Origin of the sequence: Pseudoalteromonas sp. T1lg122, from assembly GCF_002964825.1 — a bacterium.
Taxonomy (GTDB): domain Bacteria; phylum Pseudomonadota; class Gammaproteobacteria; order Enterobacterales; family Alteromonadaceae; genus Pseudoalteromonas; species Pseudoalteromonas gelatinilytica.
Window position 1 is genome coordinate 288,357 of record NZ_PQCG01000007.1, and the last position, 57,671, is coordinate 346,027.

41 protein-coding genes and 2 pseudogenes (2 of these 43 cut by a window edge) are annotated in these 57,671 nt (G+C 40.9%); 32 read left to right on the forward strand and 11 right to left on the reverse strand.

Features of this window, described 5'->3' with window-relative positions; translation table 11 throughout:
- The 13 genes and pseudogenes from pepN to C2M33_RS06800 all read left to right on the forward strand — a co-directional run.
- A protein-coding gene (gene pepN, locus C2M33_RS06740) for an aminopeptidase N (RefSeq protein WP_105174065.1) crosses the window boundary here: on the forward strand, positions 1–1,809 show its 3' portion. Its footprint begins 786 nt before the window's first position; only the last 1,809 of its 2,595 coding nucleotides appear in the window; its start codon lies off the left edge, out of view; it ends in the stop codon at positions 1,807–1,809.
- Positions 1,809–2,030, forward strand: coding sequence for a DUF2835 domain-containing protein (locus C2M33_RS06745; RefSeq protein WP_105174066.1), 222 nt, complete (start codon positions 1,809–1,811; stop codon positions 2,028–2,030). Before pepN ends, C2M33_RS06745 begins: the two co-directional genes overlap by 1 nt.
- Before the next feature lie 288 nt (positions 2,031–2,318).
- Positions 2,319–4,403: a DUF1302 domain-containing protein gene (locus C2M33_RS06750; RefSeq protein WP_063705564.1), complete on the forward strand. Its 2,085-nt coding sequence runs from the start codon at positions 2,319–2,321 to the stop codon at positions 4,401–4,403.
- A gap of 12 nt (positions 4,404–4,415) precedes the next feature.
- On the forward strand, positions 4,416–5,780 hold the full coding sequence (locus tag C2M33_RS06755; RefSeq protein WP_063706176.1) for a DUF1329 domain-containing protein: 1,365 nt from the start codon (positions 4,416–4,418) through the stop codon (positions 5,778–5,780).
- Positions 5,781–5,904: 124 nt separating this feature from the next.
- A pseudogene (locus C2M33_RS21480) lies at positions 5,905–6,908 on the forward strand (WD40/YVTN/BNR-like repeat-containing protein).
- On the forward strand, positions 6,908–9,232 hold the full coding sequence (locus tag C2M33_RS06765; protein WP_063705559.1) for an efflux RND transporter permease subunit: 2,325 nt from the start codon (positions 6,908–6,910) through the stop codon (positions 9,230–9,232). Before C2M33_RS21480 ends, C2M33_RS06765 begins: the two are co-directional and overlap by 1 nt.
- Positions 9,233–9,444: 212 nt before the next feature.
- Positions 9,445–14,283, forward strand: coding sequence for an NAD-glutamate dehydrogenase (locus tag C2M33_RS06770; protein ID WP_105174067.1), 4,839 nt, complete (start codon positions 9,445–9,447; stop codon positions 14,281–14,283).
- A 114-nt stretch (positions 14,284–14,397) separates the two neighbouring features.
- Entirely contained in the window at positions 14,398–15,408 is a 1,011-nt protein-coding gene (gene pyrD / locus C2M33_RS06775) for a quinone-dependent dihydroorotate dehydrogenase (RefSeq protein WP_063705555.1), read from the forward strand.
- A 120-nt stretch (positions 15,409–15,528) separates the two neighbouring features.
- A complete protein-coding gene (locus C2M33_RS06780; RefSeq protein WP_063705553.1) occupies positions 15,529–16,059 on the forward strand; it encodes a cell division protein ZapC domain-containing protein in 531 nt (176 codons plus the stop codon).
- Positions 16,060–16,403: 344 nt separating this feature from the next.
- Complete coding sequence (gene rlmKL / locus C2M33_RS06785) at positions 16,404–18,521, forward strand: bifunctional 23S rRNA (guanine(2069)-N(7))-methyltransferase RlmK/23S rRNA (guanine(2445)-N(2))-methyltransferase RlmL (RefSeq protein WP_105174068.1); 2,118 nt, start codon at positions 16,404–16,406, stop codon at positions 18,519–18,521.
- Positions 18,514–18,747, forward strand: coding sequence for a glutaredoxin family protein (locus C2M33_RS06790; RefSeq protein WP_063705548.1), 234 nt, complete (start codon positions 18,514–18,516; stop codon positions 18,745–18,747). The genes rlmKL and C2M33_RS06790 overlap by 8 nt, the downstream gene beginning before the upstream one ends.
- 14 nt (positions 18,748–18,761) lie before the next feature.
- Positions 18,762–20,672: an ATP-binding cassette ATPase Uup gene (gene uup / locus C2M33_RS06795; RefSeq protein WP_063705546.1), complete on the forward strand. Its 1,911-nt coding sequence runs from the start codon at positions 18,762–18,764 to the stop codon at positions 20,670–20,672.
- 11 nt (positions 20,673–20,683) lie between these two features.
- Entirely contained in the window at positions 20,684–22,420 is a 1,737-nt protein-coding gene (locus tag C2M33_RS06800; protein WP_105174069.1) for a DUF3466 family protein, read from the forward strand.
- A gap of 91 nt (positions 22,421–22,511) precedes the next feature.
- On the opposite strand, the gene C2M33_RS06805 is transcribed toward C2M33_RS06800, so the two are convergent.
- A complete protein-coding gene (locus C2M33_RS06805) occupies positions 22,512–23,021 on the reverse strand; it encodes a DUF2062 domain-containing protein (protein WP_063706174.1) in 510 nt (169 codons plus the stop codon).
- Here C2M33_RS06805 and C2M33_RS06810 point away from each other — a divergent pair.
- From C2M33_RS06810 to tcdA, 7 genes are read left to right on the forward strand one after another with little or no spacing between them, the layout of a single operon-like run.
- Entirely contained in the window at positions 23,001–25,271 is a 2,271-nt protein-coding gene (locus C2M33_RS06810) for a DNA internalization-related competence protein ComEC/Rec2 (protein ID WP_063705542.1), read from the forward strand. The two genes, C2M33_RS06805 and C2M33_RS06810, sit on opposite strands and share 21 nt — an antisense overlap.
- A 59-nt stretch (positions 25,272–25,330) precedes the next feature.
- Positions 25,331–27,073, forward strand: coding sequence for a lipid A export permease/ATP-binding protein MsbA (gene msbA, locus C2M33_RS06815; RefSeq protein ID WP_105174070.1), 1,743 nt, complete (start codon positions 25,331–25,333; stop codon positions 27,071–27,073).
- Positions 27,073–28,050 (forward strand): tetraacyldisaccharide 4'-kinase, encoded by a 978-nt coding sequence (gene lpxK, locus C2M33_RS06820; protein ID WP_105174071.1) that lies wholly within the window; start codon positions 27,073–27,075, stop codon positions 28,048–28,050. The genes msbA and lpxK overlap by 1 nt, the downstream gene beginning before the upstream one ends.
- Complete coding sequence (locus tag C2M33_RS06825; RefSeq protein WP_036968654.1) at positions 28,040–28,237, forward strand: Trm112 family protein; 198 nt, start codon at positions 28,040–28,042, stop codon at positions 28,235–28,237. The genes lpxK and C2M33_RS06825 overlap by 11 nt, the downstream gene beginning before the upstream one ends.
- The gene (gene kdsB / locus C2M33_RS06830) at positions 28,225–28,980 is read left to right on the forward strand and encodes a 3-deoxy-manno-octulosonate cytidylyltransferase (protein ID WP_105174072.1); all 756 of its coding nucleotides are present in this window, start codon (positions 28,225–28,227) and stop codon (positions 28,978–28,980) included. Before C2M33_RS06825 ends, kdsB begins: the two co-directional genes overlap by 13 nt.
- Before the next feature lie 3 nt (positions 28,981–28,983).
- Positions 28,984–29,658 carry a TIGR01621 family pseudouridine synthase gene (locus C2M33_RS06835; RefSeq protein ID WP_063705536.1) on the forward strand — a complete coding sequence of 225 codons (675 nt, stop codon included), beginning with the start codon at positions 28,984–28,986 and terminating at the stop codon, positions 29,656–29,658.
- Positions 29,659–30,453, forward strand: a complete 795-nt coding sequence (tcdA, locus tag C2M33_RS06840) for a tRNA cyclic N6-threonylcarbamoyladenosine(37) synthase TcdA (protein WP_105174073.1) — start codon at positions 29,659–29,661, stop codon at positions 30,451–30,453.
- A 1-nt stretch (position 30,454) separates the two neighbouring features.
- Here tcdA and C2M33_RS06845 read toward each other — a convergent pair whose 3' ends face one another.
- The 3 genes from C2M33_RS06845 to C2M33_RS06855 form a co-directional block, all read right to left on the reverse strand.
- Positions 30,455–30,868, reverse strand: a complete 414-nt coding sequence (locus C2M33_RS06845) for a SufE family protein (protein ID WP_063705534.1) — start codon at positions 30,866–30,868, stop codon at positions 30,455–30,457.
- Between the two features lie 13 nt (positions 30,869–30,881).
- Complete coding sequence (locus C2M33_RS06850) at positions 30,882–32,096, reverse strand: aminotransferase class V-fold PLP-dependent enzyme (RefSeq protein ID WP_105174074.1); 1,215 nt, start codon at positions 32,094–32,096, stop codon at positions 30,882–30,884.
- Positions 32,097–32,207: 111 nt separating this feature from the next.
- Entirely contained in the window at positions 32,208–33,494 is a 1,287-nt protein-coding gene (locus C2M33_RS06855; RefSeq protein WP_063705530.1) for a citrate synthase, read from the reverse strand.
- Positions 33,495–33,903: 409 nt separating this feature from the next.
- Here C2M33_RS06855 and sdhC point away from each other — a divergent pair, with 409 nt between their 5' ends.
- The 9 genes and pseudogenes from sdhC (at position 33,904) to argA (ending at position 45,272) form a co-directional block, all read left to right on the forward strand.
- Positions 33,904–34,281 carry a succinate dehydrogenase, cytochrome b556 subunit gene (sdhC, locus tag C2M33_RS06860; RefSeq protein ID WP_082401567.1) on the forward strand — a complete coding sequence of 126 codons (378 nt, stop codon included), beginning with the start codon at positions 33,904–33,906 and terminating at the stop codon, positions 34,279–34,281.
- Entirely contained in the window at positions 34,272–34,619 is a 348-nt protein-coding gene (gene sdhD, locus C2M33_RS06865) for a succinate dehydrogenase, hydrophobic membrane anchor protein (RefSeq protein ID WP_063705528.1), read from the forward strand. Before sdhC ends, sdhD begins: the two co-directional genes overlap by 10 nt.
- The gene (gene sdhA, locus C2M33_RS06870; protein WP_063705526.1) at positions 34,620–36,392 is read left to right on the forward strand and encodes a succinate dehydrogenase flavoprotein subunit; all 1,773 of its coding nucleotides are present in this window, start codon (positions 34,620–34,622) and stop codon (positions 36,390–36,392) included.
- Between the two features lie 10 nt (positions 36,393–36,402).
- Positions 36,403–37,119 (forward strand): succinate dehydrogenase iron-sulfur subunit, encoded by a 717-nt coding sequence (locus C2M33_RS06875; protein ID WP_054551369.1) that lies wholly within the window; start codon positions 36,403–36,405, stop codon positions 37,117–37,119.
- Between the two features lie 84 nt (positions 37,120–37,203).
- Positions 37,204–40,022, forward strand: a pseudogene (locus C2M33_RS06880) (2-oxoglutarate dehydrogenase E1 component).
- Positions 40,023–40,025: 3 nt separating this feature from the next.
- Positions 40,026–41,522, forward strand: a complete 1,497-nt coding sequence (odhB, locus tag C2M33_RS06885) for a 2-oxoglutarate dehydrogenase complex dihydrolipoyllysine-residue succinyltransferase (protein ID WP_063705521.1) — start codon at positions 40,026–40,028, stop codon at positions 41,520–41,522.
- Between the two features lie 176 nt (positions 41,523–41,698).
- Positions 41,699–42,865 (forward strand): ADP-forming succinate--CoA ligase subunit beta, encoded by a 1,167-nt coding sequence (gene sucC / locus C2M33_RS06890; protein WP_063705517.1) that lies wholly within the window; start codon positions 41,699–41,701, stop codon positions 42,863–42,865.
- The gene (gene sucD, locus C2M33_RS06895) at positions 42,865–43,737 is read left to right on the forward strand and encodes a succinate--CoA ligase subunit alpha (protein WP_063705515.1); all 873 of its coding nucleotides are present in this window, start codon (positions 42,865–42,867) and stop codon (positions 43,735–43,737) included. Before sucC ends, sucD begins: the two co-directional genes overlap by 1 nt.
- Positions 43,738–43,931: 194 nt before the next feature.
- Complete coding sequence (gene argA, locus C2M33_RS06900; protein ID WP_105174075.1) at positions 43,932–45,272, forward strand: amino-acid N-acetyltransferase; 1,341 nt, start codon at positions 43,932–43,934, stop codon at positions 45,270–45,272.
- Between the two features lie 41 nt (positions 45,273–45,313).
- On the opposite strand, the gene C2M33_RS06905 is transcribed toward argA, so the two are convergent.
- Positions 45,314–46,384 carry a DUF3083 family protein gene (locus C2M33_RS06905; protein ID WP_105174076.1) on the reverse strand — a complete coding sequence of 357 codons (1,071 nt, stop codon included), beginning with the start codon at positions 46,382–46,384 and terminating at the stop codon, positions 45,314–45,316.
- Positions 46,385–46,612: 228 nt separating this feature from the next.
- Here C2M33_RS06905 and glnS point away from each other — a divergent pair, with 228 nt between their 5' ends.
- Positions 46,613–48,280 (forward strand): glutamine--tRNA ligase, encoded by a 1,668-nt coding sequence (gene glnS / locus C2M33_RS06910; RefSeq protein WP_063705509.1) that lies wholly within the window; start codon positions 46,613–46,615, stop codon positions 48,278–48,280.
- A 247-nt stretch (positions 48,281–48,527) separates the two neighbouring features.
- Here the strand turns inward: glnS and C2M33_RS06915 are convergent, their stop codons facing one another.
- Positions 48,528–50,918 carry a TonB-dependent receptor gene (locus C2M33_RS06915; protein WP_105174349.1) on the reverse strand — a complete coding sequence of 797 codons (2,391 nt, stop codon included), beginning with the start codon at positions 50,916–50,918 and terminating at the stop codon, positions 48,528–48,530.
- Between the two features lie 154 nt (positions 50,919–51,072).
- Between C2M33_RS06915 and C2M33_RS06920 the strand changes: the two genes are divergently transcribed.
- Positions 51,073–51,600, forward strand: a complete 528-nt coding sequence (locus C2M33_RS06920) for a YaeQ family protein (RefSeq protein ID WP_105174077.1) — start codon at positions 51,073–51,075, stop codon at positions 51,598–51,600.
- Here C2M33_RS06920 and yfaE read toward each other — a convergent pair.
- From yfaE to ubiG, 5 genes are all read right to left on the reverse strand, one after another.
- Positions 51,597–51,869, reverse strand: a complete 273-nt coding sequence (yfaE, locus tag C2M33_RS06925; RefSeq protein ID WP_063705504.1) for a class I ribonucleotide reductase maintenance protein YfaE — start codon at positions 51,867–51,869, stop codon at positions 51,597–51,599. The genes C2M33_RS06920 and yfaE overlap by 4 nt on opposite strands.
- The gene (gene nrdB / locus C2M33_RS06930; RefSeq protein WP_063705502.1) at positions 51,869–52,999 is read right to left on the reverse strand and encodes a class Ia ribonucleoside-diphosphate reductase subunit beta; all 1,131 of its coding nucleotides are present in this window, start codon (positions 52,997–52,999) and stop codon (positions 51,869–51,871) included. The genes yfaE and nrdB overlap by 1 nt, the downstream gene beginning before the upstream one ends.
- Positions 53,000–53,069: 70 nt before the next feature.
- Positions 53,070–55,355, reverse strand: coding sequence for a class 1a ribonucleoside-diphosphate reductase subunit alpha (nrdA, locus tag C2M33_RS06935; RefSeq protein ID WP_063705499.1), 2,286 nt, complete (start codon positions 55,353–55,355; stop codon positions 53,070–53,072).
- Between the two features lie 390 nt (positions 55,356–55,745).
- A complete protein-coding gene (locus tag C2M33_RS06940) occupies positions 55,746–56,420 on the reverse strand; it encodes an HAD family hydrolase (RefSeq protein ID WP_063705496.1) in 675 nt (224 codons plus the stop codon).
- Positions 56,420–57,130: a bifunctional 2-polyprenyl-6-hydroxyphenol methylase/3-demethylubiquinol 3-O-methyltransferase UbiG gene (gene ubiG / locus C2M33_RS06945; protein ID WP_105174078.1), complete on the reverse strand. Its 711-nt coding sequence runs from the start codon at positions 57,128–57,130 to the stop codon at positions 56,420–56,422. The genes C2M33_RS06940 and ubiG overlap by 1 nt, the downstream gene beginning before the upstream one ends.
- Positions 57,131–57,306: 176 nt before the next feature.
- Here ubiG and gyrA point away from each other — a divergent pair, with 176 nt between their 5' ends.
- On the forward strand, positions 57,307–57,671 hold the 5' end (the start) of the coding sequence (gyrA, locus tag C2M33_RS06950; protein ID WP_105174079.1) for a DNA topoisomerase (ATP-hydrolyzing) subunit A. Its footprint extends 2,332 nt past the window's final position; only the first 365 of its 2,697 coding nucleotides appear in the window; its start codon is at positions 57,307–57,309; the stop codon falls past the right edge of the window.

Genomic DNA, 57,671 nt, shown 5'->3' on the forward strand with positions numbered 1-57,671 from the left:
GCAATGGAAAATAAAGGTTTGAATATCTTTAACTCTAAATGTGTTCTGGCGAATCAAGAAACAGCCACTGACAAAGATTATCATACGATTGAATCAATTGTAGGGCACGAATATTTCCATAACTGGACCGGCAACCGTGTTACTTGCCGTGACTGGTTCCAGCTGTCGTTAAAAGAGGGCTTAACGGTTTTCCGCGACCAAGAGTTTAGTAGCGATTTAGGTTCTCGTGCGCTTAACCGTATCGATGCAGTTAAAGTCATGCGTACTCACCAATTTAGTGAAGATGCAGGGCCGATGGCACACCCAATTCGCCCTGAAAAAGTCATTGAAATGAATAACTTTTATACAGTGACTGTGTATGACAAAGGGGCTGAAGTTATTCGCATGATGCACACCTTACTTGGAGAAGAAAAGTTCCAACAAGGTATGGCATTGTATTTCGAGCGCCATGACGGACAGGCTGTTACCTGTGATGATTTTGTGGCTGCCATGAGTGATGCGTCTGGCATTGATTTAACGCAATTTAAGCGCTGGTATAGTCAAGCGGGTACACCTAAGCTCAATGTAGAGCAAGCGTATGATGAACAAAACCAAACTTTCACATTAAGCATTGAGCAGTTTGCACCTGATAATCAGCCTAACAATGCCTTATTACATATTCCATTTGCTATTGAGCTATTAGATAGTGAAGGGCAGTCGCTACCTCTTATAATTGATAATCAGGTCCAAGATTCGGTATTAAATGTCACTGAAAAAACGCAGCAGTTTGTTTTCGAGGGCATTAAACAGCGCCCTGTAGCAGTGCTACTCGAAGATTTCTCTGCGCCTTGTATTGTTAATCAAGATACCTCTGCTGCTGATCTATTACATATCATGCGTTTTGCTCGCAGTGATTTTTCACGTTGGGATGCGCAGCAGCGTTTATTTACCAATGAAATGAAAGCGGCGATTGCCAGTGGTGAAGCCTGTTTATCGGATGACATTTTATTCGCATTAAAAGCATTAATTGATCAGCGAGAAGGTGATCTTGCTCTAATTGCTGAGCTTTTAAAACTGCCTAGCTACGATACCCTCGCAGCAGAATATGCAGTTATCCCTGTTGATGACATTATTGCTGTACAAAATGCATTTGAATCACAAATAGCAACTCACCTAACAGAATCATTGGTAAATTGTTATAACGCGCTAGAAGATGATGGTTCAACATCTGCGACAGCTGTTGCCGTACGTGCTCTTAAGCAACTGTGTTTACATTATTTAGCGAAAACGAATCATAGCGACGTTAATAGCCTCATCATAGAATCTGCACACAGTATTAATATGACCAATGCCCTTGCTGCATTGAGTGCGGTGGTAAAAGCAAACCATTCACTATGTGATACGCTGCTAACAGAGTTTGATGCAAAGTGGCGCCATGATGTGCTCGTTATGGATAAATGGTTTGCGTTGCAAGCAATGAAAGATTCTGCAACGAGTATCAACGATATTAAAGCGCTCTATGAACACCCAAGTTTTGACTTTGGTAACCCTAACCGCGTGCGTGCTTTAGTTGGCAGCTTTAGTCACTTTAATATCACTCAGTTCCATCGTGCAGATGGTAAAGGATACCAGCTGTTGGGTGACTTATTAGTGAAGCTTAATGATATTAATCCACAAAATGCATCACGTATGCTGACGCCATTTATGTCATGGAAACGCTATGATGAAAATCGTTCTGCGGCAATGAAAGCACAACTACAACGTTTAGCTGATTTAGATGGACTCAGTGATGATCTGTTTGAAAAAGTAGAGAAAGCACTCGAAAGTTAATGACAGAATATTATTTTGCATTGTATCTGAGTTACTCAGAATGTCTTGATTACTACCACGGTAAATATAAATCGGTGCAAGTCACAGAAGATGGTGGTAAGACAGTTCGATTTGCTGCCAGTCATTTACGTCCTTTTATTTCATCGTTAGGAATAAGAGGGCGTTTTAGATTAACGTTAACCGCAGATAATCAATTCTTAAAACTCGAAAAAATCAGTTAATAAAGCAGCTTCGGCTGCTTTTTTGTCACCTAAAAAGCTAATTTTTACTGTCCCCAATTCGCTAAATTTATTATATTTTTGTTAATTCGATTTGTTCTATTGTTAATTTACGTGTATAAAATATCTGGTATGACGTCTTACCAATACGTAAACGTCACATTTTTAAATAAATATTAACCGATTGAACGCGTTCCGTATTGTAATTTTAGCGTTTCGCTTCTATCGTTAGAAAGATACTAAAAACAACAATTTGATCACAAAACAACCCGTTACAGGGGGATGAACACAATGATAAAACGATCGCTTTTTGTTAAAAACAAAATAGCTTTGGGACTCGCTGCAGCTACACTCGGACTCTCAAGCACATCTTTGCATGCGGCAAATTTTGAGTTAGGTGGCTTCGACGTTCGATTTGACTCTAACTTTTCTTATGGTCAAAGCATACGAATTGAAGACCGTGATTTCCAACATATTGGTAAAAGTAATAATCCTTCATTTGATTGGACGGGTTATCACTCTGCGCTAAATCCAATTTATTCTTCTGCTGATGTATGGAACCAACCGGGTGCTTACTCAAATAATGGTGATGCAGGTAACCTTAATTTTGATAGTGGTGATTCATTTTCAAAATTATTAAAAGGTAACCATGAGCTATCAATCAGCAAAGATAACTTTGGTTTATTTACTCGTTTCATGTATTTCTACGACTTCGCCCTAATGGATGGTGATTTTGCGTATAGCAACCCAACATCAGGTAAAAAAGTAGACCCATGTGATGATGACGACACCAAAGAACAAGTGTGTGCTGATCTGCGTTTATTAGATGCTTATGTATGGGCAAACTTTGATTTAAATGAAGGTCGTAACCCGCTGTCTATTCGTTTAGGCCAACAAGTTGTTAACTGGGGGGAGAGTACTTTAATTTCTCATGGTATTAACGTAAACCCTGTTGATATCGATCGTTTAAAAGCCCCTGGTGCTGAATTAAAAGAAGCCTTTATTCCAGTTGGTATGCTTTGGGCGTCTTTAGGTATTACTGATAATGTAACCCTTGAAGGCTTTTACCAATATCAATGGCATGAAACGCGCCTTCCAGCGGCTGGTACGTACTTCTCGACCAACGATTTCGCATCTGAAAATGGTTATCAACAAAATATCCAATTAGGCTTCACGTCTAACCCAGATATCGACTTAGCATTCTTAACTGAAAGCTTAAATAATTTAGATGACATTGTTCGCTCGCAAGGTGTTGATCCTACATCAGTACAAGGCCGAGCAATGATGGCACAAATGTACCTAGCTTACCCAACTAAAGTGGCGTTAAAAGGCAAGGGTGGTGCTGGTAAAAACGAACCTGATGACGGTGGCCAATACGGTTTACGTTTAGGTATGTTCTTACCTGATTTGAATGATACTGAGTTAGCGCTATATCACATTAACTATCATAGCCGTCGCCCGGTAATCTCTGGTCAGGTTTCAAACTTTACCAGTGAAGCAATTGCTGCCGATATCGGTATGCTTTTAACAACAGATATCACTGAAGATAACGTAACAAACCTACAAGCATTCACTAAAGGCCAGTTAGAATACCCTGAAGATATTAAACTTTACGGTATCAGCTTCAATACCTCGCTAGGTGAAACAGCATTTGCCGGTGAATTTGCCTTCCGTCAAGATGAGCCTCTACAAATTGATGACGTAGAGTTACTGTATGCGGGTATGCCTGAGCAACTAGCTGTTGCGGGTATTCGTCCTGACTTTGCTGGTATTTCGCAAATGAGTCTTGGCGATGCAACAAGTGTTGTAGGTCCGGGTGAAGTTGCACAAGGTTTCATCCTGCGTAATACAGCACAGTTACAATTTACAGCAACACATCTATTTGGCCCATCATTAGGTGCTGATAGCTGGGCAGTTGTTGGTGAAATTGGTGGTGTACGCATTAACGATATGCCTGACTACGACGAGCTTCGTTTAAACGTAGCGGGTACTGGTCGAAGCGGTATCATGCAAGGCCCGTTAAGTGATGATTACTCAACACTTCATCTAGGTCTGTCTAATGGTCCTGAGACGAACCCATTCCCAACAGCATCGGCTTGGGGTTATCGTCTTATTGCGAAAGGTGATTACTACAACATTTTTAATGGTGTTAACTTCTCGCCACGTTTTGTGTTCTCACATGACGTGAATGGTATTACACCAGATCCAATGTTCTTATTTGTTGAAGACCGTAAATCGCTCGGTGTTACTATGAACTTCAACTATCAAAATGCGTGGTCGTTCGACTTTAGCTACAACTCTTTCTGGGGTGGTGGCGCAACGAATACTTTCTCTGACCGCGATTATGTTTCTTTCAATATTAAATATTCAATCTAAGGGTAAATTATGATTATTAGAAAACCTACCCTCATTGCTGCAGCATTTTGTGGCATTTTCGCAAGCTCGAGTGTACTTGCAAAAATTACCGCTGATGAAGCGGCACGTTTAGGTAATGATTTAACGCCAATTGGCGCAGAAAAAGCAGCGAATAAAGACGGCTCAATTCCAGCTTGGACTGGCGGCATTACAACGCCACCGGCTAGTTATAAGCCAGGTATGCATCATCCTGATCCGTATGCAGATGATAAAATTTTATTCACGATTGATAAATCGAATGTTGCCGAGTACAAAGATTACTTGAGCCCAGGTCAAATTGAATTATTCAATACCTATCCTGACACATTCAAAATGAACATCTATCCAACCCGTCGTAGCGCGTCTTATCCGCAGTTTGTATATGATGCAACGAAAAAATATGCAACGACAGCGGAATTAGTGGAAGGTGGTAATGGTATTAAAAACACTGCTGTAGGTGTGCCGTTTCCAATTCCTAAAGATGGTTTAGAAGCTATCTGGAACCACTTATTACGTTTCCGTGGTTTATCAATCGAGCGCTCTGGTGGTCAAGCAGCACCAACAGCATCAGGTTCTTATAACTACGTTGGTTTTGAAGAGCAATTGTTAGTTGAGTATTCATCGCCTGAAGCGACACCTGAAAAACTACAAGAATCAAATATCTTGTTTAAGTTTAAGCAAAAAGTAACTGAGCCTGCGCGTCTTGCTGGTACTGCGTTATTAGTTCATGAAACCATGGACCAAATCTTAACGCCACGCCAAGCTTGGACATACAACTCAGGTCAACGCCGTGTTCGTCGCGCACCTAATGTTGCTTATGATGCACCAGGAACAGCGGCTGACAGCTTACGTACAACTGATGACTTTGATATGTTCAATGGTTCACCGAACCGTTACAACTGGACATTAAAAGGTAAGCAAGAGCTTTATATTCCTTATAACAGCTACAAGCTACACAGTGACAAACTGAGCTATGATGACATTTTACAAGCTGGTCATATCAACCCTGAGCATGTTCGTTATGAAAAACACCGTGTTTGGGTTGTAGAAGCAAATCTAAAAGAGGGCACGCGTCACATTTATAAGAAACGTGTTTTCTATATTGATGAAGATAGCTGGCAAGTACATGTAACGGATATCTACGATAACCGTGATCAAATGTATCGTGTAGCGATGGCACATGGTCTTAACTACTATGAAGTACCAACTCATTGGAGTACGTTAGAAGTTTACCATGATCTTAACTCACGTCGTTATTTAGCAATTGGTTTAGATAACCAAGAAAAAATGTATGATTTCTCTAAATCATTCAACGATAACGAGTTTACATCAAGCGCATTACGTCGCGAAGGTCGTTAATCAAAATAAGGCACCTGCTAACAGGTGCCTTTTGCAATTCGCGTAAGTCATCAGGACACGCAATTGGTTTTCCCAGTGGCTTTTTTGACTTCTCTTTTTATCATTTCGAAGGCGATTTATCTTTATGAAGTATTTGCTTTATGCCTGTCTTGCTTATAGTGCTTCATGTTTTTCTCAAGACATGCCAGTAGCGCAACACGCCGTTAGCGCTGTTAATGCGAACAAAACTCTTCTTACTGACATTGAATTAGCAGGTTCACAGCTGGTTGCTGTAGGTAAACATGGTGTGGTTATTACAAGCTCAGATGCGCAATCTTGGCAACAAGCGAGTGTCCCAACACAAGTGCTACTCACAGCCGTTGATTTTTACAACAGCGACTTAGGCTGGGCATGTGGTCATGATGCAACCATCATTAACACAGTGGATGCAGGTAAAACATGGCAGTTACAACAATCTTTACCAAACATGGATAAACCATGTTTGGATATCTTATTTACATCAGAAAAGCACGGTTATGCCGTTGGTGCTTATGGCATGTTCTTTGAAACCAATGATGGTGGTGAGCATTGGCAAAAGCGTTTTTTAGATAGTTTACTGTTTGAAGATGACCGTGATTATTTAAATGACTTAAAAGAAAATGACCCTGAAGGTTATGAAGTCGAGACAGCATCAATACTGCCACATTTTAATCGCACGTTAAAGCCGATGAGCGTTTGATTTTAGCCGGTGAAATGGGTCTGATGGCAGAAAGTGTCGACAATGGCCAAACATGGCAACGCCTCGAAGAGATCTATATGGGCTCTTTCTTTACGTTTGCGTCAACTGCAGATCAAGGTGGCGAAGACATCGTTGCAGGACTTCGTGGCAATATTTTTACTCGTCAAGCCGACAGTGATCAGTGGCAGCAAATCCCGCACAGGAATTATGCAACCGTGAATAGCGCAATTAATTACAATAATGAATGGCTATTATTTGCAAACAGTGGCGTGATTTTCCATATTAAAAATGATCAACTCTCAGAAGAACAAATGGCAGATGGTAAGTCATTACTCGATGGCGTTGTGTTTCAAAACAAACTGATTATGGCTTCAGAAAATGGCATTAAAGTGAAGGAGTTGAATCCGTAATGCGTGGTTTTTTAGATATCTTAGAAAGAGCGGTGTTTCGCCATCGCTTGTTCGCAATTATTTCTTTTGCTTTGATCACCTGTTTTTTATTATTCAAAGCAACGCAAATTCAATTAGACGCGTCGTTTAACAAAAATATTCCGCTCAATCATGACTACATGAAAGTTTACACTAAACACGAAAAGCAGTTTGGTGGCGCTAACAGTATTTTAATTTCAGTCTGTGATGCAGACGGTGATATTTTTAATGAAGAATTTTTTACTCAACTGAAAGCAGTTCACGACCAGCTTTACTTTATTCCAGGGGTAAATCGTCCGTTAGTAAATTCAATTTTTGCACCGAGTGCGCGTTTCGTTGAAGTGGTTGAAGATGGTTTCGCCGGTGGTCCTATTATTCCTGCAAACTTTACAGCAGACAAACGTGGGCTTGCGGTTGTAAAAGAAAACATCGAAAAAGCAAAAGTAGTTGGTCGCATGATTGCAAGCGACTACTCGTGTGCAATGGTAACTGCTCAGCTACTCGAGACTGATCCACAAACACAAGAAAAACTCGACACGTTAGCCTTTGCTGAAAAGTTAGAAACACAAGTACGTGAACCGCTAAGCACTGACAAGGTCAGTATTCATATTATCGGTTTTGCAAAAATGGCTGGGGATGTCGCAGAGGGCGCTAAGGGCGTACTGTTATTCTTTGCTATTGCTATTGCTTTCACATTTGTAATGGTTTGGCTGTTCTGCCACTCTTTAAAACTGACTATTTTACCGATTGCTTGTTCGATCATTGCTGTTGTTTGGCAGTTAGGTTTGCTGTCAAGCCTAGGCTTTGGTTTAGACCCTATGTCAATTTTGGTGCCTTTTTTAGTATTTGCCATTGGTGTAAGCCATGGTGTACAAATGATTAATGATATCGGTAAAAAAGTCACATCGGGTAGTTCAACCAGAGTGTGCTGTCAGGCAAGCTTTAGAGCACTACTTATTCCAGGTGGTATTGCTCTGTTATCTGATACCGTGGGCTTTTTAACTTTACTGACGATTGATATTGGTATTATTCGTGAGCTTGCTATTACCGCGAGCTTAGGTGTTGCGGTTATTATTTTCACAAACTTAATCTTATTGCCGGTTTGGGCTTCGTATATGCGCTTCGAAGGTTCAGTGCATATTCAAGCGGGTACACATACAGACAAACCGAATTTCTTAGATAAACTACGTGAACTGTTAGTTAAAGCAACAGACCGTAAAACAGCTGTGTTCATCATTGCACTGACAGCTGTGTTATTCGCTGTGGGCTATTGGCAAGCTGATAAGATGCGTATCGGTGATTTACATGCTGGTGCACCATCACTGCATCAAGATGCCCGTTATAACCAAGATACTTTCTTAATATCAGATAAATACACCATATCTTCAGATATCCTAAAAGTGATTGTTGAAGCCTATCCTGCAGCCTGTACTGAGCATGATGTGATGGAACGTATTAGTCGTTTCCAATGGCAAATGGAAAACGTAGCAGGGGTGCAATCGGCTGTGAGTTTAAGCTCAGTTGCGCAATCTGTGAATGCAGGCTTTAACGAAGGTAACTTAAAATGGCAAAGCTTGCCGCGAAACACCGCGAGCTTAGTGCAATCAACATCGCGTGTTGAAACAAGCTCAGGCTTACTTGATGGAAACTGTTCTGTCATGCCGGTGATTATTTTCTTAAATGACCACAAAGCAGAAACGATTGACCACGTTGTTGCTAAAGTTAAAGAGTTTGCTGCTGGCGAAGAAACTGACACGTTGAAGTTTAAACTTGCATCAGGGCCTGTGGGTGTAATGGCTGCAACGAACGAATCAGTATCAGCTGCACAGCTACCTATGATGCTTTACGTTTACGGCGCCGTAATCCTGCTATGCTTAATAAGCTTTAGAAGTGTGAAAGCCACAATCGCCGTAGTATTACCTCTGTACATCGTATCGACGTTAGCGCAAGCGTTGATGGTACAGTTAGAAATTGGCTTAACAGTGTCGACACTACCTGTTATCGCTTTAGGTGTTGGTATTGGTGTTGATTATGGGATTTATATACTGTCATCAATGATGGGGCAGCTAAAACAAGGTGTCGCACTTGAAGTGGCTTATCGCAATGCATTAGCAGAGCGTGGTAGCGCAGTGTTATTCACGGGTATTACCTTAGCCATCGGTGTCAGCACATGGATTTTCTCTGATCTGAAGTTCCAAGTAGATATGGGTATACTTTTGACCTTCATGTTCTTGGTTAACATGTTGGGTGCAGTACTACTTTTACCTGCAATTGGCAGCTTCCTCTGGACTGACCAGAAAAAATAATGTGAATAATTGTGCTCCAATATGGCCAGTAATGGCCATTTATATCTATATTTTGTGAATAGATGACCAAATAGCTGAAAAGCTTAAAATGATTTCATCGAAAAGGCTGTTTATTAGCTGTAAAAGAGTTAGAATTTACCTGACTCCACGCTAATAAATGGCTGTACAAATATTCTACTAATCGATAAGTAGTATAGATTAAGGAACATACAATGACACGAAATGAAGGGCAAGCCTCGGTTATCTTAGATAATGTCTGTAAGCTGATCCAGAAAAAAGTTCACGCTGATAATGTGTTACTCGTTGAGAAATTCGCCAAAGCCTTGTACAGCAATATGTCTAAAGAGGATTTGGCACATCGCAACGATAGTGACTTATATGGCGCTGCACTAAGCCTATGGAACTCGCTAGAAAAAAATAATTCTGATGACGCGGTTGTCCGTGTCTTCAACCCAGAAGTAGCAAAAGATGGCTGGCAGTCATCGCACACTATTGTTGAAATCATCGCGAAAGACATGCCTTTCTTAGTTGATTCTGTGCGTATGGCCATGACTCGCGCAAACATCGCTTCTCACTTATTACTTCACTCTCCGCTGAAAATCCAACGCGATAAAAACGCGAAAATCACGGGTATTTCAAGCTTAAAGGCAGAGCAAGAATCAACGTCGACTAAAACTGTGTTCTTTATCGAAATTGACCGTCAAACAGATGCAAAAGTAATTGAGTCTTTCAAAGAAGAACTTGAATCTGTGCTTGTTGATGTATCGATTGCTGTAGAAGATTGGCAGCCAATTCGTGACAAGTTGATTGCGGTAACCAAAGAGCTACCAAAACGCCATCATAATAATAACGATAGTGAAGTTGCTGAAACCGTTGAGTTTTTAGACTGGTTAGCAAAAGATAACTTTACCTTAATGGGTTATCGTGAATACGAATTATCAGCGGTTAAAGGTGATTATCAATTAAAAGGTAAAAAGGGCACAAGCCTTGGTTTGATGAAAAATTCAGATGAAGAGCACAGCCGTTTATTATCAGAATTACCTGAAGTTGCTCGTCAAGAAGCACGTAGCAATAACTTACTGATCTTAACTAAAACTAACTCAGTATCTCGCGTTCATCGCCCAGCTTATATCGATTACGTAGGTATTAAGCGTTTTGATGACAAAGGCAATGTAATTGGTGAAGACCGTTTTATCGGTTTATTCTCATCAAGCTTCTACAATAATAGCGCTGCTGATGTACCGGTACTAAAAAGTAAAATTAACCGCATCATGGAGATGTGTGATTTTGCAAAAGGTACACACGCATACAAAGCGGTATTAAACATTCTGGAAACGTATCCACGTGATGAACTTGTTCAAGCACGTGAAACAGAGCTACTTGAAGTTGCGATGGGTGTATTGCAAGTTCAAGAGCGTGATATGTGTCGCTTGTTCGTTCGTAAAGACGCTTATGGTCGTTTCTTATCTTGCATGGTTTACGTACCACGTGAGCGCTACAACACGGCTCTTCGTCGTGAAACGCAACGTATCTTAGCCAATGCATTTAATTCTGACGATAAAGTCGAATTTACTACTTTCTTCTCTGAGTCAACATTAGCCCGTACACACTATACGGTGCGTGTGACTGACAATAATATTGAATATAACGTGAAAGACATCGAAAACAACCTAATTGAAGCTGCCCGTACATGGGAAGATAGACTCCAATCTGCACTCTTAGAAAGCGCAGGTGAAGCACGTGGTAAAGAATTAAACCGTAAATATGCGCAAGCGTTTGCAAGTGCGTATAAAGACCAGGTTCTACCAAGTGCAGCGGTTGTTGATATTGAAAAACTTGAACTTCTGAATGACGAAAACAAACTAGAAATGTTGTTCTATCGTCCACAAGAAGAAGCAAATACCAACGTAGTTCGTTTAAGCTTATTCCATAAAGATGAGCCAATCCACTTATCTGACGTCATGCCAATGTTAGAAAACTTTGGTTTACGTGTCGTGGGTGAAACGCCTTACTCAGTTAAAACAACTGATGGTAAAGTTAATTGGATCATGGACTTCACCATGCTAATTGACAACAAAGGCATTGCTGACTTTGATAAAGTTTCAGCGCGTTTCCGTGCTGCATTAACAAATGTGTGGAATAACCGTTTAGAAAACGATGGTTTCAACCGCTTAGTATTAATGGGTGGTTTAACGGGTCGCGAAGCGTCTATTCTTCGCGCCTATGCAAAATACATGCGTCAAATTGGTGTAACGTTCTCACAGACTTACATTGAAAGCACATTTGCAAATTACCCACACATTGCATCGCAAATCGTAAACTTATTCACTAAAAAGTTCTCAGTTAAGAACCCTGGCAGTGAAAAAGTTTTAGAAAAGCTAATCGCACAAATTTATTTAGAACTTGAAAACGTAGCGAACCTGGATGATGACCGTATCATTCGTTTATACGTAGACATGATCATCGCGACACTAAGAACGAACTTCTTCCAAAAAGAAGCGGATGGCCAATTTAAGTCATATGTATCGTTCAAGGTTCAGCCTTCTATGATCCCAGAAATGCCATTACCGCTTCCAGCGTTTGAGATTTTCGTATACTCACCGCGCGTTGAAGGTGTGCATTTACGTGGTGGTAAAGTTGCGCGTGGTGGTTTACGTTGGTCTGACCGTCGTGAAGATTTCCGTACTGAAGTACTGGGTCTTGTTAAAGCGCAACAAGTTAAAAACACGGTTATCGTGCCAGTAGGTTCTAAAGGTGGTTTCGTATGTAAACAGCTACCGACAGACCGTGAAGCGTTCTTTAAAGAAGGCCAAGAGTGTTACAAAATCTTCATCCGTGGTTTATTAGATATCACAGATAACATCGAACGTGGTGAGATTGTGCCACCAGTTGATGTTGTTCGTCATGATGAAGATGATCCGTATTTAGTAGTTGCTGCCGATAAGGGTACTGCGACTTTCTCTGATATCGCTAACGGCATCGCAAATGAATATAACTTCTGGCTAGGGGATGCATTCGCATCTGGTGGTTCAGTTGGTTATGACCATAAGAAAATGGGTATCACTGCTAAAGGTGGTTGGGAATCTGTTAAACGTCATTTCCGCGAAATGGATATTGACTGTCAAACAACAGACTTCACTGTTGTGGCTATCGGTGACATGGCAGGTGATGTATTTGGTAACGGTATGCTGCTTTCTAAGCACATTCGCTTACAAGTTGCATTTAACCACATGCATATCTTCGTTGATCCAAACCCAGATGCAGCGGCATCTTACCCAGAGCGTGAGCGTTTATTCAATCTACCGCGTTCTTCTTGGGAAGATTACAACAAAGACCTTATTTCACAAGGTGGTGGTGTATTCTCTCGTGCGGCTAAATCAATTAGCTTAAGCCCTGAAATGAAGAAAATGCTTGGCACTAAAAAAGCAAGCATGACACCTAACGAGTTAATCAAAGCTGCACTGATGATGGAGTTTGATTTACTTTGGAATGGTGGTATCGGTACTTACATCAAGAACTCTAAAGAGACAGATGCTGATGTGGGTGACCGCGCGAATGATGCACTTCGTATTAATGGTTCTGAGCTTGGTGCGAAGATCTTAGGTGAGGGCGGTAACTTAGGTGCGACGCAACTTGGTCGTATCGAATTTGCTGCGAAAGGCGGTCGTGTTAACACTGACTTCATCGATAACGTAGGTGGTGTTGCGTGTTCAGATAACGAAGTAAACATTAAGATCTTACTGAATGGTCTAGTTGCTGAAGGTGACTTAACGCGTAAACAACGTGATGAGTTACTTTATTCAATGACTGATGAAGTGTCTGAGTTAGTATTAAAAGACTGTTATCGTCAAACACATACCTTATCGATTACACAATCAAAAGGTACATCAACGCTTAAAGAAAAAGTACGCTTTATCCATGCCCTTGAAAAAGACGGCAAGCTTAACCGTGCAATCGAGTTCATCCCAACAGATGAAGAACTTGCAGAGCGTGCAGCAGCGGGTAAAGACTTAACTCGTCCAGAGCTTTCTGTACTTGTTTCTTACGCGAAAATGGTTCTTAAAGAGTCTCTAGTGGTTGATGAAATCACAGAAAACCCTTATTACCGTCAGTTATTAGTTAATTCATTCCCGGTACCACTTCGTGAGAAGTTCAACGATGCAATGGATAACCACCCACTTCGTAAAGAGATTATCGCAACGAAACTTGCAAACAACATCGTTAACGATATGGGTCTTAACTTTATGGTTCGTATGCACGAAGAAACAGGTGCTAACGAAGCTGAAATCGCACTTTGCTACTCAATTGCAAAAGAAGTGTTCCAGATGCCAGAAACATGGTCATCAATTGTTGCACTTGATAATAAGATCCCAGCAGCTGTACAAACAGAAATGCTATATCAATTACGTCGTACGGTTCGTCGTGCAACACGTTGGTTCTTACGTCATCGCAATAAAGCACAAACGATTGAGCAAGCAATTGAATTCTTTGCACCAACATTTGCTGATTTAAGTGAAAACTTAAACAGCTACATGGTTGAAAAAGAAAGCGAGCGCCTAGTTAAAGCGGCAGATAAGCTAATTGACAGCAATGTACCAAAAGCACTTGCAACACGTATTGTGTCACTATCAAGCTTATTCTCTGTCATGGACTTAGCTGAAATCGCTAACAATTCAGAGCGTAGCATTGATATGGTTTCTAACACCTACTTCAAGTTAGGTGCGCGTATGGGCTTACATTGGTTCCTTGACCAAATCACCAACCAACCAGTTGCGAACCACTGGCAAGCACTTGCTCGTGCTTCTTACCGTGAAGAGCTGGATTGGCAACAACGTACATTATCAGCTGTGGTACTTAATAGCTTTGCTGCAGACAGCAAAGACATTGATGCACAAATTGATGAGTGGATGGATAACCAAGATCTACTATTACAACGTTGGAAGCAGATGCTATCTGAGTTCAAAACATCGCAAAGCCATGATTTTGCGAAGTTCTCAGTGGCACTTCGTGAACTAATGTTGTTAAGCCACAACTGTGACACTTCCAAATAAGTGAAAAGTCGTTAAAATACATACCCCAGCTCGCTGGGGTATTTTTTTGCCCTTAATTTGCAATGGTCCGTTTACAAACGGCTACCTTGTTTATTTTTACCTAAGGAACAAACCATGTTTTATGATCTAGCTCGCCGTTTTATGTTTACCCGTGATGCGGAGTGGGCTCATGAATTTGCACTTAATAATTTACGCCGATTTGCTCATACGCCATTGAGTGCTGCGTGGTCACAAACTGTCCCTAATAAACCCGTTAACTTTTTAGGTTTAGAGTTTAAAAACCCAGTAGGTTTAGCGGCAGGCTTAGATAAAAATGCCGAGTGTATTGATGCATTTTCGCAAATGGGTTTTGGTTTTGTTGAAGTAGGCACTGTTACACCACGTCCTCAAGCGGGTAATGACAAACCACGTATTTTCCGCTTACCTGAATCAAATGCGATTATTAACCGCATGGGCTTTAACAATAAGGGCGTTGATAACCTAGTTAACAATGTTAAAGAAGCGAAATACGACGGTATTCTAGGTATTAATATTGGTAAAAATAAAGATACACCAAACGAGCAGGGTAAAGATGACTACATCCACTGTATGCGCAAAGTATTTGAGCATGCATCATACATCACAGTAAATATTTCTTCACCGAATACGCCAGGCCTTCGTGACTTACAATATGGTGAGGCGCTGGATGACTTATTACAAAGCTTAAAGAACGAGCAACTTGATCTAATTGCTAAACACAACAAACAAGTGCCAATGCTGGTTAAGATCGCCCCTGATCTTGATGAAGTGCAAATTGCCCAGGTAAGTGAGTCATTGATCACTAATAAGATCGATGGCGTTATTGCAACAAATACGACGCTTGAGCGTGCGGCAGTACAAGGCCAACAATACGCAAACGAAGCGGGAGGTTTATCTGGCCAACCAGTACGTCAGCGTTCAACCCACGTGGTTAGTGAGCTTAAGCGTTTAACTGATGGTAAGTTACCTATCATTGGTGTGGGTGGTATTGATGATGCGGATTCTGCAAAAGAGAAATTTGCAGCGGGTGCAGACCTTGTTCAAGTTTACACTGGATTCATTTATAAAGGCCCAGAATTGGTAAAAACGATCCTAAATAGCTTATAAGGATCAGTTATCTAAGCAATTGATCATTAATAAAATGTTCTAAGAAATCATTTTATTAATGGTCTGCTTTAGTTATAATTTACGATTAAGCGCACAGTATTTATTCGTTAGGGAGGAGACATGTTACAAGCATCTAAGCAATGGAAATGGCTTGCTTGTGCGAAAAATAATCGTCTTTTGGTTGACCTTGACCAAGATATGCAACTGTGCACGCCTTATAAACTTCGCCAACTCACTGATGCAGTATTAGAACAACCAAACTTCAGCCTTGAAGATGCGGCTTTCTATCAGCAAGTTTATCAATACCTCGAAACATTCTCACTGTGGAACCCAGCACAGCTTTGTCAAATTGCCCTTAACGCTACAGCGGTTAAATTTCATTTAAAACCAGTACTTGCAAAAAGTTGGTTCTTTCATGAGTATCATGGCAGCCAGCCAAGTGTCGAAGCTGTAGTGAAATTGTGCTCACAGGCACAAGAAGGGGAGTTTTTAATTGTTGACCATTCAAGTGAAGCGTCGGTATGTATTAACCTAAGCCAACACTTTCAACTAGACGAAAACCTTTCTCTTGAACAGTTTGAGGCTATTAAGGTTTTAAATAACCGTATCCATCCTGTTTATATTCAACAAAAACAGTTTAAATCTGCCTAGGGCGTGTTGACCTTTGTGAATTAAAATTTGTTCACTCTAGGGGCGATTTAATCGCGGCGCGAGATTTGTAACCTAGTGGGCTAAGTAAAAATCGAGCAACAAAGAGTTAATCGCCCCTAGGAAGAACCCGAAGGGCAGCGCGTGTTTGGCATTTATGCTGCGTTATCGCCTATTTATGGGAAACAATCACACTACATAGGCTCTGCCTTGCCAAAATACCAAACACACTGCTGCAAAATTAATCAAAAAAAGTCAACACGCCCTACTATCCCTGCAAATGTTGGCGTTTTTGTTCGCCAAGCTATGCTATAATCCTGCGCAATTAGCATTTAAGGGTTTTTACTTTGCAATTTATCGCACTTACTTCTATCGGAATAGAAAATTTACTTGTTGATGAGCTTACTACACTCGGTGCAGAAGTCTCTAAACAAACCGTGGGCTCTGTACGTTTTGAAGCAGATAGCTTATTAGCACAGAAGATTTGTTTATCGAGCCGTTTTGCGACTCGTATCATGATGCTGATAGAAGAAAAGGAAGGCGTAAAAGACAAAGACAGCCTTTATCAATTTGCGCGACTGCAGCCTTGGCAAGAGTGGTTTGGTCCTAAACAAACTTTCGCTGTTGATTTTAGCGGCACCAATAACGATTTAAAAAATACACAATTTTCAGGTCTTGTTGTAAAAGATGCGATTGTTGATTATTTTGCAGATTTATTCGAACAACGCCCAGATGTTGATAAATACAATGCCAATGTTCGTGTTGTAGCAAGGTTGAACCGTCAAGGTGTTGCGCTTTATATAGATTATTCTGGCCCGCGTTTATCTGAGCGTGGTTATCGTCAAGATCAAGGTAAAGCGCCAATTAAAGAGCACTTAGCAGCAGCACTAGTGAAACGAAGTGGCTGGCTTGAAAACGTACAACAACCTTTGTTCGATCCATGTTGTGGTTCAGGTACTATTTTAATTGAAGCTGCAAGCATGGCGCGCAATGAAGCGCCGGGGTTATTCCGCGAAGGTTTTGCCTTTGAGCGTCTACCAAGTTTCCGTATTCAAAAGTACAAAGAATTAAAAGCTGAATTAACGGCACAAATTACTGATCCTAAACTTTGGCTTATTGGTCATGATATTGACGGTAGTGTTATTGCAAAAGCGCAAGAAAACGCAGAGCGCGCAGACCTTGGTAGTGTGATTAAATTTAAACAAAGCGATGCGACTAAACTAACGTCTGTTGCAAAACTTCCTGGTGTAGTGATTTCAAACTTACCTTATGGTGAACGATTAGGTTCAATGGCGGAGCTGGTGAACTTACACCGTAGCTTAGGTGTAGGCTTTAAAAAGCACTTTAATCATTGGAAACTTGCTTTGCTTGGCACCGATGAAAGCTTATTTAAGCTATTAAAATTAGTTAAGTTAAAACGCTATAAGTTTAAAAATGGCCCGTTAGATGTGGTATTAAATCTATACCAATTAGATGATAAACAAGTAGAACTTAGTAAAGAAGATAAACCTGCTCTTAATTTTGAAGGTTCAACAGCGTTTGCAAATCGTTTAAAGAAAAACAAGCAAAACTTAAAGAACTGGTTAAAGCAAAATGAAGTAAGCTGTTATCGTGTTTATGATGCGGATATTCCAGAATATAACGTAGCTGTTGATGTATACGATGATTCAGCGGTTATTTTTGAATACGCTGCGCCAAAAGAAATTGATGACAATACAGCACAAAAACGTCTACAAGATGTGATTAGTCTGACTGCTGAGCAGTTAGAAATTGCCCCTGAAAATATTGCGGTTAAAGTGCGTAAAAAGCAAAAAGGTGAAGAGCAATATACCAAGGTATCAAAGCAAAATCGCACACAAGTGGTAGAAGAATTTGGTGCGAAATTTAAAGTGAACCTATTTGATTACCTAGATACGGGTTTATTTTTAGATCACCGCTTGGCACGTCGTTATATTCAACAAAACGCACAAGGTAAACGTTTCTTAAACTTGTTTGCCTATACTGGCAGCGCATCTGTACATGCTGCTGTTGGTGGCGCTAAAGCCATTACCACGGTTGATATGTCGAAAACTTATTTAAAGTGGGCACAAGAAAACTTTGCGCTTAATGACATAAGTAATACACGTTATCGTTTTGAACAAGCTGATTGCTTGAAATGGCTTGAGTATGCTCAAGGTCAATACGATTTAATCTTCTTAGATCCACCGACGTTCTCAAATTCAAAACGTATGAAAGATGCATTTGATGTACAACGTGACCATATCAAACTACTTACTTGGGTTAAGAAAATCTTAAGCCCGAATGGTACGCTTATATTCTCAAACAATAAGCGTGGCTTTAGCATGGATGAAGTCGGGTTAATGGGCCTAGGTTTGAAAGCAGAAAACATTTCTGACAAGACCTTATCACCTGATTTTAAGCGTAATAAGCAAATTCATAATAGCTGGCTTATTACCCATGGCTAATTTTACCCTGTACCACACTGATGGCTGTCATCTGTGTGACATGGCCGATGAATTATTAATTGCTACAAACGCTTCGTTTGTAGCAAAAGACATTATGGACAGTGAACAGCTGATTGAACTTTACCAAACCAGTATTCCGGTTGTGGAATCTCATCAAGGCAAGAAATTATTTTGGCCTTTTGATGCTGAGCAATTAGCGCAATTTATTGCTGATAATAAAGAATAAGAGTAGTAATCACGATGGATTTAATCAGAATAGCCAAAGCTCAACTCGCTTATGGTACGCATCCGCTACTAGATGATGCCGATGCCGTTATTGAGTCAGGTGAGCGCGTTTGTATCGTTGGTCGAAACGGTGCAGGTAAATCAACACTATTAAAAGTACTTGATGGCCAAGTGACATTGGATGATGGTGAAATCAACCAATTAGGCGGTATTCGCATTTCACGTTTAGAGCAAGATCCACCAAAAGGGGCGGCAGGCTCAGTATTTGATTATGTCGCGCAGGGCATGCCTGACATTGCTAACTTACTGATAGAATATCACCAAGTTAGTAATCAAATGCAGACAGATTATAACGATAAATTGCTCAACAAATTAGAACGCTTATCTAATCAATTAGAAACCGTTGATGGCTGGCGTTTTGATACCCGTATTCAGCTCGTTTTATCTCGTTTAGAGCTAGACCCAGAAGCCAAGCTTGAATCATTATCGGGTGGTTGGTTACGTAAAGTTGCGTTAGCGAGAGCCTTGGTCAGTGAACCCGATTTACTGTTACTTGATGAGCCTACCAACCACTTAGACATGAGTAGTGTTATTTGGCTTGAGCAATTTTTAAAAGAGTTTAAAGGCGGTATCGTCTTTATTTCTCACGACCGTGCATTCATTCGAGCAGTTGCAACCCGTATTCTTGATTTAGACCGTGGTAAGCTGGTTTCGTATCCTGGTGATTACGCGACGTACCTTGAACAAAAAGCGCATGATTTAAAAGTTGAAGAAACGCAAAACGCACTATTTGATAAACGCTTAGCAGAAGAAGAAGCGTGGATCCGCCAAGGTATTAAAGCACGTAGAACACGTAACGAAGGGCGCGTACGTGCTTTAAAAGAATTACGTAAAGAGCGTAAGCAACGTGTTGATCAAGTAGGTAAAACCGATTTTAATATTGAAACAGCGGACCGTTCTGGCAAGTTAGTATTCGAAGCGAAGAACATTTGTCATGCATTTAAAGATAAAGTGATCGCGAAAGATTTCTCGACCCTTGTTATGCGTGGCGATCGTGTTGGCCTGGTCGGACCCAATGGTATTGGTAAAACAACACTGCTTAAAATTTTATTTGGTGACTTAACACCTGATAGCGGCAGTGTTAAGCAAGGTGTTAACTTAGAGTTTGCTTATTTTGACCAGTATCGTCAAAAGCTTGATGAAGAAGCCACAGTACAAGATAACGTAGCTGAAGGTAAGCAAGAAGTGATGATGGGCGGGCGCTCACGTCATGTACTTGGTTACTTACAAGACTTCTTATTTCCGCCGGCAAGAGCACGTACACCGGTAAAAGCATTATCGGGTGGTGAGAAAAACCGCTTATTATTAGCAAAGTTATTTTTAAAGCCATCGAATATTATCGTACTCGATGAGCCAACCAATGACCTAGATATTGAAACCTTAGAGCTTTTAGAAGAGATTATTAACCAATATCAGGGCACTGTACTGATTGTAAGTCATGACCGTGAATTTATTGATAATACTTGTAATTCTGTCTGGGCATTTGAAGGTAACGGCAAGATCACTGACATTGTCGGAGGCTATAGCGACTATGAAGCATATGCTGCTCATTTAGCTGAGCAAGAAAAACAACAACAGCAACAAATTAAGCAAGAAAAGCCGCCCGTTGTTAGCCAAGATAAAACACCAAAGAAAAGTAATAAACTCTCTTACAAATTAAAACTTGAATTAGAAGAATTACCCAGTAAAGTGGAACAACTTGAAAAAGCGTTAGACGCTCAGCAAGTTGTGGTTAATGACCCAGACTTTTTTAAGCAAGATGCTGCAATTACGACAGAAGCATTGAACCATTTAGCCGAGTTAGAGTCTGAGCTTGAAGCCGCTTTTGAGCGCTGGGAAGAACTCGAAGATTTAAAGAATCAGTAGTAAGGATTAAAATGAAATACAAATTACTCGCTGCCAGTATTTTAGCCACCCTAAGTACCTCAGCGATGAGCGCAACCTATAAATTAGAAGAATTAGGTGGCGTTGATGGCGCTAAATTTAACTACGTAACAGATGTTAGTGAAAACGGTCACATCATAGGCTTAGCAAACGGTCTTTATAAGCTACCTATTGATATCTCATATATTGATTTTACAGATGATAGCCGTCTTGAATCAGCTTACGATACAGCAGAAGCGCAATATAAACTCATTGATAAAGAAATTACTTTCACCCTTGATGATATTGCGAATAACGATGCGGTAAATACCAATGCCGATGCCCATTCATTTATGGTTAGTTTTTTAACAGGTCGTTCAACTGATTCTGAATATCAAAAACTATCAAGCGCTATAGCGACGGTATATTCATCTGAAGGTTCAACAGAGCAAGTATTATTTGATGAACAATCGCTTGATTTTGACGGCTTAACACGTTCGACGTCTAACTTACTAAATGCAGTAACAGATGACGGTGTAATGGTCGGTTGGGGTAGTGCACCTTACGAAAAAACATCGTTCACACAAACTGATGAAGACGAAGAAGAAACACACTTCTTAAGAGACTTTATTAGTCGTGCGATTGTAATCTCAGAAGATGGTGTGAAAGTTGAACTCGCACCTGAGTTTGATGATTACGGCGGTATTAGCTCGGCAAATGACATTATTAAAACAGCTAATGGCTATGAAGTTGTAGGTACAGTATCAACGGATATCGCGGTTGACCCACTTGATGATATTACCGATAACTGTGATGGTGAAGATGAGCCAGTTTCAGACTGTGTAGAAGCTTATAATCGTACTTATACAACTGGCATCTATAACAAACGCGCTGTGAAATGGACGTTAGATAGTAATCTTAATATCACTAACACTGAAATTTTTGGTTTAGGTTTAACACCTGAAGATGATGAAGATTTTGCTTTTCGAAGTAACGCACTTGCTATCAACGAAAATGGTCTGGTTGTAGGTACTTCTGATGTTCGTTATAAAAGCAATAGCACCCGCATCACTATGCCTGTTATCTTCGAAAATGGTGAAGTAAAAGAGTTTATCAATCAAGAAGACGATTGGATTTCGGGACAGCCACTTGCTGTAAATAATAACGATGTTGTTGTTGGTTACGCAAGCAAACGTATTGATGGTACAACGCGCACAAAATTCTTCTACTACGATAAAAAAAGTGACAGTGTTGTTTTCCCAACTGATTACTTCTCGAGCTCAAGTTCGTTAGCAAATGATGTTAATGACAATGGGATCGTTGTTGGTGAAGGTGAAACTGACATTTACAATACTTCTACGCGTCGTCGTGAAGGTTTCATGTACACCATTGGTGAAGATAAAGTTGTTAACTTAAACGATTTATTACCATGTTACGAAGAAGATGGTGAGACACGCTTTAAGTATACGGTTGCTGAAGCTAAATCAATTAACAACAATAATGAAATCTTCGGTGTTGCGACTAAAACAGTCGAAAAGACAGATTCATTTGGCAATGTAGTTGTCGATGTTGATGGTAATATCGAATATGAAAGTATTGCAGTTGCTGTTAAATTAACGCCAATTGATGGCAGTGTAGAAGAGTGTCCAGCGGAAGAGATTGAACAATATGAGCGTCAATCTGCAAGTTTTCCTTGGTATGCACTATTGTTAGTGCCATTTGCAGCTGCACGTCGCTTCTTTAAAAAGTAATCGTTTCGTAATCGAGACTTACTAATCAATATTAAAAAACCCAGCGTCAAGCTGGGTTTTTTGTCTATACTGAAATTATAAATTGCTAATATTATTTTTTATGGCGATGTATCCAGGCTTTGCGCACTGAGCGCTTCCAAAGCATATCGATACCAAAATAACCAATAATAGCCGCAGCCGTTGCACAAATAAGTGAACCAACTAAAAACGCAGGACCGATAGTTGTCAGGCTTTCGATGAACCATTGCCAGCTTGGTTCAAATTGGAAATGCTGTGGAGGCTGGGCTAGGGCAATCGTGCCAACAATATATGAACAATAGAAAATAGGAGGCATTGTTAGTGGGTTTGTGATCCACACTGTCGCAACAGAGATAGGTAAATTCACTCGAAATGGAATAGCCAGGGCGGCTGCAAGAACCATTTGAAAAGGAACAGGGATGAATGCGAAAAATAAACCAACCGCAAATGCACCGCGTGCAGAGCGTCTATTTAAGTGCCACAAATTGGCATCATGCAATAAACGACCAAAAATTCTTAAATACTTGTGTTCTCTTACCTTGTTATGATCAGGTAAAAACCGTTGGATCGTTTTTTTAGCCATTTAAAGCAACCATTTACATCAATTTGGTTATGCAGCGGCTTTGTCATAGGCTGTTTTATCACCCTATATACATTTGGCACTGCGGCGTTCTATATAATGAGTTTTGCTATTTTATTAGCAGGTGCTTATTTTAAGCCTTTTTTGATTCTATTGTCAGGGTTTATTTGCGCAATTTTTTTAGTGATTTTTCATTACCTAATTTTTTACTCCGTGAGTGATTGCAAAATAAACTACCAACTCACTAGAGTTGTCAAATTTGAGGTAATTGAAAGTGTTAGTGCGAAGAGTCCTTTTTACATCAAAGCGCGATTAATAAATATAGAATCCTGCGAAAGAATAATTCGTCCTGCACCACTTGCCATGCTCAGTATTACATCAGATAAACCACTTCTCTCAGGTGATTTAATAGAAGGCAAAGTAAAGCTCAAGCGTTATCGTTCTGTAAAAAATTTCGATAGTTTCGATAGTGAAAGAAATGCGCTTAAAGAACGGATATTTTACAAAGGTCGTAGTGTTGGTGAAGTTAGCTCCTATGGTCACCAACAAGGCAATAATATTCGAGAACGGTATCGGCAGTACATTGCCAGCATCACTGAGAATACACATTTGCAATGGCTTTACTATGCTTTACTTACAGGTGATAGAAGCAAAATTTCCTATGAAGATAACACTCAATTAAGAGAGTTAGGCCTAACGCATTTGCTCGCGATTTCTGGACTTCATATCGGACTTATCTACGCAATAGGTTTCTATACGAGCAAATGGCTGGTAAAAGTAAGTAAACTGCGGATAAATCAAGCATACCAGTTGAACAACGGTTTTGTTTTATTTGGCTTTAGCTGTGCACTTATTTATGTCTACTTGAGCGACTTTATTGTCTCAGCAACGCGTGCTCTTGTTATGCTCGGCTGCTATTTGGTCATATATCAGTTAGGTAAAAACCCGCTGCGCTGGCGCTCTATTCTGTATGCTTTAACACTTGTGCTGCTGATTGACCCATTTTCGCTTCTAAATCCGGGGCTTTATTTTAGTTTTACTGCGGTGACAATTATTTTCCTATTAACCAAGCATACGTTAGATATAAAACTCGGTTTAATAAAGCGTATTAGCCAACTTATGTATGTTCAGTTGGCCTTGTTCTTTGGCTTATTGCCATTGTCATTATTTTATTTTGACGGTACCAGTATAATTGGTCTTATAGTCAATTTAATCGCCGTGCCACTTGTTGGCTTGGTGTTACTCCCTTTGTTGATATTTTATAGTCTGATTTCAAGTTTTCTCGATGTGGTTAGTTTATTGTCTCTTGTCGATAGTGTTCTGAGTTTTGGCTATCAATTACTACTTAGTATTCCTAAGCATTGGCGTTGGTTTTCTTTCACAGAGTTTAATTTTTCGCTATTGACCATCAGCTATCTTAGTTTGCTCATCTTACTGTTTAGCCCAAAGAAGTACTTATCAGTACTTCCACTTTTTATCCATATCATTGATTGCAAGCTACAGCCACAGGTTCAATTCCAAGTGGATATCTTTGACGTAGGCCATGGCCTTATGGTGATGATAAGTGCACATGAGCATGCCCTAATTTATGATTTAGGGCCAAGGCACTTTTCTCGCTATGATTACATCAATAGGGTGTTAGTTAGGAATATTAATAAACACGCATTAACGGTTTCGGCGACACTAATAAGTCATTTAGATAACGATCATGCGGGTGGTTTAAGTTCTTGGTACCGAGCTGGGTACCGCGATACATTCTCAACCTTTCATCCTGAGGGGCTAAGAAAACCTTGTGATAGTAAACGTTTGATATTTGAAGGGCTAAACATAAATAGCTTTCATGCTGATGTGAATGGTGATAATCGAAATGATCACTCATGCTTACTAAAAATTAGTTCTAGAAATTATTCAGTGTTGTTAACAGGTGATATCTCCGCTTTTGCAGAAGCAACCCTGATTGAAAAGGGCGTTGACCTGCATGCGACTGTTTTATTGAGTCCTCACCATGGTAGTAATACATCATCGAGTGTTCGCTTTATTGATGCTGTAAACCCAGAAATGGTGATTCATTCGTCGGCTTATCAAGGCCAATGGCATTTTCCGCACCCAGAGGTTGTAAAACGCTATCAGCAACGCCATATACCTCAATTCTCCACCGCCGAGCAGGGGCACATTCGTATCCTATTTTATCGTGATAGTTATCGTTTGGAATTTGCCCGCGAGCAGGAAAGTTATTGGTTCGAACAAGATTGACGTTTTGTTTTTAACCCCATGAGGCTACAATAGTCGAAGTCTATGAATAAGAGAGTGTTATGGATCAAACTACATCCCAAATCTATAAGCGATTAATCAGTTATGTGGGTGATTATAAGTTAATCGCGTTTTTCGCCATTGTGGGCATGATTGGTTATTCCGCTATGGATGCATTGTTTATCAATTTAATGAAACCCTTCATTGATGAAGGTCTTAATGCCCGTAACACTGAAGTTTTAACCTATGCCCCATTTGTTGTTATAGCGCTGGTGTTAGGTCGAGGCATGTTTAACTATATGTCGTCGTATTGTTTAAGTTATGTTGGCTCGCAAGTTGTTAGAAGCTTACGTCAGCAATTGTTTGAGCATATCTTACATTTACCTGTTTCATTTCATGACAAAAACTCAAATGGTGATTTAATTTCAAAAATCACCTTCGATACTGAGCAAGTACAGCAAGCTATCACGAAAGCGCTTTTAATCGTGGTTAGAGAAGGGGCCTTTGTAGTCTTTTTGCTATTCAATATGTTTTATACCAGCTGGAAACTTTCTTTAATATTTTTAGTTATTATTCCGCTGGTGGCTGTGATTGTCGCGTTTGTTTCAAAACGTTTTCGTATGATTTCGAAAAAAATTCAGTCAGCCATGGGGCAAGTAACGCGTAGCTCAGAACAAATGCTCTCTGGTCACAAAGTGATTCATGGTTTTGGCGGTCAGCAACAAGAAATTGCTCAGTTTTCAGCAATTAACAATCATAATCGCCAGCAGCGCATTAAAATGGATGCCACCAAAGCGTTAAGTGTTTCTGTTATTCAAATATTGGCAGCAAGCGCTATGGCAGTGATTTTATGGGTTGTGTCGATGCCGTCTATGATTGACACCATTAGCTCTGGCGACTTCGTATTGCTAATTTCATCAATGATGATGTTATTGCGTCCACTTAAGCAACTTTCAAACGTAAATAGCGATTTACAACGTGGTATTTCTGCTGCGCAAAGTATCTTTTTAGTGCTTGATGAAGAGGTTGAAAAGGACACTGGTACATACAGCATTGAGAAAGTGACGGGTCGTATTGAAGTGAATAATGTGACCTTCAAATACCCAACTAAAGATGAGCCTGTTTTGAAAAACTTGTCACTCACGATTAATGCCGGTGAAAGCATTGCATTAGTTGGGCGCTCTGGGTCAGGCAAGTCGACCATCTCGAATTTACTGCCGCGTTACTATGAACTTGAAGGTGAAAGTGAAATTTTGCTCGATGGTGTTAATATCGCGGATTACAAGCTAACGGATCTTCGTAAGCAATTTGCACTGGTTTCACAGCAAGTCGTGCTCTTTAACGACACCATTGCTAATAATATTTGTTACGGTCTAAGCCGTGAATTAACGAACGAAGAATTAATGGCCGTTGCCAAGCAAGCCCATGTTTGGGAGTTTGTAAAAGACTTACCAGAAGGGTTAGATACCATGGTGGGTGAAAACGGCGTGATGTTATCAGGCGGCCAACGTCAACGTATCGCTATTGCACGTGCAATATTAAAAGATGCCCCTATCTTGATCCTTGATGAAGCCACCTCAGCACTTGATACTGAATCTGAAAAACTGATCCAGCAAGCGCTTGATAGTTTAATGAAAGAGAAAACTTCAATAGTCATTGCGCACCGTTTATCGACTATCGAAAACAGTGATTGTATTTATGTCATTGATCATGGACAGGTTATCGAAAAGGGCACACATAGCGAACTGCTTGAAAAAGACGGTACCTATTCAGCCTTATGTAAGATGCAATTTGGTGAGAAATAGTGAGTGTTATTGAAAAAAGCTGGTATAAAAAGCCAGGTTTACTAAGCATTTTACTCTTGCCTTTGAGTGTGCTTTTTTGGTTTATCTCAACACTTCGTGCTTTGTTTTATAAGCTTAATATACTTAAGGCTTTTAAAGCGCATGTTCCTGTTATTGTGGTTGGTAATATCAGTGTAGGTGGCAACGGGAAAACGCCATTTGTTATTTGGCTTGCTGAGTACTTACAGCAACAAGGTTTAAAAGTGGCTGTGATCAGCCGTGGCTACGGTGGAGAGTCAGATTCGTATCCACTGTTAGTGACAGAACAAACGAGTACAACGCAAGCGGGTGACGAACCTGTATTGATACAACGTCGTTTAGGCTGTGTTGTTATGGTTGGCCCTAACAGACAAGCAAGTATTAAGGCATTAGAGCCGCATGGTATTGATGTGATCATTTCTGATGATGGCATGCAGCATTATAAAATGGCGCGTGATATCGAGTGCTGTATTGTTGATAGTGAGCGACAATTTGGTAATGGTCTATTAATGCCAGCAGGTCCACTTCGCGAAACAAAAGCGCGTTTAAAGTCGGTTGATTTAGTGATTGAAAATGGTGGCAACGCACAGAGTCGCTATGATTTGGCATCGAGTCCATTTCGAACCGTGAGTGATTCAAAGCTTGCTAATTCATTTCAAGATAAAGGTCATGCGGTTAGTGCAATAGGTAATCCTAAACGCTTCGAAAATAGTCTTGAGCAGCAGGGCATTAAGTTGTTATCGACTCATCATTTTCGAGACCATTATGCCTACCAAGCAAATGACTTCAACGATTTTGCCGACGATGCAGTGTTTATGACAGAAAAAGATGCAGTTAAATGCTTTAGTTTTGCTAAACCTAATTGGTATTATTTACCTGTTGATGCAAAGCCGACACCAGCAGTTATCGACAAACTAAATTTATTATTAAAACAAAAAGGGATCCTCAATGGCCTTTGATACAAAATTACTTGAAATTATCGCTTGCCCAGTTTGCAAAGGTAAACTACGTCTTGATAAAGAAAATCAAGAGCTTATCAGCACAGCTGCAAAACTTGCGTACCCAATCAAAGACGATATCCCGGTGCTATTAGAAAATGAAGCCCGTGAATTAAGCCAAGAAGAGGTTGATAAGTGGAATTCGTAGTCGTTATTCCTGCACGCTACGCATCAACACGTTTGCCGGGTAAACCACTGGCTGATATCTGTGGTAAACCGATGATCAAACATGTTTATGAAAAAGCCGTTGCGTCAGGTGCATCACAAGTTTACGTTGCCACCGATCATCAAGCTGTGTTTGATGCAGTAAAACTCTTTACTGATAACGTGCTTATGACGCGTGAAGATCATCAATCTGGTACAGAGCGTTTAGCTGAAGTTGTTGAGCAATTAGAGCTTGAAAGTGACATCATTGTTGTGAATGTGCAAGGCGATGAGCCTTTATTGGCGAGCGAAAATGTTTCTCAAGTTGCCACGCTACTTGCAGACTCAGATGCGCCAATGGCGACTTTGAGTACAAGCATTGATGAGATTGACGATATCTTTAATCCTAATTGTGTCAAAGTTATTAACGATGCAGATAACAATGCGTTGTATTTTTCACGTGCGCCAATCCCTTATCATCGTGATGCGATGATGAATGACGATAAAGCAAAATTAAATCTTGCTGATTTTGCACGCCATATTGGTATTTATGCGTACAGAGCAGGTTTTATAAAGGACTACATCGAGTTACCTGAGTCTCGTTTAGAAGTACTTGAGTCTTTAGAACAACTTCGTGTCCTTTATCATGGTTATAAGATTAAAATTGCAAAAGCAGTGTGCGCGCCACAGGCGGGTGTTGATACACCTGAAGATTTAGCGCGAGTCATTGCTGTACTTGGCAAATAGCGCATGTACGATGTAAACACTGTTCATCTTCATGCTAGTGAAGATGACTTTTTTGTTTTTTATAAACCAGCAGGTGTAAGCTTTCATAGTGAACAGTGTGCTGGTTTTGTCGTACTTGCTGAAAAGCTCGTAAACGAGAAGCTCTATCCGGTTCATAGGCTAGATAAAGTGACTTCTGGTTTAATTATTTTAGCCCGCAATAAAGAAGCCGCAGCCGAATTCACCACGCTATTTTCTGATCATAAAATAAATAAATTTTATCTAGCCGTCAGTGATGCCAAACCGAAGAAAAAACAAGGTTGGATAAAAGGGGATATGCAAAAAAGTCGTCGTGGTGCATTTAAGCTTTTAAAGACGCAAACAAACCCAGCGATTACTCGTTTTTATTCCACAAGTATTCGGCCAGGGCTTCGTGCTTATTTGTTAAAACCTTATTCAGGTAAGACACATCAGCTTAGAGTCGCGATGAAAAGCTTAGGCGCCCCAATTCTTGGTGATTCCACTTATGCAGGAAGTAAAGACGAGCGCACTAATTTGCATGCCTATGCACTACAATTTAGCTATAAAGGGCAGCTTAAAGAATATCGATGTGGTTACACTTTTGGCTCGCATCTTAACGAAGTTTTTAACGCAGATGAATTCCAAGAGTGGTTCACTCCTTGGACGTTGGATTGGTAAATGAAAGAAACAACACAAGACATCCGCTTTGGTGGCATTAAACGTTTATATGGTCATCAACAATTTGGTTGGTTACAACAAGCCCATTTTTGTGTCATTGGTATTGGTGGCGTAGGTAGTTGGGCCGCTGAAGCCTTAGCTCGAACGGGTGTTGGGCAACTAACGCTTATTGATCTTGATGATATATGTGCAACCAATGTAAATCGTCAAATTCATGCTTTAACGGGCACTGTTGGTGAAGCAAAAGTTGAAGCCATGAAAACACGTTGTGAGTTGATAAACCCAGATATCAAAATTAATATTATTGATGATTTTATTACCCTTGATAACATTCGTGAACATATTCAAGGCTTTGACTATGTAATTGATTGTATTGATGCTGTAAAAGAAAAAGCAGCGCTAATCGCACATTGTAAACGTATAAAACTACCTGTAATAACAACTGGTGGCGCAGGCGGGCAAACTGACCCTAGTCAAATCAGTTTTGGTGATGTTGCAAAGACAACACATGACCCATTACTTGCAAAAGTACGTTATATTTTGCGAAAACAGTACAACTTTAGTAGCAATCCAAAGCGAAAATTTAACGTTGATTGTGTTTATTCAACTGAGCAGCTTGTATATCCAACCTCTGAAGGTGAGGTTTGCCAAGCAAAACAAGGTGCAGATGGTTCAATGAATATGGACTGTAATAATGGTTTTGGCTCTGCAACCATGGTGACAGGCAGCTTTGGCTTTTTTGTAGCAGCCAAAGCGATTAGAAAATACCTAGATAAAAAACAGCGTAGTGCTTAACTTAGCGCTTTTGTTCAGCCATGGTTTGAATTTTATCGACCATGGCTTTGATGCCATTGCCGCGAGAAGGGCTTAAATGGTTAATTAGACCAAGTCGTTCAAATTCATCATAGGCATTTATTTGCGCTGCTTGCTCCGGTGTTAGACCATTGTATAAGGCTAAAATCAAAGCCAGTAACCCTTTGACGATACGCGTATCTGAATCGCCTGCTAAAACAAGGCTATTTTCCGAGTGATCAAACTCAATATAAAGCCACACTTTACTCTCGCAGCCTTTTACAAGCGCATCATCGACCTTTAATGCATCAGGCATTGCTGGTAATTGTTTACCCAGTAGCATAATTTGGCGGTATTTTTGTTGCCAACCTGCCGCTATTTCAATGTCTTTAGTTACGGCTTTAAACGTTGAATTCATATCTTATCCAAAATTAATCTAATAATTCGATACTGTTTTTAAGTGCATTTATAAAGGCGTCAACATCGTCTTTATTGTTATATAAGGCAAAACTAGCGCGTACTGTTCCAGGAATACCTAGTTGGCTCATGATTGGCTGGGTACAGTGGTGACCACTACGTACCGCAACACCAAATCCATCAAGTAAGGTGGCAAGATCAAAAGGGTGTTCATCTTTATAATTAAAACTGATGTTACCAATGTTACATTCTTGATTTGAATATATTCGAATACCGTCAATTGCTGCTAACTGGTTTATCGCATAAGCGAAAACTGTATGCTCATGTTGACGCATGTGGTGAAAATCTAAAGACGTTAAATAATTAATTGCCTCTGCAAAGGCAATGACACCCGCAATATTAGGTGTTCCTGCTTCGAATTTACCCGGTGCATCACGAAAAGTGCTCTGAGTTAAGGAAACTGTTTCTATCATTTCGCCACCGGTTTGATAAACATCGAGCGAATTTAACAGCTCATAACGTCCATATAAGCCACCTAAACCTGTTGGGCCGAGCATTTTATGGGCAGAAAATACGTAAAAGTCACACGAAATTTCTGGTAAATGAGGGCGCAAATGCATCGCCGCCTGCGCACCATCTACAACCGAAATAGCATTAATGGCTTTACATGCGCTAATGATAGGCGCTAAGTCAGTAATATTACCTAAAGTATTTGATGCATGGGTAATGGCGACAATTTTCGGCCTTTGTTGTGTGATAAATTCACTACAGTGTTCGCTATTAATACTTAAATCACTTTCTATCGGCAAAATAATGACTTGTGCACCGGTACGTTGAGCGAGTTGCTGCCAAGGGACGATATTGGCGTGATGCTCAATGGCAGATAGGGCAATCTTATCGCCAGGATTAAGCTGAGAAGCCAGACCATTTGCGATTAAATTAATCGATTCAGTTGCGCCTTTGGTCCACACTATCTCATTACTTTTTACAGAAAAATAATCAGCAAGTAGCGTTCGGGTATGTTCATAGTTGCGTGTCGCGTTTTCACTGAGAGTATGACGACCACGGTGGACATTTGCATTCTCATGGCTATAAAAGCGTGCAAGGGCATCAATAACCGCTTGTGGCTTTTGAGAGGTCGCCGCTGAGTCTAAATATACCAGAGGCTGCTCATTAACCGTTTCATTCAGCAGTGGAAAGTCAGCACGTATTTTAGCAATGTCGAACATGGAAGGCCCTTAACAGCGAGAATGCGACGATTTTAATTACTTTGCACAAATAGACAAGTGCAGGGCAACAAAAAAGGCCGCATAGCGGCCTTTTTTAAACACAAATACAGTCTAGCGTTTGTCAGCTGGAACGTAATCGCGTGAAGTTTCACCAGTGTATAACTGACGAGGACGGCTGATCTTGTGACCAGGTTGAGAAAGCATCTCATCCCAGTGAGAGATCCAACCAACAGTACGTGACATTGCAAAGATTACAGTGAACATGCTTGTTGGAATACCGATTGCTTTTAAGATGATACCTGAGTAGAAATCTACGTTAGGGTAAAGTTTCTTCTCTACGAAGTATGGGTCTTCAAGTGCAATTTGCTCAAGCTTCATTGCGATATCAAGAAGTGGATCTTGAATGTTTAGCTCAGCAAGTACTTCGTGACACGTTTGACGCATTACTGTCGCACGTGGGTCGAAGTTTTTGTATACACGGTGACCGAAGCCCATAAGACGGAAAGGATCAGACTTGTCTTTCGCTTTCGCAACGTACTCATCGATGCGGTCAACAGAGCCGATTTCTTCTAACATGTTAAGACATGCTTCGTTAGCACCACCGTGTGCAGGACCCCATAGAGATGCGATACCCGCCGCGATACACGCGTAAGGGTTAGCACCTGAAGAACCTGCTAAACGAACTGTTGACGTTGATGCGTTTTGCTCGTGGTCAGCGTGAAGCATGAAGATTTTGTCCATTGCTTTAGCAAGAACAGGGCTTACTTTATATTCTTCAGCAGGTACTGAGAACATCATGTGTAAGAAGTTTTCAGCAAAGCTTAAATCGTTACGTGGGTATACGAATGGTTGACCAACGTTGTATTTGTAAGCCATCGCAGCGATAGTTGGTAATTTAGCAACTAGCTTGATTGCGCTTGTTTTACGTTGTGTAGCATCAGTGATGTCTAAATCTTCGTGGTAGAAAGAAGAAAGAGCACCTACAACACCACATAGCATTGCCATTGGGTGAGCGTCAAAGCGGAAACCTTGGAAGAAGTTTGCGATTTTAGTATCAAGCATTGTGTTGTGCGTGATTTCTTGTGCAAACGCATCGTATTGTTCTTTAGTCGGTAATTCGCCGTTTAATAGTAAGTAGCAAAGCTCGATGTAGTTTGAATCATCAGCTAATTGCTCGATTGGGTAACCACGGTGTAATAAAACACCTTTGCCGCCATCGATGTAAGTGATTGAAGATTCACAAGAACCGGTCGACATGAAACCTGGGTCATAAGTGAAATAGCCATGAGAACCTAACGTACGTACGTCGATTACGTCTTGGCCAGCAGTGCCTTGGTAAATTGGAAGTTCGATTGGATCAAGACCATCAATATGGACCGTGGCTTTCTTATCCGCCATCTATTTATCTCCTATTAAGATAACAACTCTGATTGTTATGTTCTGAATCTGTTTAAGCACATTCTTTTCATTTTAACGTGAAAGAGGGGTGTAAAGTCAATTTTTATAAACATTATGCACAAATGGATAATAAATATTCTAGCAGGATTAAATATTATACCATTGGCTAATTCGCAAACGTCTCTTACTAAACAAGAATTGTAAAAAGACCTTGGGCTATATATACTATCCAAGGTTTTATACCGTATTGTCTGTAGGTAAACTTTATTTTTACATTTGAGTTTTGCATAAGTGTGAACTTTTTGTGTATCAACACGGTTTACTTAGATAGTTCCATCGAAATTCATTTTGATGGGTTTTAGAAAAACAAGTAGATGAGCTCCTTAGTGGGCAAGATGGGCAAGTAACTGTGAAAAAGCAAAGACCTGTAAATCTAGATCTAACAACTATATCTATGCCGGCAACGGCTAAAGCATCAATTTTTCACCGCGTCACCGGTGTTGCATTATTTTTTGCTTTAACGTTTGTCATTTGGGCTTGGTCTGAGTCTCTTTCTTCTGCGGAAGGTTTTGAATTCGTCAAGGGTCTGTTCAGCGGATTCATTGCCAAATTCATAGCATGGGGCACCATTTCTGTATTGGCGTATCACTTAATCGGTGGTATCCGTCACATCATTATGGACATGGGTCACTGGGAAGAACTTGAATCAGGTAACTTCAGCGCTAAAGTTGCATTAGCTTTAGGTGTTGTAGCTGCAATTCTAGCAGGAGTGTGGATATGGTTTTAAATCAAGCAACTCTTAAACGTGATGGTGTACAAGATTTCGTATCACTACGTACAACAGCATTAATCATCAGCGCTTACGCGATTTTTATTGTTGGCTATTTTTTATGTACACCAGAAGTCACTTTTGAAGCCTGGCAAGGCCTATTCTCTAACCTAGCAATGAAAGGGTTTACACTAATTACCCTAGTTTGCATCATGGTTCACACCCGTATCGGTCTTTGGCAAGTTCTTACGGACTATGTTAAAAACGCGAAATTACGTGCTGTTTTAGGCTTTGTATTAAACCTTATGGCTGTTGCTTACGTAGCAATTGGTCTAATCGTTTTATGGGGTGTTTAAGTGAATTATTCTGTTCGTGAATTTGACGCTGTAGTGATTGGTGCCGGTGGTGCGGGTATGCGTGCTGCACTAGCTATCACTGAATCAGGCAAAACCTGTGCACTTATCTCAAAAGTTTTCCCTACACGTTCTCACACTGTGTCTGCACAGGGTGGTATTACGGTTGCGCTGGGTAACTCACATGAAGATAACTGGGAATGGCACATGTACGATACTGTTAAAGGTTCCGATTTCATCGGTGACCAAGATGCTATCGAATATATGTGTAAAACAGGTCCAGAAGCTATTACTGAATTAGAAAACATGGGTTTACCATTTTCTCGTTTTGAAAATGGCCGTGTTTATCAACGTCCTTTCGGCGGTCAGTCGAAAAACTTTGGTGGTGAACAAGCTGCACGTACTGCAGCAGCAGCTGACCGTACAGGTCACGCGCTATTACACTGTCTTTACCAGCAAAACGTTAAAAACAAAACAAACGTATTCTCTGAGTGGTATGCACTAGATTTAGTTAAGAATAGCGACGGTCACGTTGTAGGTTGTACAGCAATCGACATCGAGTCTGGCGAAGTTGTTTATTTCAAATCTAAAGCTGTTGTACTAGCAACAGGTGGTGCAGGTCGTATCTTCGCATCTACAACAAATGCTCACATCAATACAGGTGACGGCGTTGGTATGGCAACACGTGCTGGTGTTGCAATGCAAGATATGGAAATGTGGCAGTTCCACCCAACAGGTATCGCTGGCGCTGGTGTACTTGTAACTGAAGGTTGTCGTGGTGAAGGTGGTTACCTTCTAAATAAAGACGGCGAACGCTTCATGGAACGTTATGCACCAAACGCGAAAGACTTAGCATCTCGTGACGTTGTTGCTCGTTCAATGATGACTGAGATCCGTGAAGGTCGTGGTTGCGATGGTCCTTACGGTCCACACATCAAGCTTAAGCTTGACCACTTAGGTGAAGAAACACTTAACCTACGTCTACCTGGCGTATGTGACCTTGCGAAAACATTCGCACACGTTGATCCGGCAAAAGAGCCAATCCCAGTTATCCCAACATGTCACTACATGATGGGTGGTGTTCCAACTAACGTGAATGGTCAAGCATTACAAGTTGATGCAAATGGTCAAGAAAAAGTAGTTGAAGGTTTATTCGCTGTTGGTGAGATTGCGTGTGTATCTGTACACGGTGCGAACCGCCTAGGTGGTAACTCGCTACTTGACTTAGTTGTATTCGGCCGTGCGGCTGGTAACTTCCTAGGTAAATACCTAAACGGTGTTGAAGCAGGTAAAGATGCGTCTGAATCAGACCTTGAAGCATCACTTGCACGCTTTAACCGTTGGGAAAGCTCTAAAGCTGGCCAAGGTGAAGACCCAGTTCAAATCAAGAAAGACTTACAAATGTGTATGCAACTTAACTTCTCGGTATTCCGTGAAGGTGATGCAATGGCAACAGGTCTTAAAGAGCTTAAAGAAATTCGTGAACGTCTTCAGTACGCTCGTCTTGACGACAAGTCAACTGAGTTCAACACTGCACGTATCGAATGTCTAGAGCTAGATAACTTGATGGAAACAGCTTACTCAACAGCAGTAGCTGCTAACTTCCGTACAGAAAGCCGTGGTGCTCACTCTCGTTTTGACTACCCAGATCGTGATGACGAAAACTGGTTATGTCACTCAATCTACGATCCTACGACCGAAGAAATGAGCAAACGTGATGTAAACTACGCGCCGAAACTGCGTGAAGCTTTCCCACCTAAAGCACGTACATACTAGGAGCGAGACGATGGCACAAGTACAATTTTCGGTATATCGTTACAATCCAGATGTTGATAATGCACCACGTATGCAAGACTTCTCGCTAGAAACGCAAGAAGGCCAAGATATGATGGTATTGGATGCGCTTATGCAATTAAAAGAGCAAGATCCAACATTATCATTCCGTCGTTCATGCCGTGAAGGTGTGTGTGGTTCAGACGGTATCAACATGAATGGTAAAAATGGTTTAGCGTGTATCACGCCTTTATCAACGCTACTTAAAGGTGGCAAAGGTAAAATCGTAATTCGCCCATTACCAGGTTTACCTGTGGTACGTGACCTTGTTATTGACATGAGTCAGTTCTACACTCAATACGAAAAAGTTAAGCCTTACCTAATCAACGACACGCCAGCGGCGGGTGAGCGTCTTCAGTCAATCGAAGAACGTGATAAGTTAGATGGCTTATATGAGTGTATCTTATGTGCATGTTGTTCAACATCGTGTCCTTCGTTCTGGTGGAATCCAGACAAGTTCATCGGTCCTGCGGGTCTTCTTCATGCGTATCGTTTCTTGGCTGATAGCCGCGATACAGCAACTGAAGAGCGTCTTGCTGACCTTGACGATGCGTTCAGCGTGTTCCGTTGTCACAGTATCATGAACTGTGTTAGCGTGTGTCCAAAAGGTCTTAACCCGACCAAAGCAATTGGACAAATCAAATCAATGCTATTAAACCGCGCTGTTTAAAGCTTGAATATGTAAGGTGGTTAAGTGATTAACCACCTTGTTTTTACAACAATTAATTTCTGCGCTAAAGAAAAGGGCTTATAAATGCACGAAGGTGTGATGAAGGCATGGCTAGAATCTTCTCACTTAAACGGCGGTAACGTTGCTTACGTAGAAGAGCTTTATGAAGCGTACTTAGATGATGCGACTTCTGTGCCAGAAGAATGGCGAGAAGTGTTCGAACAATTACCAAAAGTTGATGGTGTGGATGTTGACGTTAAACATTCAGAAGTTCGTTCACAATTTGCACAGCTTGCTAAAAACAAGCATAGAGAAGTAGTGGTAGCAGAGGGTGGCTCTGGTGATCCTAAACAGGTCAAAGTGCTACAACTTATTAATGCTTTCCGTTTCCGTGGTCACCAAAATGCCAACCTAGATCCATTAGGTATTTGGCAACGCGAACGTGTTCGTGATCTTGAATTAGAGTACCACGAATTATCTGAAGCTGATTTTGACCGTGAATTCAATGTGGGTTCGTTTGCTGTCGGTCGCGAAACCATGCCATTAGGTGAGCTATATCAAGCGCTTAAAACGACTTATTGTGGGTCGGTTGGTGCTGAATATATGCACATCACTTCAACTGAAGAAAAGCGTTGGTTACAACAACGTTTAGAATCAGTGCAATCACGTCCAACCTTCTCAAAAGAAGAAAAGCTACGTATCCTTAAAGGATTAACAGCTGCAGATGGCCTTGAAAAATACCTAGGGGCTAAGTTCCCAGGTGCAAAACGTTTCTCACTTGAAGGTGGTGATGCGTTAGTACCAATGCTTAAAGAACTTATTCATCGTGCAGGTGAAAGCGGACAAAAAGAAGCTGTTATTGGTATGGCTCACCGCGGTCGCTTGAACGTACTAGTGAACGTATTAGGTAAAAACCCATCAGAATTATTCGATGAGTTCGCTGGTAAACACAAAGACACATTAGGCTCAGGTGATGTTAAATATCACATGGGTTATTCATCTGACTTTGCAACTAAGGGCGGCAACGTGCACATGGCACTTGCATTTAACCCTTCTCACTTAGAAATCGTTAACCCAGTAGTTATGGGTTCGGTACGTGCGCGTTTAGACCGTCTAGGTGACAAGTCAGGTATTAAAGCTTTACCAATTACTATTCACGGTGACTCTGCAATCGCAGGTCAAGGTGTTGTACAAGAAACATTTAACTTATCGCAAACTAATGCATTTAGTTGTGGTGGTAGTATCCGTATCGTTGTTAATAACCAAGTTGGTTTCACAACGTCTAAGCAGTCTGATGTACGTTCTACACCATACTGTACTGATATTGCGAAAATGGTTCAGGCACCAATTTTCCACGTTAACTCTGATGACCCAGAAGCGGTTGCATTTGTAACTCAAATCGCTCTTGATTTCAGAAATCAGTTTAAACGTGATGTAGTGATTGATTTAGTATGTTATCGCCGTCATGGTCATAACGAAGCGGATGAGCCGAATGCGACTCAACCACTTATGTACCAAAAAATCAAAAAACACCCAGTTCCTCGTTTAATTTACGCAGATCAACTTGTTGCTGAAGGTTCATTCTCTGAAGATGAAATTAAAGCACTAGCAGATGATTACCGTAATGGCTTAGACAAAGGCAACTGTGTTGTTGAAGAAATTCAGCTAGAAACATCACACTCTTCTGATTGGGCTAAATTTGTTGGCCACGATTGGGATGTTGAGTACGATGCAAAAGTGTCTGTTGAAAAGTTAAAAGAACTTGGTGAAAAGGTCGCAAACTACCCAGAAAGCCACAAAGCTCAGTCTCGTGTTAAGAAAATCTACGATGACCGTAAGCTAATGGCAACAGGCGAAAAAGCGCTTGATTGGGGTATGGCCGAAACACTTGCTTATGCAACACTTGTTGATGCAGGTACTGATATTCGCTTAACAGGTCAAGACTCAGGCCGTGGTACATTCTTCCACCGTCATGCTGTAATCCATAACCAAAAAGACGCTTCAACTTACTTACCGCTGCAAAATATCAGCGAAAAGCAAGGTGCGTTTGAAGTATTCGACTCTGTACTTTCAGAAGAAGCGGTACTTGCATTTGAATACGGTTACGCAACAGCTAACCGACTTCACTTGTTATGTGGGAAGCGCAGTTTGGTGACTTCGCTAACGGTGCACAAGTTGTATTCGACCAATTCTTAAGCTCAGGTGAGCAGAAGTGGGGCCGTTTATGTGGTCTTACATGTTTACTTCCACATGGTTATGAAGGTCAAGGTCCTGAGCATAGCTCGGCACGTCTTGAGCGTTTCTTACAATTGTGTGCTGATCACAACATGCAAGTTTGTGTGCCTTCAACACCTGCGCAAGTTTATGCAATGCTACGTCGCCAATCTGTACGTCCACTTCGTCGTCCATTGATTGTTATGACACCTAAGTCATTACTTCGTCATCCGCTGGCAACATCAACACTTGAAGAGTTATCGGAAGGTGTGTTCCACAACATGATCGACGAAATTGATGATATTGCAGCAGACAAAGTAGAACGCGTTGTATTCTGTAGCGGTAAAGTTTATTACGAGCTACTACAAGAGCGTCGCAAGCTTGAATTAAATAACATTGCTATTGTTCGTGTAGAACAATTATATCCATTCCCACATGCTGAAATGGATACAATCATGCAACGTTACCAACACGTTAAAGATTTTGTTTGGTGTCAAGAAGAACCACAAAACCAAGGTGCATGGTATTGTTCTCAACATCATTTTGTTGATGCAATCCCAGCGGGTGCTAAATTAACTTACGCAGGTCGTAAAGCATCAGCATCACCAGCGTGTGGTTACATGTCAGTGCATAATAAAGAACAACAAGCGCTCGTTGCTGATGCGCTTACTATTGAAAAGAAAGGATAAGCAATGAGCACAGAAATTAAAGTTCCTGTACTTCCTGAGTCGGTTGCTGATGCTACAGTTGCAACATGGCACGTAAGTGTTGGCGACAAAGTAAGCCGCGACCAAAACTTAGTAGATATCGAAACAGATAAAGTTGTTTTAGAAGTTGTTGCACCAAATGACGGTGTGATCACTGAAATTTCACAAGAAGAAGGTGCAACGGTACTTGGCGAACAAGTAATTGCATTACTTGGTGATGCAGATGCTGCACCAGCAAGTGATAGTGCACCAGCTAAATCAGAAGACGCGCCAGCGGCGCAATCAGCACCAGCATCAGAAGGTAAAGAAGTGGACATTAAAGTACCTGTACTTCCAGAATCAGTCGCAGACGCGACAATTGCTACTTGGCACGTTCAACCAGGTGAAGCGGTAACTCGCGACCAAAACCTAGTTGACATCGAAACTGATAAAGTTGTTCTTGAAGTTGTTGCTCAAGAAGACGGTATCATGGGTGAGCACATTCACGCTGAAGGCGAAACAGTACTTGGTGAGCAAGTAATTGGTACAGTTAAAGCGGGTGCAGCACCGGCAGCAGCAGCTCCTAAAGCTGAAGCAGCTCCAGCAAGCGATTCAAGCGACAGCTCTGACGTTTTAACACCGTCAGTACGCCGTTTAATTGCTGAGAAAGGTCTTGATGCATCTAAAATCAAAGGTACAGGCAAAAACGGTCGTGTAACTAAAGAAGATGTTGATACATTCTTAAAAGCACCTGCAGCAGCACCAAAAGCTGAAGCAGCAGCGCCAGCAGCACCTATGGGTGACCGTACGCAAAAACGTGTTCCTATGACGCGTTTACGTAAAACAATTGCTAATCGTCTTCTTGAAGCGAAAAACTCTACTGCAATGTTAACGACGTTCAACGAAGTTAATATGAAGCCAATCATGGATCTTCGTAAGCAGTACCAAGAAGTATTTGAAAAGCGTCACGGTATCCGTTTAGGTTTCATGTCTTTCTACGTGAAAGCTGTAACTGAAGCACTTAAGCGTTTCCCTGAAGTTAATGCGTCTATTGACGGTGATGATATTGTTTATCACAACTACTTCGACATCAGCATCGCGGTTTCTACACCTCGTGGTCTTGTGACACCAGTTCTTAAAGATTGTGACAAACTTTCAGTTGCTGAAATCGAAAAAGGTATCCGTGAGCTTGCGATTAAAGGTCGTGACGGTAAATTATCTATCGAAGATATGACAGGTGGTAACTTCACAATTACTAACGGTGGTGTGTTCGGTTCATTACTATCTACACCAATCATCAACTTACCACAGTCTTCAATCTTAGGTATGCACAAAATCCAAGATCGTCCAATGGCTGTAAATGGTAAAGTTGAAATCTTACCAATGATGTATTTAGCGTTATCTTATGATCACCGCCAAATCGATGGTAAAGAATCAGTAGGCTTCCTAGTAACAATTAAAGAGTTACTTGAAGATCCAACTCGTTTACTACTAGATGTTTAATCTGGTTGTATAAAAACTAAGCTGTGAACCTCGTTCACAGCTTTTTTTTTGCGCCTTTGGTCTAACTGGGGTTTTCATGTGGAGCCTTGGGATTTATACTAAGTGCGCAATTTGGGATAGCTGGCTATTTGCATAAATATTCAGCTCTTTTAGTATAAAAAATTGGATAAAGCATCATGAATTTGCATGAGTATCAGGCAAAACAACTTTTTGCCGAATATGGTTTACCAGTTTCTCAAGGTTTCGCTTGCGATACACCTGAAGAAGCTGCAGCAGCTGCTGAGAAAATCGGCGGTGATATGTGGGTTGTTAAAACACAGGTTCACGCAGGTGGCCGTGGTAAAGCTGGCGGTGTTAAGCTAGTTAAAACAATCGACGAAGTTAAAGAGTTCGCTGCGAACTGGTTAGGTAAAAACTTAGTTACTTACCAAACAGACGAAAATGGTCAGCCAGTAGCTAAAATCCTTGTTGAAAGCTGCACTGACATCGCTAACGAATTATACCTTGGCGCTGTAGTAGATCGTGCTTCTCGTAAAGTTGTTTTCATGGCATCTACTGAAGGTGGTGTTGAAATCGAGCAAGTTGCAGAAGAAACTCCAGAATTAATTCACAAAGCTGAGATCGATCCACTAGTTGGTCCTCAAGCTTACCAAGCTCGTGAATTAGGTTTCAAACTAGGTTTAAACCCTACTCAAATGAAACAGTTCGTTAAGATCTTCATGGGTCTTGCAAACATGTTCAACGATTTCGATTTCGCATTATTAGAAATCAACCCGCTAGTTATCACAGACGAAGGTAACCTTCACTGTCTAGACGGTAAAATCGGTGTAGATGGTAACGCACTTTACCGTCAACCTAAAATCCGTGAAATGCACGATCCTTCACAAGAAGACGCGCGTGAAGCTCACGCTGCAAGCTTCGAGCTTAACTACGTTGCACTAGACGGTAACGTTGGTTGTATGGTTAACGGTGCAGGCCTAGCGATGGGTACAATGGACATCGTAAACCTACACGGTGGTAAGCCAGCTAACTTCCTAGATGTTGGTGGTGGTGCTACTAAAGAGCGTGTATCTGAAGCATTCAAGATCATCCTATCTGACGACAACGTTAAAGCTGTTTTAGTTAACATCTTTGGTGGTATCGTACGTTGTGACATGATCGCTGAAGGTATCATTGGCGCAGTTAAAGAAGTAGGCGTAAACGTTCCTGTAGTAGTACGTTTAGAAGGTACTAACGCTGAACTAGGTCGTGAAGTACTTGCTAAGTCTGACCTTAACATCATCGCTGCTGAATCACTAACAGACGCAGCTGAGAAAGTTGTTGCTGCTGCGGAGGGCAAATAATGTCTGTATTAATCAATAAAGATACAAAGGTTATCTGTCAAGGTTTCACAGGTGGTCAAGGTACTTTCCACTCTGAGCAAGCGCTTGAGTACGGTACACAAATGGTTGGTGGTGTAAGCCCAGGTAAAGGCGGTCAAACGCACCTTGGTCTTCCAGTATTCAACACAGTACGTGACGCTGTTGAAGCAACTGGCGCAACTGCATCAGTTATCTACGTACCAGCACCTTTCTGTAAAGATGCAATCTTAGAAGCTATCGATGCTGGCATCGAGCTAATCGTTTGTATCACTGAAGGTATCCCAACACTAGACATGGTTGACGTTAAAGTTAAGCTTGAAGAAACTGGTGTTCGTATGATCGGTCCTAACTGCCCAGGTGTTATCACTCCGGGTGAAACTAAGATCGGTATCATGCCTGGTCACATCCACAAGCCTGGTAAAGTAGGTATCGTATCACGTTCTGGTACTTTAACTTACGAAGCGGTTAAGCAAACTACTGACGCTGGTTTCGGCCAATCAACATGTGTTGGTATCGGTGGTGACCCAATCCCTGGTACTAACTTCATCGACGTTTTAGAAATGTTCGAAAAAGACGAGCAAACTGAAGCTATCGTTATGATCGGTGAAATCGGTGGTACTGCAGAAGAAGAAGCTGCAGAATACATCAAGCACAACGTGACTAAACCTGTTGTTTCTTACATTGCGGGTGTTACTGCACCTCCAGGTAAGCGTATGGGTCACGCAGGTGCAATCATCGCAGGCGGTAAAGGTACTGCTGATGAGAAATTTGCTGCATTAGAAGCTGCTGGCGTAAAAACTGTACGTTCACTAGCTGATATCGGTGCTGCACTTAAAGAGAAAACAGGCTGGTAATCAGTTCTGAACTCTTAAAGAAGGCTCGCTTATGCGGGCCTTTTTTGTATCTATCACTTTCTTATAACCCGCACGAAAATTCCGCCTGCAAATTAAGAATAATAATGCTTTATTTGTGAATATAAATTCTCTACACTTGTGGCTTGTATAGTTGTTTTTATTAAAACATTCGACTTTAATAAGGTAAATATTACGTGCGTACCACAGAATTGGTAGATGGATTTCGCCAGTCAACCCCTTATGTAAATGCTCACAGAGGCAAAACATTCGTTGTCATGCTTGGTGGTGAGGCGATTGATCAGTCTGGTTGTCGCAGTATCATCAATGATATTGCGCTTTTAACGAGTCTTGGTATTAAGATTGTTTTAGTGTTTGGTGCTCGCCCACAGTTTAATGCCGCGCTTGAGCAAGTTGGCATAACTAGTCAGTTTCACAATGAGATACGAGTGACCGATAACGAAACGTTTGATGTAATAAAAAAAGTTGCCGGTGCAATGCAATTTGACATCACAGCACGCTTATCGACATCTTTGAGTAGTACACCAATGTCAGGTTCTTTCTTAAATGTTGTCAGCGGTAATTTTGTTATTGCTCAACCCTTAGGTGTTGATGAAGGTGTCGATTACCATCACTCAGGAAGAGTGAGACGCATTGACGTTGCAGGCATTCGCCATCAGCTAAATAACAACGGTATCGTGTTACTCGGTCCGATTGCAGCATCAGTGACAGGTGAAAGCTTTAACTTAACAGCAGAAGAAATTGCCACACAAGTAGCCTTAAAACTGCGTGCTGATAAGATGCTAGGCTTTTGCCAAGAAGCTGGTATTTTGGATGAAAATGGCGAAGCAATCGCTGAGCTTATGCCAAATGAAGCAGAGCATGTATTAGCGAATTATCGCAATCAACCAGATTCATGTTTAAGTGCAACCGTATTCTTACAAGCGGCGATTGATGCGTGTCGTGGTGGTGTACATCGCTGTCACTTAGTGAGTTACAAAGAAGACGGTGCTTTGTTGCAAGAGCTGTTCTCTTTAGATGGGATCGGTACGCAAATCGCGCCGCAAAGCTCTGAGCAATTACGAAGTGCAAGTATCTCTGATATCACGGGGATTATTAACCTTATCAGACCACTTGAAGAGCAGGGCTATTTAGTGCGTCGTTCGCGTGAGCAACTTGAAATTGAAATTGAGCAATTTACAGTAATTGAGCGTGATGGCGTTATCATTGCCTGTGCTGCGCTATATCCGTTTGCTGATGAACAAGTGGGAGAATTTGCGAGTTTGGCTGTGCATCCACAATATCGAGATGCCGATCGTGGCAGTTTTCTTCTGCGATTTATCATCAACAAGGCTAAACGTGCGGGTTACTCACATTTATTTGCCTTAACGACACGTAGCATCCACTGGTTTTTAGAGCAGAGTTTTGAATTGGTAACAGTCGATGAGTTGCCAGCTAAGAAAAAAGCGCTTTATAACTATGAGAGACGTTCTAAGGTACTGCGTTTAGACCTTACTAAGTTAAGTAAAAACCGTTAATTAAAAGGTGACGCAAGCGCGTCACCTCTCATTGTTATTCATTAATATTGATAATTTATGTGCTGATAAAAACGCACACGTAAATCTTGGCGAGTCGGATTAAACGCCAGTTCATCGGTTACTTCATTTATGGCACTTTGTACTTGATTCATAAACTTACCATAACCAATGTCATGCTTGTCTTTATCTGCTGCTGCAATCACAAAATGTAGCGCATCAACAAGTTGATTAGCATCCCAATACTGTTGTAACTGTACTTGTTCAGTACTGCAATCAAAGGTTAGTTTTTGCAGTTCACTGTTACTTTGTGCGTTATCAATATTGCTATTACGCACAATCGGGCGCGTACCATTTGCGATAAATGCGCCTAGGGTTAATCCGCGTTTTTCACATGCACGTTTGAATGCATCAAAGATGTATTGATAAAACTGCGTGTAATTCTCTTCATTCAACATATGTTGAAATTGCGTTTTAATGGCACGTGTAACAGGAATTGAAAAACCTGCATAGGTCATTTCGCTATGTTCATTGGGTAAATGACATTGGCGAGACTGATAACGTGGGTATAAGCTACGTAATTTATAACCATAGCTTTCTTTGTGACCTTTTGCTTTGGCAAATAAATCGTAAGTTAGGTGTTGATGATCGCGAATTTTAAGCGGTGGTTGGCCGCTTAATAGTTTTTCTTGTAATGAGTTAATCACTCGTTGCACATTATGATGAAAACTTGCTGCATGTGCACGAATATCTTCACCGGTTGCTAAGAATAATAAACGTATTTTTTTGCATCTAACTTCACCATCGGCAAATACATTATGTGCTTCATGGTATTGCGGATTGTAGAAAAATAAAATCTGCTTAGCGGTTTCTAAACTGTATGCTTCATCATGGTAACGAACCACAGGTAGTTTATCGTTTGCGATTAAATGTACGTTATGCAATTCATACTCATCACATAGCGCAAATAATTCCCTTGCAAGACGCTTATAAGCGCAGCTCACATTAGTAAACTGGGCAAAAAACTCATCAGTAGGTTTAAATTCAACTAACACATACTGGTTTGCACGTGCTGAGCTAGGAATATAGACTCGGTGTTGATTGAGCGAAGCCATCTTTTTTCCTTATTGGTAATGAAACTGACGGCACTATATCGCTAGTCAATGATCATTTTATTGCGTTAGAACAATTTTTTTACCGATTTTGTCCAGTCTGTGAACTATGTATTCAAGAATCGACTTATTATCTTCAATAAACATGGTTCAACTACTGTATGTTAGGGTTTGTTTTTGTAATAATGCAGTAGTTTTGTCACCATGCAATATTCAGAGGATTATGCTCCTATGGCGGAAATTGAGAATCGCCCAAGTAACTTTATTAGAACGCGTATCGATGAAGATCTCGCAAGCGGTAAGCATGCGACTACGCACACGCGTTTTCCACCAGAACCAAACGGTTTCTTACACATTGGTCATGCAAAGTCGATTTGCTTAAACTTTGGTATTGCCAAAGATTATCAAGGTCTTTGTAATTTACGTTTTGATGATACTAATCCAGAAAAAGAAGACATTAATTACGTAAACTCAATTAAAGAAGATGTGCAGTGGTTAGGTTTCCAGTGGGATGGTGAAATCAAATATTCATCTAACTATTTCGATGCGTTATACGGCTATGCTGTTGAGCTAATCGAAAAAGGCCTTGCGTATGTGTGTTTCTTGTCACCAGAGCAAGCACGTGAATACCGTGGTACATTAAAAGAGCCAGGTAAAAACAGCCCTTACCGTGATACACCGATTGAAGAAAACTTAGCGCTTTTTGAAAAAATGCGTAATGGTGAATTCAAAGAAGGCGAGTGTGTACTGCGTGCAAAAATCGATATGGCTAGCTCGTTTATCGTTTTACGTGACCCGATTTTATACCGTGTACGTTTTGCACATCATCACCAAACGGGTGACAAGTGGTGCATCTACCCAATGTATGACTTCACGCACTGTATCTCTGATGCGTTAGAAGGTATCACACATTCATTATGTACTCTTGAGTTCCAAGATAACCGTCGTTTATACGATTGGGTATTAGATAACATCAGCCTTGAATGTCATCCTCAACAAATCGAGTTTTCACGTTTAAACCTTGAATACACGATTATGTCTAAGCGTAAATTAAACGACTTAGTGGTTAATGGTCATGTTGAAGGCTGGGACGATCCGCGTATGCCAACGATTGCTGGTTTGCGTCGTCGCGGTTATACACCTGCATCAGTACGTGAATTCTGTTCTCGCATCGGTATCACCAAGCAAGAAAACATGGTTGAAATGGGTATGCTTGAAGCGTGTATCCGTGAAGATCTTAATGAGCATGCACCGCGTGCAATGGCTGTTCTTGATCCGGTGAAGATTGTTATCGAAAACTATGATGCCGATAAAGTAGAAACTTTATCTGTAGCAAACCACCCGAATAAAGAAGAAATGGGTCGCCGTGATGTGCCTTTCACTCGTGAACTGTATATCGAGCGTGAAGATTTCCGTGAAGAAGCAAACAACAAGTTCAAACGTTTAGTACTTGATAAAGAAGTACGTTTACGTGGTGCTTATGTAATTAAAGCGGAGCGCGTTGAAAAAGACGAAAACGGTGAAATCACGACTATTTTCTGCTCATACGATCCAGAAACACTGGGTAAAAACCCGAGCGATGGTCGTAAAGTTAAAGGTGTTATTCACTGGGTTTCAGCGAGTGAGTCAATCACTGCAGAAGTTCGTTTATACGACCGCTTATTCAACGTACCAAACCCAGCTGCTGCTGAAGACTTCAATGCAACGTTAAACCCTGAATCACTTGTGGTTCTTGCTAACGCGAAACTTGAACCGTCACTTGTTAATGCACAAGCAGAGCAGGGCTTCCAGTTTGAACGTATGGGTTACTTCTGTCGTGATAACAAAGCCGACTCATTAGTATTCAATCAAACTGTGGGTCTTCGTGATTCATGGGCGAAGATTGAACAAAAGGGCTAATACCAATCCGCAATAATACTTAATCATTTTGAGGGATTAAACCTGTCGCTAACGGCGTTAAAAATTTCTGATTTAGAACAACTAAATAACGAAATTTTTGCCTTGTTATCAACGAGGTTTCATTGCCTCAAAATAGACTACTTAATTAAGCGAATTGGTATAATAGCAATCTATTAAGTTTCTAAACTTAATAAAAAACCCTTTCACTTTTAAAGTGAAAGGGTTTTTTTATAACCATTTAAAGCGATTAGAAATAACCGCGAATACCCAAGCTGAAGTTACGACCAGGTAATGGTGCTTTTTCTTTAATGAATGAACTGTGTACTAAACCTAATTCATCGGTTAAGTTGTCAACATTAATATAAAGCTGTGTATCAACAGGGCCTAAATCAAGTTGGTAGTTAGCTGATGCATCAAACAATGTGTAACCATCTGTTTTTGTTTCATACGCAGTGATGTCAGATTGCTCAAAGTAATGAGTGCCTGTTAGGCTAAATTGCCAATCCGCTACTGTGTACTGTAATTCCGAGCCTAGTTTATTAGCCGGAATACGCGGTAAGTAACCTTCATCATCTTTTAGCTTAGCGGTTGTTGAATCGCCAAATACTTTTACTAAGGCACTTGGTGTGACTTGATAGTGCACATCAAATTCAATACCGTATAGTTTTGCGTCTTTACTAGTAAACTGATAAACCGCCATCGCATCTTCATCAGCATCAGCTTGACTGGTTAAGCCATTATCTTCATCAAAGGCTAAGCCCGTATTCTGCTGGTAATAGTAGTTTTCAATATCGTTATAGAAAAAGTTAACGGTATAACCAAAGTCACCAATAAAACGACGGAAACTTAAATCAAAGTTGGTTGATGTTTCTTGTTTGATATCTTCAGGTTCAAAATGAATTTCACCGTCTTCGATATGATAGCCAAGACCTAGTTCATAAGTGCCTGTTGCAATATGAACACCATTTGATAGTAATTCAGCACTTAGCGGCGCACGCTCAGAACGAGATACACTTAAAGCAACACTTTGGCCTTCTTGATACTGCCAAATTGCGCCTGCAGATAAGCTAAGGTTAGTGAAATCTTCACTGTAGTTAATGATTTCTGCTTCTTCTTCATCGTGATCTTCTTCTTCTGCTTCATGATCATGATGATGTTCAGCCATGCTAACTGCAGAGTCGATTTGGTAATCTTCAAGTCGTGCACCTAATTCAACGGTAACATCACCAAATTGACGCTCTTCAAGCATGAATAATGCATTTGATTTTGTCACACTTGCAGGTGTAAAGGCTTCTTCACCATCTGCATCATAGTCAGATTCAGTGTAATGATAACCCGCCATACCGTGCCAAAGACCTAATTTATGCTCAACAGTGGCACGTGCTTCTGTGGTTTTGTTTGAAAACACAGTACCAACAGCACCATCTTCAATTTCAGCATGTTTATAGTCAGTGTAACCAACACGTAATGAGATATTTTCAATCCAATTATTATGCAGCGCATAGCTCATGTAACCTTGCCAACGATCTTGCTCTAATTGTGCAAAAACAGACTCTTCACGTTCTTCTTCATCATGATCAGCCGCTTCTTCTTCATGATGGTGGTGTTCATGTGCTGGAATACCATAGTCAGTTTCGATACGACCATAAGATACACCTAAGGTCAGGTGTTCACCCACATAGCTGGTACCGAAGTTTACATTTTGGCTATCGATAAAGGTGTTTTCAACACTGTTAGCTGTTTCTTTCTCTTCATGATCTTCACCTTCATGTTCATCGTGCTCCTCAGGAAGCTCGAATGTTGGTGTTTTGTAGTCATGGCCTTTACGCTTAGTACCATCAAAATGGAAGTTGAAGCCATCGTTACCGGTTTCAAGTTTTGCAGCATAGGTGTTGGTATTTGATACTGTATCGTGAGTGTACTGAGCAGCACCGGTTAAAGTGTCAATGTTATCGGTAGGAATACGGTTATCAACTACGTTAACCACACCACCAATTGCGCCAGAGCCATAAAGTAGGGTAGCTGGGCCGCGAAGTACTTCGATTTGCTCAGCTGCTAAGCTGTCGTTCGATGTTGCGTGATCTGGACCAATTCGAGATGCATCGCTGCTATCAAGACCATTTTGAGTGATTTTAACACGTGGACCATCTAAGCCACGAATAATCGGGCTCGAAGATACTGGGCCAAAGTAACTGGCATTAACGCCTGGTAATCCTTTGAGTGTTTCGCCTAGAGTTGGTTTTGCCTTATCTTTTAGTTCATCACCGGCTAAAACATTCACTGGTGAAATCATTTCAAGGCTATTTTTATGAAGTGCAGAGGCATAAACAACCACAGTCTCAACTGAGGTTGGGGTAAGTGTAACAACCAGGTTTTGATTTTCACCGTTGATAGCAACGCGTTTATCAATGTAATTGTCTTTACTAATGTGCAGCTGGCCTTTGTTGTCTACATCAATTTTAAATTGACCTTGTGTATCGGTGACAACAGATTGCGATTTACCATGTACGTGTATTTCGGCATTACTGATAGGTTGTTGGTTTTTATCTAATACTTGACCTGTGATCACAGCAGCCATTGTTGATTGGGAAAACAGCGCAGCGGCAACAGCACTAGAAAGAATTGAAAGTTGCTTCATCATTACTACTTCTAAGTTTGTTGTTGAGTGTTGTGATATAATATAACACCGCAATTTTTTAACTGCAATAACGTTATACTATAACTTTACCTTATGTCGCGATTTTAACACCATACACTATACTTAGACTGTTACAGTGAGATGGCCAACTCTTATGTCTGATAAAAATAGGGTGTTTAAAGCAAATTTTACGATTGCTGATTTAAGAGCACATCGTAATCACAAAGAGGTGTTTACTACGGCCTGTGGTCGTCGTGAAAGCTATCAGCATTTTGTACTTAAACTATTAAGTTATTGCTTATTTTCTCATAATGAATCGGCCATCTTGAATACAAGCCATAGCCATTCTGAGCCTGATGTATCAATAAAAGCGTTGGATGATCATTATCAAACCTGGCTGGCTGTTGACCAACCCGATATTGTGCAGCTCAATAAAATAGCGAAACGAGTGGATGAATTATGGGTTGTCACGACGCTAAACCATGAGTGGTTACAAGAGTATGAGCATCAACTAGAGCTGATAAATAATAGCCATTTAATTGCTTTTGATGGCAACTTTATTGAGCAATTGGCGAGTCATTTAACGAAGAACTTACAGTGGGATGTAACCATAGATCAACAAACAGTGAGTGTGTCAGACAAAGAAAACTTCTACCAAACAAATGAACTTGTGTGGCATTAAAGTTCTATTTTCACCTTACCATTGGGTTTACTACAACACAGTAACACTTCGCCTGTTCGAACAAACGCAAGTGGCTCTTGATTGTAGCTCACATCACCTTCAACTAATTTTGCACGGCATGCGCCACAATAACCTTCACGGCATTGGTAGGGGACATCTATTTTGTGTTGTTCTAGGCATTCAAGGAGAGATGAACAGCCAGAATCAAAATCAAGATCCTGGCTGTCTGTTCCTGCAAGGATAACCTGTGCAGTGGTATTCGCGCTCATTACAGGTCGAAGTCACCAAAATCTGATGCATCAACTTGTGAATCAATTTGGCCAACTAGGTAAGAGCTGATTTCAGCTTCTTGCGGCGCAACCTGAACATTGTCAGATACTAACCATGAGTTGATCCAAGGAATAGGGTTACTCTTACTTTCAAATTGAGCTGGCAAACCTACCGCAGTCATACGTGCATTTGTAATGTATTCAACGTATTGACATAAGATATCTTTGTTAAGACCGATCATTGAACCATCTTTAAATAGATACTCAGCCCAATCTTTTTCTTGTTCAGCGGCCTCTTTAAACATCTGGATCGCTTCTTCACGGCATTGTGCAGCAACGATTGCCATTTCTGGGTCGTCTTTACCTTCTTGCATGATGTTTAAGATGTGTTGCGTACCAGATAAGTGCAATGCTTCATCACGCGCGATTAGCTTGATGATTTTTGCATTACCTTCCATTAATTCACGTTCTGCGAACGCAAATGAACAAGCAAAACTAACGTAGAAGCGAATCGCTTCAAGAATGTTAACCGACATCATCGCAAGGTAAAGTTGCTTTTTAAGATCAAAAAGGTTGACCTTAACTTCTTCACCGTTGATCACATGTTTACCTTCACCGTACAGGTTGTAAACAGAAATCATGTTGATTAAGTCATCATAGTATTTAGTTACGGCATCCGCACGCTCACTGATTTTCTCGTTACTTACGATGTCATCAAAGATAAGCTCTGGCGATTGCGTCACGTTACGAATAATGTGCGTGTATGAACGGCTGTGAATGGTTTCACTGAATGCCCATGTTTCTATCCATGTTTCAAGCTCAGGAATAGACACAATTGGTAATAACGCAACGTTAGGCGAGCGACCTTGTACACTATCAAGTAATGTTTGATATTTTAAGTTACTTAAAAAGATGTGTTTTTCGTGCTCTGGTAACGCTTGGAAGTCAAGACGGTCTTTACTTACGTCAACCTCTTCAGGACGCCAAAAGAACGATAATTGTTTTTCAATTAGCTTCTCGAAGATAGGGTACTTTTGTTGGTCGTAACGTGACACGTTTACCGTTTGGCCGAAAAACATCGGTTCTTGTAATTGGTTATTATGATTTCGGCTAAAAGTTGTATATGACATAGTGATTACTCAAAAAACAGTCAGGACAAAGCGGGCTAATGAGCCCGCTTTTGTTATGTTATTAATTTAATTAGATTTTACAAGCGCCGCCTGCACAACCATCATCTTCTACCTCTGGTGTTAGCTCATCTTGAGCATCCGATGCACCGTCACGCGTATTGTGATAGTACAGGGTTTTAACACCAAGTTTGTAAGCAGTCAGTAGGTCTTTTAATAGCACCTTCATAGGTACTTTACCGCCTTCGTACTTAGATGGATCATAGTTAGTGTTAGCAGAAATCGTTTGGTCAACGAACTTTTGCATAATACCAACAAGTTGTAGGTAACCATCGTTTGAAGGAATATCCCACAGTAGCTCGTAGTTATCTTTCAGATTTTCATAATCTGGCACTACTTGCTTTAAGATACCATCTTTACTTGCTTTAACGCTGATATGACCACGTGGTGGCTCAATACCATTTGTTGCGTTAGAGATTTGTGATGATGTTTCTGAAGGCATAAGGGCAGATAGCGTTGAGTTACGCATACCGTGCTCTTGAATGCTTGCACGTAATGAATCCCAATCTAAGTGAAGTGGTTCATTACAGAACTGATCTAGGTCACGTTTGTAAGTATCTGTTGGCATAATGCCTTGAGAATACGTTGTCTCGTTAAATTTAGGACACGCACCGCGCTCTTTTGCTAACTCATTTGATGCTTTCATTAGATAATATTGAATTGCTTCAAATGTTTTGTGAGTTAGCGCGTTTGCGCTGCCATCTGAGTAACGCTTACCATTCTTCGCTAAGTAGTAAGCAAAGTTGATAACACCAATACCTAGCGTACGACGACCCATTGTTGCGTTTTTAGCCGCAGGAACTGGGTAGTCTTGGAAATCAAGTAAGTTATCAAGGGCACGAACAGCAAGTTCAGCAAGCTCTTCTAATTCATCTAATGACTCAATAGCACCTAAGTTAAACGCTGAAAGCGTACATAGTGCAATTTCACCTTCTTCATCCATTACATTGCTTAGCGGCTTAGTCGGTAATGCAATCTCTAAACATAAGTTAGATTGACGAATTGGCGCCACAGTCGAGATGAACGGGCTGTGCGTATTACAGTGGTCAACGTTTTGTAAGTAGATACGACCTGTGCTCGCACGCTCTTGTGCGAACATTGAGAATAACTCAATCGCTTTAATACGCTTTTTACGAATAGACTCATCTTGTTCGTACTTAACATATAGCTCATCAAATTTGGCTTGATCTTCAAAGAACGCATCGTATAAACCCGGTACATCTGACGGGCTAAATAATGTGATGTAATCGTCTTTGATTAAACGGCTATACATTAATTTGTTGAACTGTACACCGTAGTCAAGGTGACGAACACGGTTGTCTTCAACACCACGGTTATTCTTAAGCACAAGTAAGTTTTCAACTTCTAAGTGCCATAGTGGGTAGAATAGGGTTGCTGCGCCGCCACGTACACCACCTTGAGAACAGCTTTTAACTGCTGTTTGGAAGTGTTTATAAAACGGGATACAGCCAGTGTGGTACGCTTCGCCGTTACGAATTGGGCTACCTAGCGCACGAATGCGACCGGCATTGATACCAATACCTGCACGTTGTGAAACATACTTAACAATCGCAGACGATGTTGCATTGATAGAATCTAGGCTATCACCACATTCAATTAATACACATGAACTGAACTGACGTGTTGGTGTACGCACACCTGCCATAATTGGTGTTGGTAATGAAATCTTGAATGTCGATACTGCATCGTAAAAACGCTTGATGTAATCAAGACGTGTCTCTTTTGGATAATCAGAGAATAAGCTTGCAGCCACTAAGATATATAAAAACTGTGCACTTTCGTAAATTTCGCCAGTAACACGGTTTTGAACTAAATACTTACCTTCAAGTTGCTTAACAGCAGCGTAGCTGAAGTTTAAGTCACGGTTGTGATCGATGTAAGCATCTAACTCGTCAATTTCTTGCTCGGTATAATCAACTAATAGGTGTTGATCATAACGCTTGTCTTCAACTAATTTCGTGATGTGATCGTATAAGCGTGGTGGCTCAAATTGGCCATATGCTTTTTTACGTAAATGGAATACAGCTAAGCGAGCAGCAAGGTACTGGTAATCAGGCGTATCTTTAGAGATCTGATCAGCTGCAGCTTTGATGATAGTTTCATGAATGTCGTCGGTGCGAATGCCGTCATAAAATTGAATATGAGATTTTAATTCAACTTGTGAGACAGACACATTATCAAGACCTTCTGCGGCCCAAGCGATCACGCGATGGATCTTATCTAGATCAAGTGACTCTTTACGGCCGTCACGTTTGCTTACAGATAGCTGTTGGTTCATAGTTTTGCCTGTATTCCTTGGGAAATTATAGTTGTAAAGACAAAGGTATTCTTTATGTAATTATTATTATTAAACACCAGAGAACTAATTGAATAACATTTAGCCACAATATCTGGTGTTGTTTAAATTGCAGATCACAAGATAGTGTGGTCTGCGCTGTTTTGCAAGGGATAGAATTGCCCCATTTTGTGGATAACTATTGGATAAACGCTTTGTGTTAGTAACCATTAACCTTTGAACATTCATAGACGACGAAATTTGTAGAAATCAACAAAAGATCCAGAAAATTTACCGTAATTAAAAATAAATTTTGACTGTTTTTTTTATCATCAAAGAATGTTCAAAAGTAAATCAGATCACAATATATGGTGTTTTAGATATTAAATAACACTATATATGGTTAAAGCCATCAATTGGCGAGTGCCAATTAAAATCCGCTTGCCAGCCAAGCGCAGCGTCTAGACTGGGTATGTAACCCCATAACGCCGTGGCGCTGTACATATTCGCAGCCTTTGCCGCTTGAATATCACGCTCAGCATCACCGATATATAAACAACGGCTCGGATCAACCTCTAAGATTTCAGCGGTATGGAGAAGTGGATCCGGCGATGGTTTTGCCACAGCTAATGTATCACCACTGACAACAGCCTGGGCATTACTTAATGACGGGATTGCTTGCACTAAAGGTTCAGTTAAAAAGCCGGGCTTATTGGTCATAATGCCCCACTTAATATTGTTTTGTTTAAGCGCAATTAAAAGCTGCTCGATGCCAGTGAAGCATTTACTGTGTACAGCGATATCTTCGGCATAGTAATCCAGAAGCTGTTGGCGTAAAGCAAGTTGTTCAAGTTCAGGCCATTTATCACCAAAGCCGGCTTCTAATAATGCATTAGCGCCATTAGATGCAGCAGGGCGGTATATATGTTCAGCAACAGGGGCCACATTGGCATCTGCTAACACACGGTTTAATGCGCCACCTAAATCATCTGCGGTATCGAGTAGTGTGCCATCTAAATCAAAAATAAAGGCATCAAAATCGATAGAGGGTGTTTGCACACCACTCATTAGGCTAGTTTCTCAAAGTGCAGGATGTAATTAACACTTACATCATCATTTAAGCTGTATTGCTTTGAAAATGGGTTGTAGTTAAGGCCAGTACTGGCTCTTACTTTTAGACCCGCTTCTTCAGCCCACGCAATAAGTTGTGCAGGTTTGATAAACTTTTTGTGGTCATGGGTACCTTCAGGCACCATTTTTAATAGCTTTTCAGCACCTACGATGGCAAACAAATAAGCTTTTGGTGTTTTATTTAGTGTTGAGAAAAACACATCGGCGCCCGGTTTAGCAAGCTCAGCGACAGCGCGGATAATAGAAGCTGGATCTGGAACATGCTCAAGCATTTCCATACAGGTCACAACATCAAAGCGAGCAGGGTGCTCAGCAGCAAACTGTTCTGCAGGTACCTTTATATAGTCAACAGGCACGCCTGTTTCTAAACTATGTAATTTAGCAACGGTTAAAGGCTCTTGGCCCATATCGATGCCGGTTACTTTTGCGCCCATGCGCGCCATACTTTCACTTAAAATGCCGCCACCACAGCCAACATCTAAAGTTTCCTTATCAAATAAGCCGCCCACTTTATCAGCGACAAAATCCAAACGCAGAGGATTTATTTCATGAAGGGGTTTGAACTCTCCGTCGCGGTCCCACCAACGTTCAGCGATGGCTTCAAACTTTGCAATTTCTGCATTATCTACATTTTGATGCTCGGTCATAAAAAACTTCCTCGTTAATCTGAGGCCATTATATAGGGGGAAATTAATAAATCGCAAAGATTTAGCGCCTGTAAATCTAAATAAATTGTGATAGCATGGTCTAGAAATAATAACTAAAGCTCTTAAGACGGCGGTTTGCCTCTTAATGAGTCAATACTGAAGGAATGTGAAATCAAATGACTGATCTCGCCAATGAAATTCTGCCAGTCAATATTGAAGATGAATTAAAAAATTCCTACCTAGATTATGCAATGAGTGTAATCGTAGGACGTGCATTGCCAGACGTACGTGACGGCTTAAAGCCAGTTCACCGCCGCGTTTTATTCGCAATGAACGAACTCAATAATGATTGGAATAAACCTTACAAGAAATCAGCACGTGTTGTTGGTGATGTAATCGGTAAATACCACCCACATGGCGACAGCGCGGTATATGACACCATCGTTCGTATGGCGCAGCCTTTCTCATTACGCTATATGCTTGTTGACGGCCAAGGTAACTTTGGTTCTGTTGACGGTGACTCTGCGGCAGCAATGCGTTA

Coding starts and splice junctions, on each gene's coding strand:
- C2M33_RS06745 (WP_105174066.1), top strand. CDS start 1,809: ATGACAGAATATTATTTTGCATTGTATCTGAGTTACTCAGAATGTCTT.
- C2M33_RS06750 (WP_063705564.1), top strand. CDS start 2,319: ATGATAAAACGATCGCTTTTTGTTAAAAACAAAATAGCTTTGGGACTC.
- C2M33_RS06765 (WP_063705559.1), top strand. CDS start 6,908: ATGCGTGGTTTTTTAGATATCTTAGAAAGAGCGGTGTTTCGCCATCGC.
- C2M33_RS06770 (WP_105174067.1), top strand. CDS start 9,445: ATGACACGAAATGAAGGGCAAGCCTCGGTTATCTTAGATAATGTCTGT.
- pyrD (WP_063705555.1), top strand. CDS start 14,398: ATGTTTTATGATCTAGCTCGCCGTTTTATGTTTACCCGTGATGCGGAG.
- C2M33_RS06780 (WP_063705553.1), top strand. CDS start 15,529: ATGTTACAAGCATCTAAGCAATGGAAATGGCTTGCTTGTGCGAAAAAT.
- C2M33_RS06790 (WP_063705548.1), top strand. CDS start 18,514: ATGGCTAATTTTACCCTGTACCACACTGATGGCTGTCATCTGTGTGAC.
- uup (WP_063705546.1), top strand. CDS start 18,762: ATGGATTTAATCAGAATAGCCAAAGCTCAACTCGCTTATGGTACGCAT.
- C2M33_RS06800 (WP_105174069.1), top strand. CDS start 20,684: ATGAAATACAAATTACTCGCTGCCAGTATTTTAGCCACCCTAAGTACC.
- C2M33_RS06805 (WP_063706174.1), bottom strand. CDS start 23,021: ATGGCTAAAAAAACGATCCAACGGTTTTTACCTGATCATAACAAGGTA.
- msbA (WP_105174070.1), top strand. CDS start 25,331: ATGGATCAAACTACATCCCAAATCTATAAGCGATTAATCAGTTATGTG.
- C2M33_RS06825 (WP_036968654.1), top strand. CDS start 28,040: ATGGCCTTTGATACAAAATTACTTGAAATTATCGCTTGCCCAGTTTGC.
- C2M33_RS06835 (WP_063705536.1), top strand. CDS start 28,984: ATGTACGATGTAAACACTGTTCATCTTCATGCTAGTGAAGATGACTTT.
- tcdA (WP_105174073.1), top strand. CDS start 29,659: ATGAAAGAAACAACACAAGACATCCGCTTTGGTGGCATTAAACGTTTA.
- C2M33_RS06845 (WP_063705534.1), bottom strand. CDS start 30,868: ATGAATTCAACGTTTAAAGCCGTAACTAAAGACATTGAAATAGCGGCA.
- C2M33_RS06850 (WP_105174074.1), bottom strand. CDS start 32,096: ATGTTCGACATTGCTAAAATACGTGCTGACTTTCCACTGCTGAATGAA.
- C2M33_RS06855 (WP_063705530.1), bottom strand. CDS start 33,494: ATGGCGGATAAGAAAGCCACGGTCCATATTGATGGTCTTGATCCAATC.
- sdhD (WP_063705528.1), top strand. CDS start 34,272: ATGGTTTTAAATCAAGCAACTCTTAAACGTGATGGTGTACAAGATTTC.
- C2M33_RS06875 (WP_054551369.1), top strand. CDS start 36,403: ATGGCACAAGTACAATTTTCGGTATATCGTTACAATCCAGATGTTGAT.
- odhB (WP_063705521.1), top strand. CDS start 40,026: ATGAGCACAGAAATTAAAGTTCCTGTACTTCCTGAGTCGGTTGCTGAT.
- sucC (WP_063705517.1), top strand. CDS start 41,699: ATGAATTTGCATGAGTATCAGGCAAAACAACTTTTTGCCGAATATGGT.
- sucD (WP_063705515.1), top strand. CDS start 42,865: ATGTCTGTATTAATCAATAAAGATACAAAGGTTATCTGTCAAGGTTTC.
- C2M33_RS06905 (WP_105174076.1), bottom strand. CDS start 46,384: ATGGCTTCGCTCAATCAACACCGAGTCTATATTCCTAGCTCAGCACGT.
- glnS (WP_063705509.1), top strand. CDS start 46,613: ATGGCGGAAATTGAGAATCGCCCAAGTAACTTTATTAGAACGCGTATC.
- C2M33_RS06915 (WP_105174349.1), bottom strand. CDS start 50,918: ATGAAGCAACTTTCAATTCTTTCTAGTGCTGTTGCCGCTGCGCTGTTT.
- C2M33_RS06920 (WP_105174077.1), top strand. CDS start 51,073: ATGTCTGATAAAAATAGGGTGTTTAAAGCAAATTTTACGATTGCTGAT.
- yfaE (WP_063705504.1), bottom strand. CDS start 51,869: ATGAGCGCGAATACCACTGCACAGGTTATCCTTGCAGGAACAGACAGC.
- nrdB (WP_063705502.1), bottom strand. CDS start 52,999: ATGTCATATACAACTTTTAGCCGAAATCATAATAACCAATTACAAGAA.
- nrdA (WP_063705499.1), bottom strand. CDS start 55,355: ATGAACCAACAGCTATCTGTAAGCAAACGTGACGGCCGTAAAGAGTCA.
- C2M33_RS06940 (WP_063705496.1), bottom strand. CDS start 56,420: ATGAGTGGTGTGCAAACACCCTCTATCGATTTTGATGCCTTTATTTTT.
- ubiG (WP_105174078.1), bottom strand. CDS start 57,130: ATGACCGAGCATCAAAATGTAGATAATGCAGAAATTGCAAAGTTTGAA.